General features: G+C 65.4%; 43 protein-coding genes and 1 pseudogene. 15 read left to right on the top strand and 29 right to left on the bottom strand.

Features of this window, described 5'->3' with window-relative positions; genetic code table 11:
* A partial coding sequence (locus AGI3411_RS28590) for a DNA polymerase Y subunit UmuC family protein (protein WP_244240473.1) occupies positions 1 to 1021 on the top strand: 1021 nt, incomplete at its 5' end.
* Between the two features lie 3 nt (positions 1022 to 1024).
* Positions 1025 to 4243: an error-prone DNA polymerase gene (locus tag AGI3411_RS28585; RefSeq protein ID WP_129530679.1), complete on the top strand. Its 3219-nt coding sequence runs from the start codon at positions 1025 to 1027 to the stop codon at positions 4241 to 4243.
* Positions 4244 to 4260: 17 nt separating this feature from the next.
* Here the strand turns inward: AGI3411_RS28585 and AGI3411_RS28580 are convergent, their stop codons facing one another.
* On the bottom strand, positions 4261 to 5526 hold the full coding sequence (locus AGI3411_RS28580) for an SGNH/GDSL hydrolase family protein (RefSeq protein WP_129530678.1): 1266 nt from the start codon (positions 5524 to 5526) through the stop codon (positions 4261 to 4263).
* A gap of 101 nt (positions 5527 to 5627) precedes the next feature.
* On the opposite strand from AGI3411_RS28580, the gene AGI3411_RS28575 reads away from it, so the two are divergent.
* Positions 5628 to 6563: a LysR family transcriptional regulator gene (locus AGI3411_RS28575; RefSeq protein ID WP_129530677.1), complete on the top strand. Its 936-nt coding sequence runs from the start codon at positions 5628 to 5630 to the stop codon at positions 6561 to 6563.
* A gap of 18 nt (positions 6564 to 6581) precedes the next feature.
* Here the strand turns inward: AGI3411_RS28575 and AGI3411_RS28570 are convergent, their stop codons facing one another.
* Both AGI3411_RS28570 and AGI3411_RS28565 read right to left on the bottom strand, forming a co-directional pair.
* A complete protein-coding gene (locus AGI3411_RS28570) occupies positions 6582 to 7844 on the bottom strand; it encodes a diaminopropionate ammonia-lyase (protein WP_129530676.1) in 1263 nt (420 codons plus the stop codon).
* Between the two features lie 19 nt (positions 7845 to 7863).
* On the bottom strand, positions 7864 to 8712 hold the full coding sequence (locus AGI3411_RS28565) for a MurR/RpiR family transcriptional regulator (RefSeq protein WP_129530675.1): 849 nt from the start codon (positions 8710 to 8712) through the stop codon (positions 7864 to 7866).
* 187 nt (positions 8713 to 8899) lie between these two features.
* Between AGI3411_RS28565 and AGI3411_RS28560 the strand changes: the two genes are divergently transcribed.
* Positions 8900 to 9286, top strand: coding sequence for an I78 family peptidase inhibitor (locus AGI3411_RS28560; RefSeq protein ID WP_129530674.1), 387 nt, complete (start codon positions 8900 to 8902; stop codon positions 9284 to 9286).
* A 31-nt stretch (positions 9287 to 9317) separates the two neighbouring features.
* Here the strand turns inward: AGI3411_RS28560 and AGI3411_RS28555 are convergent, their stop codons facing one another.
* The 7 genes from AGI3411_RS28555 to AGI3411_RS28525 all read right to left on the bottom strand — a co-directional run bounded on the left by AGI3411_RS28555 (position 9318) and on the right by AGI3411_RS28525 (position 15349).
* The gene (locus AGI3411_RS28555) at positions 9318 to 10283 is read right to left on the bottom strand and encodes a LysR family transcriptional regulator (RefSeq protein ID WP_129530673.1); all 966 of its coding nucleotides are present in this window, start codon (positions 10281 to 10283) and stop codon (positions 9318 to 9320) included.
* Between the two features lie 44 nt (positions 10284 to 10327).
* The gene (locus tag AGI3411_RS28550; RefSeq protein WP_129530672.1) at positions 10328 to 11062 is read right to left on the bottom strand and encodes an amino acid ABC transporter ATP-binding protein; all 735 of its coding nucleotides are present in this window, start codon (positions 11060 to 11062) and stop codon (positions 10328 to 10330) included.
* 11 nt (positions 11063 to 11073) lie between these two features.
* Positions 11074 to 11763: an amino acid ABC transporter permease gene (locus AGI3411_RS28545; protein WP_129530671.1), complete on the bottom strand. Its 690-nt coding sequence runs from the start codon at positions 11761 to 11763 to the stop codon at positions 11074 to 11076.
* Positions 11756 to 12445 carry an amino acid ABC transporter permease gene (locus tag AGI3411_RS28540; RefSeq protein ID WP_129530670.1) on the bottom strand — a complete coding sequence of 230 codons (690 nt, stop codon included), beginning with the start codon at positions 12443 to 12445 and terminating at the stop codon, positions 11756 to 11758. Before AGI3411_RS28540 ends, AGI3411_RS28545 begins: the two co-directional genes overlap by 8 nt.
* Positions 12446 to 12566: 121 nt before the next feature.
* Entirely contained in the window at positions 12567 to 13388 is an 822-nt protein-coding gene (locus tag AGI3411_RS28535; RefSeq protein ID WP_165359301.1) for an ABC transporter substrate-binding protein, read from the bottom strand.
* 81 nt (positions 13389 to 13469) lie between these two features.
* Positions 13470 to 14672 (bottom strand): aminotransferase class I/II-fold pyridoxal phosphate-dependent enzyme, encoded by a 1203-nt coding sequence (locus AGI3411_RS28530; protein ID WP_129530669.1) that lies wholly within the window; start codon positions 14670 to 14672, stop codon positions 13470 to 13472.
* Positions 14669 to 15349 carry an RraA family protein gene (locus AGI3411_RS28525; RefSeq protein WP_129530668.1) on the bottom strand — a complete coding sequence of 227 codons (681 nt, stop codon included), beginning with the start codon at positions 15347 to 15349 and terminating at the stop codon, positions 14669 to 14671. Before AGI3411_RS28525 ends, AGI3411_RS28530 begins: the two co-directional genes overlap by 4 nt.
* A gap of 358 nt (positions 15350 to 15707) precedes the next feature.
* On the opposite strand from AGI3411_RS28525, the gene AGI3411_RS28520 reads away from it, so the two are divergent.
* From AGI3411_RS28520 to AGI3411_RS28505, 4 genes are all read left to right on the top strand, one after another.
* Positions 15708 to 16220 carry a sigma-70 family RNA polymerase sigma factor gene (locus AGI3411_RS28520; RefSeq protein ID WP_165359300.1) on the top strand — a complete coding sequence of 171 codons (513 nt, stop codon included), beginning with the start codon at positions 15708 to 15710 and terminating at the stop codon, positions 16218 to 16220.
* 4 nt (positions 16221 to 16224) lie between these two features.
* The gene (locus tag AGI3411_RS28515; RefSeq protein WP_129530667.1) at positions 16225 to 17238 is read left to right on the top strand and encodes a FecR domain-containing protein; all 1014 of its coding nucleotides are present in this window, start codon (positions 16225 to 16227) and stop codon (positions 17236 to 17238) included.
* Between the two features lie 102 nt (positions 17239 to 17340).
* On the top strand, positions 17341 to 19872 hold the full coding sequence (locus AGI3411_RS28510; protein WP_129530666.1) for a TonB-dependent siderophore receptor: 2532 nt from the start codon (positions 17341 to 17343) through the stop codon (positions 19870 to 19872).
* 23 nt (positions 19873 to 19895) lie between these two features.
* On the top strand, positions 19896 to 21077 hold the full coding sequence (locus tag AGI3411_RS28505; RefSeq protein WP_244240472.1) for a PepSY-associated TM helix domain-containing protein: 1182 nt from the start codon (positions 19896 to 19898) through the stop codon (positions 21075 to 21077).
* A gap of 158 nt (positions 21078 to 21235) precedes the next feature.
* Here the strand turns inward: AGI3411_RS28505 and AGI3411_RS30640 are convergent.
* The 5 genes and pseudogenes from AGI3411_RS30640 to AGI3411_RS28480 form a co-directional block, all read right to left on the bottom strand.
* A pseudogene (locus AGI3411_RS30640) lies at positions 21236 to 21586 on the bottom strand (phosphotransferase); the annotation flags it as partial.
* Positions 21587 to 21648: 62 nt separating this feature from the next.
* The gene (locus tag AGI3411_RS30595) at positions 21649 to 21972 is read right to left on the bottom strand and encodes a hypothetical protein (protein WP_129530684.1); all 324 of its coding nucleotides are present in this window, start codon (positions 21970 to 21972) and stop codon (positions 21649 to 21651) included.
* Positions 21973 to 21978: 6 nt separating this feature from the next.
* Positions 21979 to 22905 carry an alpha/beta hydrolase gene (locus AGI3411_RS28490; protein ID WP_129530665.1) on the bottom strand — a complete coding sequence of 309 codons (927 nt, stop codon included), beginning with the start codon at positions 22903 to 22905 and terminating at the stop codon, positions 21979 to 21981.
* 205 nt (positions 22906 to 23110) lie between these two features.
* A complete protein-coding gene (locus AGI3411_RS28485) occupies positions 23111 to 23737 on the bottom strand; it encodes a tyrosine-type recombinase/integrase (protein ID WP_129530664.1) in 627 nt (208 codons plus the stop codon).
* A 139-nt stretch (positions 23738 to 23876) separates the two neighbouring features.
* Positions 23877 to 24890, bottom strand: coding sequence for a helix-turn-helix domain-containing protein (locus AGI3411_RS28480; protein ID WP_165359299.1), 1014 nt, complete (start codon positions 24888 to 24890; stop codon positions 23877 to 23879).
* Between the two features lie 35 nt (positions 24891 to 24925).
* On the opposite strand from AGI3411_RS28480, the gene AGI3411_RS28475 reads away from it, so the two are divergent.
* The 4 genes from AGI3411_RS28475 to AGI3411_RS28460 all read left to right on the top strand — a co-directional run bounded on the left by AGI3411_RS28475 (position 24926) and on the right by AGI3411_RS28460 (position 30173).
* A complete protein-coding gene (locus tag AGI3411_RS28475; RefSeq protein ID WP_129530662.1) occupies positions 24926 to 26389 on the top strand; it encodes a DUF1254 domain-containing protein in 1464 nt (487 codons plus the stop codon).
* A gap of 86 nt (positions 26390 to 26475) precedes the next feature.
* Positions 26476 to 27966 (top strand): DUF1254 domain-containing protein, encoded by a 1491-nt coding sequence (locus AGI3411_RS28470; protein WP_129530661.1) that lies wholly within the window; start codon positions 26476 to 26478, stop codon positions 27964 to 27966.
* Positions 27967 to 28037: 71 nt separating this feature from the next.
* Complete coding sequence (locus AGI3411_RS28465; protein WP_244240471.1) at positions 28038 to 28841, top strand: hypothetical protein; 804 nt, start codon at positions 28038 to 28040, stop codon at positions 28839 to 28841.
* A 276-nt stretch (positions 28842 to 29117) separates the two neighbouring features.
* Positions 29118 to 30173, top strand: coding sequence for an RNA methyltransferase (locus AGI3411_RS28460; protein ID WP_129530660.1), 1056 nt, complete (start codon positions 29118 to 29120; stop codon positions 30171 to 30173).
* A gap of 100 nt (positions 30174 to 30273) precedes the next feature.
* Here AGI3411_RS28460 and AGI3411_RS28455 read toward each other — a convergent pair whose 3' ends face one another.
* Positions 30274 to 31029, bottom strand: coding sequence for an SDR family NAD(P)-dependent oxidoreductase (locus AGI3411_RS28455; RefSeq protein WP_129530659.1), 756 nt, complete (start codon positions 31027 to 31029; stop codon positions 30274 to 30276).
* A gap of 151 nt (positions 31030 to 31180) precedes the next feature.
* On the opposite strand from AGI3411_RS28455, the gene AGI3411_RS28450 reads away from it, so the two are divergent.
* Positions 31181 to 32155, top strand: a complete 975-nt coding sequence (locus AGI3411_RS28450; RefSeq protein WP_244240470.1) for an AraC family transcriptional regulator — start codon at positions 31181 to 31183, stop codon at positions 32153 to 32155.
* 132 nt (positions 32156 to 32287) lie between these two features.
* On the opposite strand, the gene AGI3411_RS28445 is transcribed toward AGI3411_RS28450, so the two are convergent.
* The 11 genes from AGI3411_RS28445 to AGI3411_RS28395 all read right to left on the bottom strand — a co-directional run bounded on the left by AGI3411_RS28445 (position 32288) and on the right by AGI3411_RS28395 (position 42234).
* Positions 32288 to 33127, bottom strand: coding sequence for a ParB N-terminal domain-containing protein (locus tag AGI3411_RS28445; RefSeq protein WP_129530658.1), 840 nt, complete (start codon positions 33125 to 33127; stop codon positions 32288 to 32290).
* Positions 33128 to 33184: 57 nt separating this feature from the next.
* Positions 33185 to 33796 (bottom strand): LON peptidase substrate-binding domain-containing protein, encoded by a 612-nt coding sequence (locus tag AGI3411_RS28440; protein WP_129530657.1) that lies wholly within the window; start codon positions 33794 to 33796, stop codon positions 33185 to 33187.
* A 9-nt stretch (positions 33797 to 33805) separates the two neighbouring features.
* Positions 33806 to 34213, bottom strand: coding sequence for a carboxymuconolactone decarboxylase family protein (locus AGI3411_RS28435; protein WP_129530656.1), 408 nt, complete (start codon positions 34211 to 34213; stop codon positions 33806 to 33808).
* 118 nt (positions 34214 to 34331) lie between these two features.
* Positions 34332 to 34967 (bottom strand): ANTAR domain-containing response regulator, encoded by a 636-nt coding sequence (locus AGI3411_RS28430; RefSeq protein ID WP_129530655.1) that lies wholly within the window; start codon positions 34965 to 34967, stop codon positions 34332 to 34334.
* Between the two features lie 2 nt (positions 34968 to 34969).
* Positions 34970 to 36124, bottom strand: coding sequence for a transporter substrate-binding domain-containing protein (locus AGI3411_RS28425; RefSeq protein WP_129530654.1), 1155 nt, complete (start codon positions 36122 to 36124; stop codon positions 34970 to 34972).
* Between the two features lie 44 nt (positions 36125 to 36168).
* Positions 36169 to 36882 carry an ABC transporter ATP-binding protein gene (locus tag AGI3411_RS28420; RefSeq protein WP_129530653.1) on the bottom strand — a complete coding sequence of 238 codons (714 nt, stop codon included), beginning with the start codon at positions 36880 to 36882 and terminating at the stop codon, positions 36169 to 36171.
* Positions 36879 to 38696 (bottom strand): ABC transporter permease subunit, encoded by a 1818-nt coding sequence (locus tag AGI3411_RS28415; protein WP_129530652.1) that lies wholly within the window; start codon positions 38694 to 38696, stop codon positions 36879 to 36881. The genes AGI3411_RS28420 and AGI3411_RS28415 overlap by 4 nt, the downstream gene beginning before the upstream one ends.
* Entirely contained in the window at positions 38689 to 39522 is an 834-nt protein-coding gene (locus tag AGI3411_RS28410) for a branched-chain amino acid ABC transporter permease (protein ID WP_129530651.1), read from the bottom strand. Before AGI3411_RS28410 ends, AGI3411_RS28415 begins: the two co-directional genes overlap by 8 nt.
* Before the next feature lie 43 nt (positions 39523 to 39565).
* Positions 39566 to 40732 carry a substrate-binding protein gene (locus tag AGI3411_RS28405; protein WP_129530650.1) on the bottom strand — a complete coding sequence of 389 codons (1167 nt, stop codon included), beginning with the start codon at positions 40730 to 40732 and terminating at the stop codon, positions 39566 to 39568.
* Between the two features lie 35 nt (positions 40733 to 40767).
* Positions 40768 to 41652, bottom strand: a complete 885-nt coding sequence (locus AGI3411_RS28400) for a nitrilase family protein (RefSeq protein ID WP_208748196.1) — start codon at positions 41650 to 41652, stop codon at positions 40768 to 40770.
* Between the two features lie 237 nt (positions 41653 to 41889).
* On the bottom strand, positions 41890 to 42234 hold the full coding sequence (locus AGI3411_RS28395) for a GFA family protein (RefSeq protein ID WP_129530649.1): 345 nt from the start codon (positions 42232 to 42234) through the stop codon (positions 41890 to 41892).
* 94 nt (positions 42235 to 42328) lie between these two features.
* Here AGI3411_RS28395 and AGI3411_RS28390 point away from each other — a divergent pair, with 94 nt between their 5' ends.
* Both AGI3411_RS28390 and AGI3411_RS28385 read left to right on the top strand, forming a co-directional pair.
* Positions 42329 to 42757 (top strand): VOC family protein, encoded by a 429-nt coding sequence (locus tag AGI3411_RS28390; protein WP_129530648.1) that lies wholly within the window; start codon positions 42329 to 42331, stop codon positions 42755 to 42757.
* Positions 42758 to 42792: 35 nt separating this feature from the next.
* Complete coding sequence (locus tag AGI3411_RS28385; RefSeq protein WP_129530647.1) at positions 42793 to 44232, top strand: MFS transporter; 1440 nt, start codon at positions 42793 to 42795, stop codon at positions 44230 to 44232.
* Between the two features lie 39 nt (positions 44233 to 44271).
* Here AGI3411_RS28385 and AGI3411_RS28380 read toward each other — a convergent pair whose 3' ends face one another.
* Together AGI3411_RS28380 and AGI3411_RS28375 are read right to left on the bottom strand one after the other, a co-directional pair.
* Complete coding sequence (locus tag AGI3411_RS28380) at positions 44272 to 45465, bottom strand: M20 aminoacylase family protein (RefSeq protein ID WP_129530646.1); 1194 nt, start codon at positions 45463 to 45465, stop codon at positions 44272 to 44274.
* Positions 45466 to 45525: 60 nt separating this feature from the next.
* Positions 45526 to 46512 carry a Bug family tripartite tricarboxylate transporter substrate binding protein gene (locus AGI3411_RS28375; protein ID WP_244240469.1) on the bottom strand — a complete coding sequence of 329 codons (987 nt, stop codon included), beginning with the start codon at positions 46510 to 46512 and terminating at the stop codon, positions 45526 to 45528.
* Positions 46513 to 46741 lie beyond the last annotated feature (229 nt).

Here is a 46741-nt window from a genome sequence, read left to right as displayed (position 1 = left end):
GGGCCGGCACGCGCCCCGGCGCACCCTGGCGCTGCCCACGCTGGCCCGGCGGCTGGACGCCCTGCCCCTGGCGCTGCTGCCCCAGGCCCAGGCCCGCCGCGACTGGCTGGACGACATCGGCTGCCACACCCTGGCGGACCTGCGCGCCCTGCCGCGCGCGGGCCTGCAACGGCGCAGCGCGCCCGAACTGCTCCAGGCCCTGGATGCCGCCTACGGCCTGGCGCCCGAGCTCTACCGCTGGATCGAACCGCCGCCCCAGTTCGCGCAGCGCATCGAGCTCATGGACTACGTAGAGCACACCGACGCGGTGCTGGCGGTGGCGCGCCGGCTGGCCGAACAATTGAGCGGCTGGCTCAGCGTCCGGCAACTTGCGGTGCAGCGCGTGGTGCTCCGCATGGACCACGAGCGCGGCCGCCATGCCCGGCCGCCCGCCGAGCTTGAGCTGGCCCTGGCGCAGCCGGTCTGGCAGGCGCCCCAGATCCTGAACCTGTTGCGGGAAAAACTGGTCCGCTACACCCTGGAAGCGCCCGTGATCGCCGTCGCGCTGCTGGCGCCGGATACGGTGGACCAGCCCGCCGCCAGCACCACCCTGTTCCCCGAGCCCGGTGGCACCGCCGACGACCACGCCCGGCTGCTGGACCTGCTGGTGGCGCGGCTGGGCCGCGAGCAGGTGCGCCATGCCTGCCCCGTTCCCGACCACCGCCCCGAGGCCGCCAACGCCTGGGGCGACGCGCTGGCCCCCGCGCAGCGTCCCGCTCCCCTGCCCGCCTTGCTGGACCGGCCCTTCTGGCTGCTGGATCCGCCGCTGCCCCTGAAGCTGTCCGGCCATCGCCCGCAGTACGGCGGCCAGGTGCTGCGGCTGATGCGCGGCCCCGAGCGCATCGAAAGCGGCTGGTGGGACCCGGCCCTCACCGTGCGCGACTACTTCGTCGCCGAAGACGAGGCCGCCGCCCGCTACTGGATCTACCGCGAGCGCGACGCGGAACACGCCCGCTGGTTCCTGCATGGGTTGTACGCCTGAGCCATGGACGACGATCTCCCCGACGCCGCCGCCCTGGCGCTGCCCGGTTACGCCGAGCTGCAATGCCAGTCCAATTTCTCGTTCCTGCAAGGGGCCTCCCACCCCGAGGAACTGGTCTCGCACGCCGCCGCGCTGGGCTACGCGGCGCTGGCCATCACCGACGAGTGCTCGCTGGCGGGGGTGGTCCGCGCCCACGTGGAGGCCAAGGCCCGGAATCTGCCGCTCATCATCGGCGCGACCTTCCAGCTGCGCGCCGCCCCCGACGCCGCGCCGCTGGGCCTGACGCTGCTGGCGCAGACCCGCGAAGGCTACGGCAACCTGTCCGAACTGATCACCCTGGCGCGCACCCGGGCGCCCAAGGGCGAATACCGGCTGGCCCCCGAAGACCTGACCCATCCGCCCGCGGGCTACGCGCACCTGCGCCACCTGCCCGAATGCCTGGCTATCCTGAGCCCCGCCTACGGCACCGACGCCGACCGCCTGGCGGAGCAGGCGCGCTGGCTGGCGCGCGCCTTTCCCCGCCGCGCCTGGGTGGGGCTGACCCTGCTGCACCGGTCCCGCGACGACCTGCACCGCGTCGCGGTCCTCCATGCCGCCCAAGCCGCCAGGCTGCCCGTCGTGGCGCTGGGCCAGGTGCAGATGCACCTGCGCTCGCGCAAGCCGCTGCACGACACGCTGACCGGCATCCGCACCCGCCAGCCCGTGTCCCAATGCGGCTACGAGTTGGCCGGCAACGCCGAACGGCACCTGCGCACGCGCATGCGGCTGGCCAGCCTCTACCCGCCGGAGGCGCTGGCCCAGACGCTGGTGGTGGCCCGCCGCTGCGCGTTCTCGCTAGACGAATTGCGCTACGAATACCCGGACGAGATCGTTCCGCGCGGCCATACGCCCGCCACCTATCTGCGCCAGGAAACGCAGGCCGGAGCCGACCGCCGCTTCCCCGCCGGCGTTCCGCTTGAGGTGGCCGCCCAGATCGAAAAGGAACTGGCCCTGATCGCCGAGCTGCGCTACGAAGCCTATTTCCTGACCGTCTACGACATCGTCCAGCATGCCCGCAGCCTCGGCATCCTGTGCCAGGGCCGCGGGTCCGCCGCCAATTCCGCGGTCTGCTACTGCCTGGGCATCACCGAAGTGGATCCGGCGCGCGGCAACAGCCTGTTCGAGCGCTTCATCAGCAAGGAACGCAACGAACCGCCCGACATCGACGTGGACTTCGAGCACCAGCGCCGCGAAGAGGTCATCCAGTACATCTACGATAAATACGGCCGGGATCGCGCCGCGCTGACCGCCGTGGTCATTTCCTACCGGCCGCGCAGCGTGCTGCGCGATACCGGCCGCGCGCTGGGCGTGGACCCGGGCGTCATCGACGCCGTGGCCCGCGCCCACCACTGGTGGGACGGCAAAAAGGAAATGCTGCGCACGCTGGGCGCCTGCGGGCTGGATCCCGAATCCCAGGTGGCGCGCCAATGGGCGGCCCTGGCCCAGACCTTGATGGGTTTTCCGCGCCACCTGTCGCAGCATCCGGGCGGCTTCGTGATTTCGCGCGGCAAGCTCTCGCGCCTGGTGCCCATCGAGAACGCCGCCATGGAAGACCGCAGCGTCGTGCAATGGGACAAGGACGACCTGGACTCGTTGAAACTGCTGAAAGTGGACGTGCTGGCGCTGGGCATGCTGTCGGCGCTGCGCCGCACCCTGGAGCTGGCCGGCCAGCGCCGCGGCCAGCCCTTGCGCCTGCAGGACATCCCCAAGGAAGACGAGCCCACCTACGACATGATCTGCGACGCCGACACCATAGGCGTGTTCCAGATCGAATCGCGCGCGCAGATGACAATGCTGCCGCGCCTGCGGCCCCGCAAATACTACGACCTGGTGGTGCAGGTGGCCATCGTGCGGCCCGGCCCCATCCAGGGCGGCATGGTCCACCCCTACCTGCGCCGTCGCCAGAAGAAAGAAGACATCACCTATCCCAGCCCTCAGGTGGAAGGCGTGCTCAGCCGCACCATGGGCGTGCCCATCTTCCAGGAACAGGTCATGCAGATCGCTGTGGTGGCCGCCGGCTTTACGCCGGGCGAATCCGACGCACTGCGCCGCTCCATGGCGGCCTGGAAGCGCAAGGGCGGCGTGGACAAATACCGCGAAAAACTGATTGGCGGCCTGCTGGCGAACAACTACACGCTGGAATTCGCCGAAGCGCTGTTCCGGCAGATCGAGGGCTTCGGCGAATACGGTTTCCCCGAAAGCCACGCCGCCAGCTTCGCCCTGCTGGCATATTCCAGTTCATGGCTCAAGCGGCACGAGCCCGAAGCCTTCCTGGCCGCCCTGCTCAACTCCCAGCCCATGGGCTTCTACGCCCCCGCCCAACTGGTGCAGGACGCCCGCCGCCACGGCGTCTGCGTGCTGCCTCCCGACGTCACGGTCAGCGGCTGGGATTCGGCGCTGGAAACGCTGCCAGCCGGGCACCCTGGCGCTCGGCGCGCTGCGCACCCGCACGCGCCTGCGGCGGACGGCGTCCGGCCCGCCGTCAGGCTGGGGCTGAGCCTGATCCAGGGCGCACGCGAAGACGCGGTCCGGCGCATCGAGGCCGCGCGCGCCGCTGCCCCGTTCGCCGACACCGGCGACCTGGCCCGGCGCGCCGCGCTCACGCGCCACGACCTGAACGCCCTGGCCGCCGGCGACGCCCTGCGCACCCTGGCGGGCCACCGCCGCCAAGCCAGCTGGGAGGCCGCCGCCAGCGTGCAGAGCCGCGACCTGCTGCGCGACGCCGCCATCGTCGAAACCGCCGCGCCCCGGCTCTCCGCTCCCTCGGAAAGCCAGGCCGTCGCGGCCGACTACCGCAGCGTGGGGCTGACCTTGCGCAGCCATCCCGTGGCGCTGCTGCGCCCGCAACTGGCGGCCCGCAACTTCCAGCCCGCATCGGTCCTCAACGGCTACCCCGACAAGCGCGTGGCGCGCGCCTGCGGCATCGTCACCGTGCGCCAGCGCCCGCAAACCTCCAAGGGGGTGATCTTCGTGACGCTGGAAGACGAGACCGGCCCCGTCAACGTGGTCGTGCGCCCGGAGCTGATAGAGCGCCAGCGGCGCGAACTGCTGGGAGCCGCGCTGCTCGGCGTCTACGGATCCTGGCAAAGCGTAGACGGCGTGCGCCACCTGATCGCGCAGCGGCTGGTAGACCTGTCCGGCCTGCTGGGAGGCTTGTCCACGCACAGCCGCAACTTCCATTGATGCGCCCGCCCCCCCGCTCAACGGCCGAACAGCGTCGCCAGGTCCAGCGCCTGCGCCATGGCCTCGTAGCCTGCGTCGCTGGGGTGCAGATGGTCGCCCGAATCGTAGGCAGGCAACAGGCGCGCGGGATGGGCGGGATCGCGCAGCACCGCGTCGAAATCCACCACCGCATCGAACGCGCCGCTTTCGCGGATCCAGCGGTTCACCTCAAGCCGCACCGCGTCCTTCGCCGGGCTGTAGTGGCCCGACAGCGGCGTGCCGTGCAGCGAGCCTTCAAAGGGCGCGATGGTGCCTCCCACGATGCGCACGCCGCGGGCGCGCGCGGCATCCGCCAGCTGGCGGTAGCCCTCGACCAGCCGGGCCGCCGTCATCGGAGCGTCGTCCGGCGCGAAGGCGCTGTCCGGCCAGCCGATGTCGTTGATGCCCATCATCATCACCACCGTGCGCACGCCGGGCTGCGACAACACGTCCGCCTCGAAGCGCGCCATCGCGTTCACGCCCATCTTGTCGCCCCAGACGCGCGCGCCCGAAATCCCGGCGTTCACCACGCCCACGCCTTGCGGCGCCAGACGGCGGGCCAGGACGTCCGGCCAGCGGCGGTTCGCCCCGGGCGTGGATCCGTTGCCGTCGGTCAGCGAATCGCCGAAGGCCGCCACCACCGGTGCGGGCGCGGGGCGCTCCACCCACACGCCCGCCAGAAAGGCCCGGCCCTCCAGCGCCTCTGCGCCGGGCAGGTCCGCCGCCGCGGTCGCGTCGCCGGAAATCAGCGCCCCGCTCTGCTGTGCGCCCCAATGGAAGGTCGTGACGGGCGTGGCGCCGGGGAAATACGTGCTGACGGCCAGCTCGCCCAAGGCGGGCACGGCCAGCTCCACCGGGTCGCTGACCGCCTGCGCCCCGGGCGCCACGGTCACGCCGGGACGGCCGCCGAACGCCAGCGCACGATCGGAGCGCTGGTCTATCGCCGCGCCGCCGGCGGACAACGCCACGCGGGCCGCGCCGATCACCAGCGGCTGCGTGCCATAGCGGTTGGAAAGCACCACCCGCAGGCGCCGGCCGCCCAGGCTGAGCATGAGCGTTTCGCGCAGGGTCTGGCCACGCAGTTCGGCGGGCATGCCCGTAGACAGCACGAAGGAGTCTTCCCACAGAGGCTGCGGGCTGGCGAACCAGGAAGCGGCCCAGGCGGGTAGCGGGGAGCCAGCCTGGACGGCGGGCTGGGCCGCGGCGGCGGACAGGGACAATACGGCGGACGAAGCCAGGGCAAGCAAGGTGAAGCGGCGGTTCATGACGACTCCTGAAAGTAAGACAGTGACGTCACGATAGGTTCTTCACGATTTCACAGGTAGCACCGTAAACTGCATAGCACTTCTTCCAAAAAGGAATGACCTTGGATACCCTCCGAGCTATGCGCTCCTTCGTCCGCGCCGTGGAACTGGGGACCCTGTCGGCCGCCGCGCGCGAACAGGGCCTGAGCCAGCCCGCCCTGAGCAAGATCGTCGCCGCGCTGGAAAAGGACCTGAACGTGCGGCTGCTGGAACGCAGCACCACGCGCGTCGTGCCCACGGAGCAAGGCAAGCGCTTCTACGAACGCGCCACCCGCGTGCTGGAGGAATACTCCGAAGCCGTGGCCGATGCCCGCGGCCAGACCGAAAAGCCGGCCGGGTTCCTGCGCATCAACGCGCCGGTGGCGCTGGGCCAGTTCCGGCTGAACGCGCTGATCCGGCAGTTCCTGGACGCGCACCCCGATATCCAGGTCGAACTGATCCTGAACGACCGCTACGTGGATCTGGTGGAAGAAGGCGTGGACGTGGCCTTGCGGCTGGGCGGCAACCTGCCGCTCAACGCCATCGCCCGCAGGGCGGCGCAGTCGCCCCGCTACCTGGTGGCCGCGCCCTCGTATCTGGCCGAGCGCGGCAAGCCGCGCGCGCCGCGGGACCTGGCCGCCCACGACTACGTGCGCTTCGCATGGCTGGCCGCCGGCGACACCCTGGAACTGCACCAGGGCGCCACCCGCGCCACGGTCCAGACGCAGGGGCGCTTCCGTGTGAACAATGCCCTGGCCATCCGGGAAAGCCTGGCCATGGGCGCGGGCATCGGGCTATGCCCCGCCTGGCTGGTGCAGGACCTGGTGGCCGGCGGGCAGTTGCTGCGCGTGCTGCCCAAATGGAGCGCCACGCCGCAGGAAGCCTTCCTGGTCTACCCGTCGCGCCGCTACCAGCCGCTGCGGGCGCGGCTGCTGATCGACTTCCTGGCCGATCGGCTGGCGCGTCTGCCCGGCATGCAGGCGCCTCAGCCGCAGACCGCGCGCATCAGGTTGCGGTAGATGTCGCGGGCGCCCTCCCTATCGTCGAGATGCCGCGGCCTCGGCGGCGGCTTCGACTTCGGCGGCGCTTTTGCCGACGATGCGCTGATAGAGTTCGGGGTCGGTCGCGCCTTCGCTGCCGAACACCAGCACCCGGCTGCCTGCGCCCAGGCCGAGCGCGTCGCGCGCGGCCGGATCGGCCAGCGCCGCCAGGCAGCCGGTCAGTCCCGCCACCGCCGACTCGCCCGCCACGATGGGCGCATCGCCATACTTGCCGCCGGCCAGCAGACGCACGGTTTCCAGCGCGGCCTCGTCATCGACCGTGAGGAAGGCCTGCGCACCCGGGTGCAGCACTTCCCAGGCCAGCAAGGACACCTCGCCGCAGGCCAGCCCAGCCATCACCGTATCCAGGTCACCGTGCACCGCCACCGGCTTGCCGGCGCGGGCGCTCTCGTACAGGCAGGCCGCCTTGTCCGGCTCCACCACGATGAAGCGCGGACGGCGCGCGCCCAGCTGCTCCCAGAAATGCGCGCACACCGCGGCGGCCAGGCCGCCCACGCCGCCTTGCAGGAACACATGCGTCGGCAACTCGCCATCGCCCGACTCGCGCAGCTGCCGCAGCGCTTCGTCGGCCATCACCGCGTACCCCTGCATCACGTCCTTGGGCACTTCCATATAGCCAGGATACGAGGTGTCCGACACCACGTAGCGCCCCAGCCGCGCCGCGTCTTCGGCCGCCTGCCTCACGGAATCGTCGTAGTTCCCGGCAGTGCGCACCACCTGCGCGCCGTACTGCTCGATCGCGCGCTTGCGGCCTTCGCTGACGGCGGCATGGATGTAGATCACGCACTGGCAGCCGAAGCGTTGCGCGCCCCAGGCCACCGAACGGCCATGGTTGCCATCGGTCGCGCAGGTCACCGTCATGGCTTGCGTCAGTTCCCGGTACCGGCCGGACAGCAGGTCGTCGACCGACAGATCGTCGCGCCCCAGCCGCGCCGACAGTTCTCGCAGCAGCTGCCGACTGACCGCATAGGCCCCGCCCAGCGCCTTGAAGCTGCCCAGGCCGAAACGGCCGCCCTCGTCCTTGTAGCGGATGGCGGCCACGCCGGCCGCCCGCGCCAGCCCCGGCAGATCGCGCAGCGGCGTGGGCTGGTAGCCGGGCCAGCGGCGGATCTGGGCCTGCGCGCGCTCGTAGGCCGCGCCGCCTAGCACGTCGAGCTGCCGCTGGCCGTAGGGCGCCGCGGGGTCGAAGGCGGGATTCGGCGCGTACTGCAGCCGGACGTTCGGAATCGTGCGGTTCAAGTCAGTCTCCTCTTGACGTTCAGCGATGCAAGTCGCCGTAGTGTTCGTGCAGCCGTTCGATGTTCTGCAACCGTTCGCGCGCGGCCGGCCCGAGCTTGCGCCCCAAGGCCGAGCACAAATGGTTGATCAGGCTGGTGGCGGCGACGTAGGAATCGAAAACCGCCGCGCCGCGATTGGCACAGCGCAGGACCAGGTCCGAGCGGGCCGGCAGTTCGGTCGCGGTGGGGTCGGTCAACGCCACGACCTTGGCGCCGACGTGGTTCGCGTGTTCGACGATGGGCTTGAGCAAGGTGACGCGGCGGCGGAAATCCATCACCAGCAAAACGTCGTCCGGCCCCAGGCCGGCCAGGTCCTCGGCCAGGTTCAGCCCCGCCCCCGGCACCAGCGCGATGCCGTCGCGCAGCTGCGTCATCAGCGCCCAGGCGTATTGCGCCAGCATGCGGCCGTTGCGGAAACCCGCAATGCAGACGCGGCGCGCGCCGGCAAACAGTTCCACCGCGCGCTCGACGTCGCGGCGGTCGAGCCGTTCGAACGTCTGCGCCAGGTTCTGCAGGTCCGTGGCCAGATGCGCGGCAAGCGCATCGCCGGCGGCATCGGGCGCACGCACGCCGGCCATTTCGTATAGCGGCGATCCGCGGCCGGACTCGTCGCGCGCCTGCGCCCGCGCCTCATTGAAATTCTCGTAGCCCAGCCGCCGGAAAAACCGCCCCGCCGTGGCCTTGGACACGCCCGCCTTCCGCGCCAGTTCGGCGCCCGAATAGGCCGCGATATTGCCCAGGCACTCCAGCGTCACATGGGCGAGCCGCTGCTCGCTCTCGGTAAAGGTGTCCTGCTGCGCAAGAATGCGTTCTTGCAACGTCGATGTCATGGCGGCCACGTTGATGAAACTATAGTTTCAACGGTATATATTCGTGAAACCATGGTGTCAACGCAAATATCGCGCTCGCGCCACCGATGGCAGGCGCCGCCGCCAGCCGTGCCAGGGGCCCCGCTCACAGTGCGGCGAGGCTGGTCTATCATGGCTTTTTTTGACGCGTTGTTGTAAGGAGCTTTACATGATCCGCAAGTTGATCCCTTTCCTGTTGGTCGCCGGCCTGACCGCATGCGCCAATACCGGCGCGCCGCGTTCGTCCAGCGCTGCGACCTCCAGCTCCTCCAGCGCGCCATCCTCGTCCGAGTCCGTTTCCGGCTCCTCGTCCGGCATGTCCAGCGCCTCGGGCTATGGCAGCAGCAGCGGCAAGACTTGCGACGCCGCGGCGCTGCAATCGCAGATCGGCCAGAAAGCCACCGCGACCGTCATGGAAGACCTGCGCACGCGCAGCGGCAGCACCACCGCCCGCATGCTGCGTCCGGGCCAGCTGGTGACCATGGAATACAACGCCACGCGCCTCAACCTGATCGTGGACGACAAGGACGTGATGACCGCGATCCGCTGCGGCTGATTCCGGACCGACCCGCGCGGCCCGCCCCCGGCTACGCCTCGGGCAGCCGGGCCGCCGGCGGCACATGGGGCAGGAACGCCCCCGCCACCTCGAAAGCGCATTCCTCGCGCGCGATGTCGATGACCCGTGACACCACCGGGTTGACGAGATTCTTCTTGTGCACGGCGTAGTAGTTGATCGTGGGCAGGTCGGGCTGCACGTTCAGCTGGCACAACGCGCCGCGCTCCACCAGCGGCGCGAAGTACGCGCCCGGCAGGTAGCTGATGCCCAGGCCCAGCATCGTCAGCTGCGCCATCATCCCCAGGCTGTTGCAGGTCAGCACGCGCTTGACCGGCAGGCCCTGTTCCGCGAACCAGGCGTCATACAGATGCGACAGGGCCGAATTGGTGGGCTGCGAGATCACCGGATACGGCGCCAGGTCCTGGGGGGTCAGGCTGGCGGAAAAATCGATATCCAGCGCCGGGCTGGCCATCCACACATTGGTGACAGCCCCCAGGTGGCAGCAATCGTACTGGTATCCCCAGAACGGCCCCGGCATGATGGCCAGGTCCAGTTCGTCCTGCTCCAGCCTTTCATATAGCGTGATGCCGCCGTCGATCTCGGGCATCAGCTGCACGCGGGGATAGCGCAGGCTGATCTGGCTGATCAGCCGCGCCAGCCAGGTCATGCCGACCAGTTCCGTCACGCCCAGCCGCAGCACGCCTTCGAAACTGGCCGGGTCGGCCATGTTCTGCACGATGCGGCTGTTCAGGTCCAGCATTTCGCGCGCGAGCTCGAACAGCTTGCGGCCCTGCGGCGTCATGATCAGCTTCTTGGCCCGGCGCTCGAACAGCGGCGCGCCGGCGAAGGCTTCCAGCTCGCCCACCCGTTTGGCGACCGCCGACTGGGTCGTGTGCAGCTTGCGCGAAGATGCGCTGAAGCTGCCCAGTTCGGAGCTCCAGTAAAAGGCCTCTAGCTGTTTAAGGGTGTACATCGCGGCGGTCGATGCGAAACGCATGGAAACCCTCACATTAACATCGCCGCCGCGCCATCCGCCGCCGCTCAGCCGCGCGGATGCAGGATGTCGGCCAGGAAGCGCTGCGCGCGCGGATGGGACGGCGCGCTGAAGAAGCGCTCGGGCGTATCCGCCTCCAGGATCTCGCCGCCGTCCATGAAGACGACCCGGTCGCAGACATCGCGCGCGAAGCCCATTTCATGGGTCACGCACACCATCGTCATGCCGTCCTTGGCCAGGGATTTCATCACCTGCAGCACCTCGCCCACCATTTCCGGATCGAGCGCGCTGGTGGGTTCGTCGAACAGCATCACCGGCGGCTGCAGGGCCAGCGCCCGGGCAATCGCCACGCGCTGTTGCTGCCCCCCGGACAGCGATCCCGGATAGGCGTCGATCTTGTGCTCCAGGCCCACGCGCGCGAGCAGGCTGCGCGCCAGTTCCATGGCCTGCTTGCGCGGCTGCTTGCGAATGTTGACGGGCGCAAAGACGACGTTGTCCAGCACGCTCATGTGCGGAAACAGGTTGAACTGCTGGAACACGAAGCCGATCTTCTGGCGCAGCGCGTTCAGGTTGGCACCCTTGGCGTAGATGTCCGCGCCATCGATCAGGATGCGCCCCTTCTCGATGGGTTCCAGGCGGTTGATCGTCCGGATCATGGTGGACTTGCCCGAGCCCGATGGGCCGCACACCACCAGCACCTCGCCGCGCCCCACCGAAAGATCCACGTCTTTCAGCACATGATGCGCGCCGTACCACTTGTTCACTTTTTCTAGATTGATCATGTTTTGTTCCTTCAAGCCATGGCGCGCGAGCGGCGGATGCGCAAGTCCAGCCAGCTCAGGCCGCGGCTCAGGCTGAAGCACACCAGGAAATAAATGATGGCCAGGATGCCGAACACCTGCAGCGGCTTGGTCAGCACCAGGTTGTTGACCTGGTTGGCCGCGAAGGTCAGTTCATTGACGCTGATGACATAGCCCAGCGAGGTCTCCTTGATGGTGGAGACGAACTGGCTGGTCATGCTGGGCAGCACGTTGAACAGCGCCTGCGGCAGCACCACCCGGCGCATCGTGGTCCAGTAGCCCACGCCCAGCGAACGCGACGCTTCGATCTGGCCGCGCGGCACCGCCTCGATGCCCGAACGGATCACTTCCGACAGATAGGCGCTTTCATAGACCACCAGCGCCGCGATCAGCGTCCAGAAGCCGCTGATCACCTGCCCGGTCAGCTTGGGCACCACGAAGTAGGCCCAGAAGATCAGCATCAGCAGTGGCATGCCGCGCACCACGTTGACCAGCACCTTGCTGGCCGTGCGCAGCCAGCCATAGGGGCTGACCCGCGCCAGCGCGATCAGGAGCGCCAGCGGCAGCGACAAAGCCAGGCCGCAGGCGGCCAGGATCAGCGTCAGCGCCAGTCCGCCCAGCGGTCCGTTGGGGTATTGGCCTACCAGCAGCGTCGGCCAGTATTGCGACAGGAGATCAAGCACCGTGGCCTCCCCGGTTCAAACGATAGCGGTCATAGATGCGCGATCCGATGAGCATGATGAGGAACGATCCCAGCAGATACATGATCGTGGCGGCGCCAAAAGTGGCAAAGGTGCGGTAGGTCTCGTTTTCGATCTCGCGGGCCTGATAGGTCAGCTCCATCACGCCGATGGCCATGGCCACGCTGGTGTTCTTGAACAACAGCAGCGCGCGCCCCACCAGCGGCGGAATCGAAATCCGCACCGCCTGCGGCACGATCACGAAACGCATGCATTGCAGATAGCTGGCGCCCAGCGCCCGGGCGGCCTCGAACTGCGTGAACGGAATGGCGCGCAAACCGCTGCGGATGTCTTCGGCGATGTACGCCGCCGACCCCAGCGCCAGCGCAATCGCCGCCAGCGACATCTCGGCGTTGTGCTGGTACAGCCACATGCGGAAACCCTCCGGCAGCAGCTCGGGCATGCCGAAATACCAGAACAGCACCTGTACCAGCAAAGGCACGTTGCGGTGGTATTCCACATAGGCGTCGACCAGCCAGCGGCACGCCGCCAGGTTGGTGGCGCGCACCACCACCAGCGTGACCGCAATGGTGAACGCCATGACCCACGCGACCAGGAACAGCTGCACCGTGACCACCATGCCGCTGAACAGCTGCTGGTATTGGGTAGCGTCAAGTAAGTCCATAGAACGATAAATCTCCTGCGTGCGCGCGGCCCAAGACCAACGTCACGGCTTCCGGCGGATCGCTACGCGCGGCGCCGGAAACCGTGACGGAAGCTTACGGGCCGCGCCGTGGCCCTCGGAATCAGCCGGCGATGGGGCCGATCTTGAAACTGCGCTCCAGCTTGTAAGGCGTTGCGGGGCCGAACCACTTCTCGAACAGCTTGGCGGCCGCGCCGGAGCTTTCCGCCTCGTCCAGCGCCTGGTTCACCACTTCCAGGAAGCGCGGTTCCGACTTGCGCACGCCCAGGCCCCAGGGCTCGTCGAACACGGACTTGGCGATCACGCTGACCGGCGCGGAGGGCGGGCTTTGCAGCACCAGGCGCACCAGCACCAGCTCAGACGCGAACTGCGCGTCCACCTTCTTCTGCTGCAAGGCCAGGTAGGTAGCCGAGCTGTCGCCATAGCCAATGACCTGCGACTTATCCAGGATGCGCTTGATCTCGCGCTCCGAGCTGGACCCCTTGGTCGCGCCAATGCGGCGGCCGTTCAGCGACTCGATCGTGTCCAGCCCCGAATCCTTGCGCACCAACAGCTTTTGCGGACTGACGTAATAGGAGTGGCTGAAGGCGATCTGCTGCGCGCGATCGGGCGAATAGCCCAGATTGGCGGCCAGAATGTCCACGCGCCCTTCGTTCAGTTCCGGCACGCGCGCCGCCACCGACAGGAGCTTGTAGTTGACCTTGACCCCGAGCTTGTCCGCCACCAGCTTGCAGACGTCCACGTCGTAGCCCACCAGCTGGCGCGTGGCGCCGTCCTGGAAGCTGAACGGCTGCGAGGTGCCCAGCGTGCCGCAGACCAGCTCGCCGCGCGCCTTGATGTCATCCACCTGATCGGCCTGGGCGGCGGTGCCCATGACCAGCGTGGCCAGGCCCAGGCAGGCCGCGTAGAGAGTGTGGCGTTTCATGGTTGATTCCCCTTGTTGTGTGATGAACTGACTGGAAATGGTGCCCCCGCAGGGGCGGCTTCATGGAATACGCGGCTGGCCTCAGGCCAGCCTGGCGCAGGCTTCCCGTATGGCGGAGCATCCCTGCCGGATATCGTCCAGCGACGCCGCGAACGACAGCCGGAACGTGCCCGGCGCGCCATAGGCATGGCCGTCGATCACGGCAACCCCCGCTTCGCGCAGCAGATAGTGCGTCAGGTCGGTATCGGTCGCGATCACGTCGCCGGCCGGCGTCTTCTTGCCCAGCAGGCCGGAGCAGTCCGGAAACACGTAGAACGCGCCTTGCGGCACGACGATGTCCAGGCCCGGCGTGCCCGACAGCTCGGCGATCGCCAGATCGCGGCGCTGGCGGAACACCTTGGCAAACTCCGCCACGCAATCCTGCGGGCCCGACAGCGCCTCCAGCGCAGCCGCCTGGCTGACCGACGACGCGCCCGACGTACTCTGCGACTGCAGGATGGCCATCGCCTTGATCAGCTCGTCCGGCCCTGCGCCATAACCGATGCGCCAGCCCGTCATCGCATAGGCCTTCGACACGCCATTGACCACCAGCGTGCGCGCCGCCAGTGCGGGCGCCACCTGCAGCGGATGCACCGTCGGTTCGTCCGTGAAATTCAGGCGCGCGTAGATATCGTCCGTCATCAGCCAGACCTGCGGATGGCGTTCCAGCACCTTGGCCAGCCCGCGCAGCTCGTCGGCAGTGTAGACCGAGCCGGTCGGATTGCTGGGCGCATTCATCATCAGCCACTTCGTGCGCGGCGTAATCGCCCGCTCCAGCGCCTCCGGCGTCACCTTGTAGCCGGTCGCCGGCGTCGTCTCCACCGCCACCGGCACGCCGCCGTTGACCAGCACCATGTCCGGGTACGACACCCAGAACGGCGCCGGGATCAGCACCTCGTCGCCGTCGTTCAACGTGGCGGCCAGGCCATTGAAGATCACCTGCTTGGCGCCCGTGCTGACAATGATGCGCCCCACCGGGTAGTCGACGCCGGTCGCTTCCAGCAAGTGCTGGGCGGCGGCACGGCGCAGCGCCACCGTGCCCTGGGCCGGCGGGTACTTGGTCTCGCCCCGGTTCATCGCGGCAGTGGCCGCCTGCCGGATATGCACCGGCGTGGAAAAATCCGGCTCCCCGATCGTCAGATCGATAATACGGCGGCCCTGCTCGCGCAGTTCCGCAATGATCGCGCGCGCCGCCACGCTGGGCGACAGCTTGATGCGCTTGATGCGGTCGGCGACGATGCTCATTTCGCGGCCCCCGTCTTCTCGGCGATGGTCTTCTCCAGCCAGGGCTTGGTATAGGTGCCGGCGCGCAGTTTTTCCTTGGCCACCGCTTCGTCGGCTTCCTTCTTGGTCGCCAGGGCCAGCACCGCCGCGGCATGCTCCGCAGGAATCACCACCACGCCATCGGCGTCGCCAACCACCACGTCGCCGGGATTGACCACTTGGCCCCCCACCGACACCGGCACATTGATCTCGCCCGGGCCATCCTTGTACGGCCCCTTGTGCGACACGGCCCGCGCGAAGCAGCCGAACTGCCCCTGCGCAAACACATCCAGATCGCGCACCGCGCCATCGATCACAAAGCCTTCGATGCCGCGCGCCTGCGCATCCATCATCATCAGCTCGCCCACCAGCGCATTGCTGGTATCGCCAGCGCCGTCCACCACGATCACATCGCCCGCGCCACCCAGCGATATCGCTTTGTGAATCATCAGGTTATCGCCCGGGCGGGTCTTGACGGTGAGCGCCAGGCCGACCGTGCGCTGGTTGCCGGCGTGCAGCGGCCGCAAGCCCGAAACGCCGTACAGGCGGTTCATGCAGTCGCTGATCTGGGCCGAGCCGATGGCGGCAAAACCGGCCAGCACGTCGGGGGAAACGGCCGGGGCGGAACGGGAAAGAATGCGGTATCCGATGGGATTCATGAGGAAGTCTGCTGGGGTAAATGCGTGAACGGCGTTAAGCGAACACGCATTACAAGGCCCTGCGGGGCATTCCTCAAAACGATATAAATTCCCACTCATGTAGGAATTTTATTCGTGGATTGTGCGCTTAAGGGTTATCCCTTATTCGTGCATCGACGCTCCGTTGCCTCCATTGGCGTTGCGCGTCTCCACCAGCGCCACCGTCAGGTGGGAAAGAACTGGATCAACGCTGGCGCCTTGTACGTCGCACCGCCCGCAGCTGCATCGTCCTCGCCATGCCGCGCCTGTTCCCAATTAGTTTCACTATGTATAATGCGATCAATTCTCATTTGATTCGTTGTTTCCATATTCTGTCCTCATGCCAGCCCAGGATCTACCTATTACCGATGATTTGGCAGGACTGTATGTCGAGCACGGCAAGTGGCTTCAGGGTTGGCTGCGCAGGCGCGTCGGCGACACTTTCGCGGCAGCCGACCTGGCGCAGGACACTTTTCTAAGCCTGCTGGACCGCAAGACCGCGGCTCTCGAGATCCGGGAGCCGCGTCCGTTCCTGGCGACGGTTGCCCGGCGGCTCCTCGCACACCGCCACCGCCGGCAGTTGCTCGAAACCGCTTATCTCGAGGCTCTCGCCTGCCTGCCGGAAGAAGAGGCTCCCTCGCCGGAAGCACAGCTAATGGCCGTCGAAAGCCTGCAGCAGATCGATCGCGTGCTCGATGGTCTGCCTCCCAAGGTTCGAGAAGCTTTTCTGTTGGCGCACTTGGTCGAACTGAGCTACGCCGAAATTGCCGAGCGCTTGGGGACTTCGACCAGTTCAGTAAAGCAATATCTGACCAGGGCCAACCGCGAATGCATGTTCGCGCTGGCGACCTGAACCCATGGCTTCTCATAAAGACACGCTAACCCTGCCTAGCGGCCGGGTCATCAGCCGGGCTACTGCGGATGCTGCGGCGGATTGGCTCACGCTGCTGATGTCCGGCGAGGCTGGCGATGAACAGCAAGGCCAATGGCGCCAATGGCGCCAGGCACATGTCGATCATGAGGCCGCTTGGCAACACGTCGAATCCGTCACGGGCCGGATGAAATCGCTGGAGCGTGCTCCGGCTTACGCGGCCTTGTCGTCCTATGTCACGACCGATCAGCCGCCCTCCACCGCCCGCCGACGGGTCACCCGAATGCTCCTGTGGGGGGGAATGGTCACCAGCGCCGGGCTGTTCGCTTCGCGCACTGACACCTGGCAGGCCCGCACGGCCGACTACCGCAGCAACACGGGTGAGCAACGCGACTTCACACTAGAGGACGGTACCCGGCTGACGCTGAACACCGATAGCGCAATCAATGTGCGCTTTGACGCGAACCAGCGCCGAATCCTGCTGGTGGCGGGCGAGATCATGATTGCGACTCGCCACGGGCCGGGGCTGGCCGATCCGCGGCCACTGTCGGTGGTAACCGCCGAAGGCAGCATCCGTTCGCTGGGTACACGGTTCACAGTACGACAGCACGCTGGACGGACCAATGTGGCGGTTCTGGAAAGCGCTGTGGAAGTCTCTCCCCGCGCCGGATCCGGCGCTGCGAGTGTGCTGCACGCCGGCCAGCAGACCCAGTTCAGCCGCGATGCCGTCGAGGCGCCGCGCTCGATCAGTGAGCAGGCGGATGCATGGGCGCGGGGTCAGCTGGTGGCTGACGAGCAGCGGCTGGCCGAGTTCGCTGCCGAACTGGATCGCTATCGGCGGGGCGTATTGCGCGTCGATCCGCAAATCGCAAATCTGCGCCTTTCGGGTGTCTTTCCATTGGCGGACACGGACCGGATCCTGGCTACGCTGCCCAGCGTGCTGCCGGTACGCGTGCAATGGCGCACCCGTTACTGGGCGACGATCGTACCGGCGGATTGAGGCCCGGGAAAAAATTTTTCGAATTGACTGCCCGATTGGCATGTTCGCGGCACCTACCTAGGAAGGACCGGGATTTTCGGAGGTCCAATCCAGAGGAAGAACATGCCGAACCTGCACCGCGCCCACGATTCGGAGCGCCCTTACCCATCGTCTACTGCGTTTGCCGCCCTGACGCTGACCGCCGCCCTCGCGGCAGGCGTTCCGGCCGCCGTGCTAGCGCAAGGCGCCGCGCCTGCAGCGGCAGGAACCGCCGCGGTCGAATTCAGGATTGCCGCCGGGCCGCTGGCGCCCGCTTTGCGTCAGTTGGCCAGCACGGCCAACATCATGTTGACCTTTACCGCCGAGCAAACCCAGGGCAAGCGCACGGCCGGCGTGAGCGGTCGCCATCCCGCCGCGGGCGCGCTGACCCTTTTGCTTGCCGGTAGCGGCCTGCGGGCCGTGCAACTGGACAATGGCGCGTACGTGCTGCAAGTCGACGAGACGCTCTCCCCCGCCGCGTCCGACGCCGCCACGCTGCCTATGGTTACGGTAACCGGCACAACGGTAGCCGACGGCACTACCGAGGGCACGGATTCGTACACCACCAGCAGCATGGCCACGGCCACCCGGCTCAACCTCTCCATGCGCGAGACGCCGCAGTCGGTCACCGTCATTACCAGCGAACTCATCAAGGATCAGAACCTGCAGACGATCAACGATGTGGTGCAGGCTGCCCCGGGTCTGACGTACCGGCGCTTCGGGCCAGAGCGCGCTTCTTTTTATGCGCGCGGCATGTATGTGGACAACATCATGTTCGACGGTCTGCCCGTGAGCCTGGACAGTTCCAACCTGTCGCAGGACCTGCTGTCGACCGACATGGCTATTTATGACCGCGTGGAGATCGTGCGTGGCGCCACCGGACTGGTCCAGGGTGCAGGGAATCCGTCGGCCGCGATCAACCTGGTGCGCAAGCGGCCGACCGATGTGCCGCAGGTATCCGCCGACGTGAGCGCCGGCAGTTGGGACCACTATAGAGCCCAGCTGGACGCCTCTGGTCCGCTATCGGAGGACGGCAGCCTACGCGGCCGCGCCGTGATCGCCACTCAGGACTATGGAAGCTACAAGCGTGGCGAAAACAGCAGCGGCCAGACGTTTTACGGGATCCTGGAAAAGGATTTGACTGCCTCCACCACGCTCACGCTCAGCGCGTTGCACCAAGAGAACAGGTTGCATGGCAATGGCTTTACCGGCTTGCCCGTGGCCCACGACGGTAGTGATCTGGATCTGCCTCGATCCACGTCGTATGCCAATGACTGGGAACATTGGAACAAGAACACCACCTCGGCATTCGTGGGGCTCGACCACCGCTTCGAAAATGGCTGGCGTACGCATCTGTCGGCCTATTACGCGCAGGCCGAGGTCGACATGCTGGGCCATTACCTCAATTACAACGTCACCACCGAAAAATACCGCCAATTAGGCGCGCGCAACGCCCATAAGGAAAAGCAGAGCAGCGTGGACCTGTATGCCAACGGTCCCTTTGAATTGCTGGGCCGCACGCATGGGCTGGTGCTGGGCGCCAGCTACCGCAACATCGATTTCGACGGCAACAGCCGTCAAGGCGTGGTTCTCTACGATAACCTCGATCTCTACGACTTCGACCCGAGTGCCGTCGCCAATCCCAACATCCCGCTGCGGGACTGGATGGACGCCGACATCACCCAGCAAAGCTTGTACGCCACGACCCGCCTGAACCTGGCCGATCGGCTGAAACTGATATTGGGCGGACGGTTGGACTGGTTCGACTACAACGACACCGTCAACACGTATCCGAGCTTTACCGCCAATACGCCATCCGTCAGTGCGCATAACCGCTACCGCATCAATAACCAACTGACAAAGTACGCCGGCATCGTCTACGACTTGAACGACCAGCATTCGGTTTACGCCAGCTACACGGACATCTTCAAGCCTCAGAATTACATGGATGCCAGCAACAATCTGCTGGATCCGGTGATCGGTCAAAACTATGAAATCGGCATCAAAGGCGAATACTTCAATGGCGCGCTGAATGCCTCGGCGGCATTGTTCCGCATGGACCAGAAAAACCGCGCCTTCCGCAGCACCGATCAGACCCAATGCGCCGGCTACCCGACTGTTGCCTGCTATTCGGCCGCTGGCGAAGTACGCAGCCAGGGCGTGGAATTCGAGTTGCAGGGCGCCATCACCCCCAACTGGCAAGTGAGTCTGGGCTACACAGTGGCGATCGCGCGCTATCGCAAGGATGCGAATCCCGACAATGTGGGCGAGCTGTTCGACACCGACACGCCGCGACACCTGTTCAAGCTGTCAACGATGTACCGGCTGTCTGGCGCTTTGCAGGGCTGGCGCATCGGCGGCTCGGTCTACCGCCAGGGCTCCATTTACAACCAGGGGACCACGAGCGGCGTGCCGTTCCGCATCAGCCAAGACGCCTACACCCTGGCCGACCTGGTAGTGGGCTGGCAGGCAACGCCGAAACTGGATGTACAGCTCAACATCAACAATATCTTTGACAAGAAGTACTACAACGCGCTGTCCGGCAATGTGGGCTTTCCGAGCAATGTCTATGGCGAGCCGCGCAGTGTGACACTGTCGGCACGCTACCAGTTCTGATGCGCGGCGGCATGCGTGGCGCGATGGTGCTGCTGCACCGCTGGTGCGGCCTGTTCATCGCGGGTTTCCTATTCGTCGCCGGCTTGACCGGCGCGCTGATCGCGTGGAATCACGAACTCGACGAGTGGGCTAACCCCAAACTGTACGTGGCCGCCTCCGGTGCGGCAGCCAGTGCGCTTGCTCCCTTGGAGTTGGCGCGCCGAGTCGAGGCCGCCGATCCGCGCCTGCGGGTCAGCTTTGTCCCGCTAACGTTGGAGCCTGGCCATACTGCGATGCTGGGTGTCGCCGCGCGCATCGATCCCGCCACCGGAGCGCCCTACGTCCTCGGCTTTAATCAATTGGCCGTGGATCCTGCCACCGGCCAGATCCAGGGGCAGCGGCAGTGGGGCCAAATATCGCTGTCGCGCGAGAACTTGCTGCCCTTTCTCTACAAACTGCACTACACCATGCACATTCCCAAAGGCTGGGGGATCGAATTCGGGGTGTGGCTGATGGGCGTGGTGTCGGCGGTCTGGATTATCGACTGTTTCCTGGCGCTATGTATCTCATTTCCCAATTTGCGCAGTTGGCGTAAGTCGCTGAGATTCCGGCTGCGCCAAGGCGGCGCCAAACTCAATTTCGACGTACATCGCTCGGGTGGCGTATGGGTATGGGGTTTGCTGCTGATGCTGGCCGTGACCTCGGTGTCGCTGAACCTGGGAACGCAAGTAATGCAGCCGCTCGTGTCGGTTTTCTCGACGCTCACGCCCTCGCCATTTCAGTCGCGCCAGGGCAGTCGCGAGCGGGAACTGACTGACCCGCTGCTGCGTCGAGAGCAGGCTATCGCGGCAGCGGAGGCCGAGGGCAGCCGCCGAGGCTGGACTGCTCCCGCCGGGTCTCTTTTCTATGCGCAGCGCTTCGGCATTTACGGCGTGACGTTCCACACGCCGGACGATGACCGCGATGAGAACGGCATGGGGAACAATGTGCTTTACCTGGACGGGGACACGGGTACGATCGTCGGCGAAAGGGTGCCGGGTCAAGGCACCTGGGGCGACGTGTTCATGCAGGCGCAATTGCCGCTGCACTCCGGCCGGCTGCTGGGCACGCCGGGGCGCGTGCTGATATCGCTCATGGGAATTTTTGTTGCGGCGCTGAGCGTGACGGGTTTGGCGATCTGGGTGCGCAAACGTCGGGCGCGGACGGCGCACAGGTTGCGGTCATAGGCGGCACTGCTGGTCATCGTCCAGCACCCTGCTGAGCGTTTGGCGCGACGCATCCCCTCGCGGGCGCCGTCATCCCACTTGGTCAGCGTGATAAGCGCCTTCCAAAGCGCCCAACGCCGCCTCCCAGACGGCCAGCGCAGCTCGGTATCGAGGGAGCCAGCAAGCGCTTCAATGGCCGAACGCGTTTCACCGTCATAGATTGCCAGCGAGCCACCCCAGAAGAAATTGTGCGGGCCAGGCCCAGGGGCATCCGCCGTGTCGGCACGCTGCAACTCGGCAAGAAACGCCGCCAAGGAACGCGCAAACGCCACCATGTCCGCAATCCCCTCAGCGCATGCCGACTCGCCGTCCAGCCAACCATAGACCGACCAGGGCCACGGATAGCCACCCGCCGGAGCCCCCAGCGCAATCGGTGCAGGGATAGGCAAGGACAACTGGGCGGCCAATTTCGGGAGCCAGGCCTGCTCCTTTATGACTTGATCGACGTAAGCGGCACTAGGGAGTCTCACCAGCTTGTCGCCGCCCAGCCGAAAAGTTCAGTTATCCCAGCCGCCGGGCACCCTCTTCGTCGCTACTGGATCGACGCCGGCGCATCGTGCGTTGCGCCGTCTAGCCCCGCGTTGTCCTCATCTTGCAGCGCTTGTTCCAACATGGCGTCGGTCAACGTGCCCATGTGCTCGCAGAGGCCCTCCACGCCCCCCATCAATGCAGCCACCGTCCAGGCGTCCAAGGGCAACGAGCCCGTTGCGTCAGGTTCGGACGCGCTATTGCCGACCATGCGGGCGATGGTCTGGATGGCGTAGCGGGCGCGGTCTATCTGGTAGAGATGGGAAAGGGAAACTGGGCCGGATTCGCGGTCGGTGTCGATCGACCAGGGGTTTTGAGTCAGCCATATGAGGGTTCAGCGCACTGGCAGCAGGTACTTCAACCCCTGCGTGAAGCCTCGGGGTGCGACGGTAAGATGATCTTCGTCGTTCAAGATCGCTGACTTTAGTTTCAAGCTGGAGTATTTTCTGCTCAGCAGCGCCGCTTCCAATGCGCGGTTGTCGGCAACCATGTCCACCGTCTGGTTGTAGCGTCGATCACCTTTGCGCAAAGCCTCATAGGCACCGACATAAAGGTAGACATTCGCCCTCAGGTCGTGATTCTGCTTGGCGTAGCTTGCCTCGAGCTTCAAGGCATATCGCTTGTCGTACCAGATAGAAGGGCTGCCGAGGATATAGCTGCTGAACAAGCCAGGATCGGTGAAAAGCACCTGCATCCCAAGGAGCGCGCCGTAGGAGTGGCCCAGAAAGATCGCTCTGGCAGGGTCTGCGCGATACCGAGCGTTGATGAAGGGCTTTACCTGATCGCGCAGATACTGTTGATAGGCGCGCGCATGACCATGTATCGAATTGGGTGATGCCGTACTTGGGCCGTTTGGTGTCGGCGTGTAATCACGCTGGCGGCTGACTCTGCCGTCCTCGCCCTTTCCATAAGATAAGCCGACGAGAATGAATTCCTCGATCTGTGGGCCTTCAACATTCAGGCGGCGCCCTAGCTGCCGAATGATCGGGAAGGCGTAGTCGGCGTCCGTCACATACAGCACGGGGTAGCGTCGCTGTGGCTGCGTGGCGTAGGACGGTGGCAACGCAACGAAGACTTGGTAGCCGCGGTTGGAAACGGGATCGGGCACGTCCCATACCTCGCTGTCGGTAATCTCGTAGGGGTGCCCGTCGCCAGACTGCACCTTTGGCGTCGATGGGGCCTGGGCGTACGTGGGAGCGATAGAGGAGCCGAGGCTGGTCCAGAGAGCGATCAATACGGCATGTGGAAGGCGTCGGTGCATGTTGCTTTCGTTGATGAGCGCCGTCCTTGGCGCACCGGAATGATTCGGGTCGATGATGGGTGACGTGCATACGCAGCAGTGAGTTGGCAAATACTACTGAATTCGAGATGCCAGCGTGCTCGTATTGGCCTTGGCCGCGGTAGTGCAGGCAATTGGGGAGCGCCTGCTTTTGGCCGGCAAGCGACCGCTCGCCGGCCAGGATGCATCAAACCTCTGTTTGTTCAGCCATCTCAAGAGCATCGTCAACCTCTATGCCAAGGTAGCGAACTGTGCTTTCCAGCTTCGTATGCCCGAGCAGGAGCTGTACAGCCCGAAGATTCTTCGTCCTGCGGTAGATCAGAGAGGCTTTTGTACGGCGCATAGTGTGGGTTCCATATGCGGTATCGTCTAGGCCAATCGATGCGACCCAGCGATGCACAATCCGGGCGTACTGCCGCGTCGATAGATGTGGCGACGTATGCAACCGGTTCGGAAACAGAAAATCCGCCGCCTTTAGCCCTCGCGCCTCGATCCATGCTTCAAGGCTCTCACGGGTTTGCTCCGTAATCTCGAATTGGAACGGACGCTGGGTCTTCTGTTGCATGACGGTAACTCGCGCGGCAACATGGCTTCCGTGACGGATGTCCTGTACCTGCAATCTCGTAAGATCGCACGCTCGAAGCTTGCTATCAATTGCGAGATTGAACATCGCGAGTTCCCGGGTGTTCGAAGCCATCTGAAGCCTCATTCGAATTGCCCAAATTTCTCGGAGCTTTAGGGGCGGCTTCTGCCCGGTCAGCTTTCCCTTGTTCCATGGCACACGACGGCCAACGGCCACATTCGCGGATTCCATGACAATCTCCATTTCAGTAAAGGGAGATTCAGTGTGCTCCTACGCAGGGGCGCTCTCCGCCCCATAGGCGGCGTTTGACGAAACCACGTCATACGCGAAAGCTGGGCCACAATGTTTAGTAGAATGCAGTCCCCCTGCCTCATCGCCTTCTTTCACGCGTGGCCGACGGTGCCTCTCCAAAAATGCGGCGATATTGCCCCAGGGCATAGGAAGAGTACGCATAGCCATGCAGCTCGAACGTCTCGGCAATTGAAGCGTTGCCTCGGGCCGCATTCAGCAAGGCCCAATGTATTGCGTGCAGACGCCTCAAGTGGAGGTACTGCACGGGGCCTAAACCAAAGCAGTTGTGGAAGAAGCTTCTCAATGATCTTCGTCCGAGCGGCAAGCCATCAAGCCTTTCGGCATCCGAGGCGGTCCCGTCCATCAGATCGAATAGGTCTAGCGTGGCATCGCACAACGCGTGAGGCGAGACGCCTGGGCGTCCGATCGCTGCCGATCGCTGGCGGCGCGAGTGCACAAGGGCCACGATGGCGTTCTCGATTAGCAAGCGGCCGGTTGCGGTGGGCGTGCATGGGGCCGACGCGATCAAAGCCGCGTGTTTCAGCGTCTCAATCGCACTCGGCGTCGCGTCCAACATCTGCGTTGATCGGGTCCAGCCGCGCAATATCCTGCCCGCTTCGTTATCCGCATTCAACAGCCATGAAGCCAGGGGCAGGGCGATAGTTGTCCATTCGTTAGGCCCTGCCGCTCGGAAGACAAACCCTCGTCTGGGCGCAAGAACGCCCACCTTGCCGTCAGCAAACGGAACGCCGTTCAACCAGGTGGCGCTAGGCCGTCCCGGAGACAACAAGAACATCAAATGTGTGGGCCAGCCAGAGGCCTCGCACAGATTTGGAACCGTCTCCATGCCCTGCTGAACGGTGATGCCGCCAACATCGGTATGTCCGAGCCGCCATCTTCCGTCCTTAGTGCCCAGTAGACGCACCTTCAGGTCGACATTGACGACCGCATTCTCGAACTGTCCGAACGATTCGAAACGGTGCAACTCCATGGTTTCTCTCGGAAGGCGTGAAGAGTTATTGCCAAAATTACCATGGACTTCACCTTCCGTCGCCGGTAAGAATAATGGCGTTCGACTTAGAAATCCGTCCATTAGGTCCCCGATTCGCATCCCAACCGAGGAACGGCATGATCAAGCAACGAGTCGCAATACTCTCTACTGCGTTTTTTTTCGCGAGCGCGTTTCCATTTCTCTCTGGTGCGGCGCAGAAGCAAGAGGCCACACCGCAGACGCAGCCCTCTCCCAACGTGATCATGCATCCCGAATACGCTCAAGCGATCGGTCGCATGGCGTACGTGTGGGGCTGGCCGATGGTGAATATGCTCAATCGGAACGATCGCATAACCAAGGCCCCGCGTCCCGGCCTGCTTGGCGGAATTTTGCCCGTTGCCCCGCGTGGGCAGGTCGGCATGCTGCACGACTACATTGAACCCAGCGAAACATTCGTCACGTGCCCTAACCAGGACGTGGTCTACGGGCTTGGGTTCTTCTCACTGGACGAAGAGCCGGTCATTGCCCAAGTGCCTGATTTCGGGGAGCGGTTCTGGGTCTATGCGCTCTATGATCACCGCACCAATCAATTCGGGGAACTGGGCAAACCCTACAAGAGCAAGCCCGGCTTCTACTTGTTGGTGGGGCCAAATTGGAAAGGCAAGAAGCCCGAGGGCGTGCAGGCCGTTATTCGCAGCCCGACAGCGCTGGCCAACGTCATTCCGCGCATCTTCATGGATGACACGGACCAAGACCGGCAGGCCATCCAGAAGAAGATCAACCAGGTGGTCTTTTATCCGCTGAAAGACTTCAACGGCAAGATGAAGTCCATCGACTGGAAGGCGACTGCCGACATCCCCAACCCCACCCCGGACAGCGCCAGCGTGGGAGAAACCCGCTGGGTGGTTCCGGAGCGGTTCTTCGATCAGTTCGGCCAAGTGCTCGACATGGTGCCGCCGCTTCCGGGCGAAGAGGCCATGTACGCGCAGTTCCGCGCGGTGATGGCCGCCGCAGCAAAGGACCCGGCCATCAAGGAAGCGTTGATGCAGGTCGCGAAGGAAACGGAGGAACAGGTGATCGCGCCGTTTTTCCAGTGGAAGCACAATGGCGCGCCGGCTGGCAACAACTGGAACCGTTCGGTAAACAATGCCCAGACCGGGGTAGATTACTTCAATCGGACGGGTACGGCGAAGTCGAACATGTTCGACAACCGGCCCATCGAAACGCAGTACTTCTATACCGACATGGACGCCAAGGGAATTCAGCTGGACGGCGGTCAACGGTACGAGATTACCTTCGCTTCGGGGCAACTGCCGCCGGTCAAGGGCTTTTGGTCGCTCACGCTGTATAACAAGCATCATCTTTTCAGTCCAAACGACTTGAATCGGTACTCGTTGGGCACCAAGAACAAGGATCTGGTACGCGGACCGGACGGCTCGCTTACGATCTATGTCGGGCCGACGTCGCCGGGCAAGAACAAGGAGGCCAACTGGCTGCCTTCGCCCACCGAAACCTTTTCGCTCTACATCCGGGCCTATTGGGGCGAGAAGGGCATATTGGACGGCAGTTGGAAGCCGCCGGTCGTCAAAAAGGTTGAATGAACGCGTCTGGCGGCGACGCAGGATTGCAAACCCAGTCCGATTGACAGCATTGGCGCCATGGTCGCGCCATTCTCAGGAGCCTCTACATGCCCGTATTGCCCAAGCTCACGTTGACGGCCGGCATTTTGCTGGCCTCCTTTCCGCCGGCCATGGCGGCTCCTCCGCAGGGCCAGCTACCCATGTCGCCGCTCGTCCAGCAAGTCAACAATGGCAACTGGCTGGATCCCAGCGAAGCCGAAAGCCTGCGCGACGAGCTCTACTACCAGCGCGCCGTGCATGCCTACATGACCATGCTGCCGGCGCTGAACGTGATTGGCATGCGCGACGGGTCGGAGAAGGAATTTGGCGCCGGCTACAACGTGCTCCCCATCTGGAAGCAGCGTATGGATTCACGGACGATGGTGCCCACGCCAAATGCTGACGTCATCTATTCCATGAGCTACCTAGATCTGAAGAAGACCGGCCCGCTCGTGGTGAATGCGCCTCCGAATGTCATTGGCATGTTCACCGACTTCTTTCAGCGCACCATTACGGACGTTGGCGCTATCGGGCCGGACCGGGCCCGAGGCGGCCTTTATTTGCTTTTGCCCCCAGATTACGAGGGGCATGTGCCCGCTAGCTACTTCGCTTTCAAATCACCGACATACAACGTCTTCTTGTTTTTCCGCACGGTGATGGCCAAGGGTGATGGCAAGCCCGATCCAACGCCTGCGGTGAAGAATGCTGAGACGACGAGGGTCTATCCGTTGTGGGCGACGGAAAAGGACATCAAGCCGATGAGTTTTCCGGACGCGAGCGCCAAGCAGATCAACATGATGTATCCCATCGACAGTACTTATTGGACCAAACTGAAGGAGTTCGTTGACTACGAGCCGGTGGAGGCCATCGATCCGGAATTGCGCGGTGTGCTGGCGTCCATCGGCATTATCAAGGGTCAGCCCTTCAAGCCCACCGCGCGGCAGGATGAACTGCTGAAAAAGGCGGTAGAAACCGCGCCTAAGATGATTTTGGCGAATCGACAGTTGGGGCGCGAGGATAAGCGCAATCTGTATTACAAGGATCGATATTACGAAAACACGTGGGCTGGCGGAACGGCTGAATGGATGCAGGATAGCTATCTGGACGTCAATCAGCGCGCGAATTTCTTTCAGTTTGCCTATTCCTCCGCGCCCGCTATGGTCATGCATACCACCGGGGCTGGCTCAAAGTACCCCTTCACGGCGCGAGATCAAGAGGGCAACTTCCTGGAGGGCAGCCACACCTACAAATTGCGGTTGCCGCCAAATCCACCCGCGGCTCTATTCTGGGCGGTCACCGCGTACAACATCACCGACGGCACGATGCCGCAAACCAAGCAATTGCTGCCGTCGACCAATGGCTATTACGACATTCCCAAGCAGTCTGATGGCTCTGTAGAGATCTGGTTTGGACCAGAAAAGCCTGAGGGCGTCGCCGAAACCGCGTTCATCCAAACGATTCCCTCTCGTCATTTCCTTGTTGCCCTGCGCTTGTATGGTGCCCAAGACGCCTTCTACGACCAGACGTGGAAGCCGGACGACGTGGTCAAGGTCAAATGATTCCACGCTGCGGCCTTCGACCATCGGTCGATGAGCCGAAGCAATGGCCCGCTATCGATTCGGGGTATGTAATGAACACAGCTTTGATTAGGTTCGCCGTCATGGTTGCGGTCGCTAGCGTATCGGTAGCGATCTCTCTGGAAGTGTCAGCTCAAACAGGCGCCGCCGACTCTGCGGCGCAGGCCAACAATCCGCTGGCCAATATGACGGCCTTCAACATCCAGAACTATTACATCGGCAGGCAGACGGAATCCGGCGATACCGCCAACCAGTTCTGGCTGCGTTATGCCCAACCATTCTCCATATCCAAAAGCAATTGGCTGATGCGGGCCTCGCTCCCTGTGAATACGTTCCCAGTGGACAACAGCCACAAGACGGGCATTGGTGACTTGAATATCTTCACTGCCTATCTCATAGATACCGGGAACCCCGCCGTCAGCTTTGGCATTGGGCCGCAGATCACTGCGCCTACGGCGACCAAGAAAGAGGTGGGCAGCGAAAAGTGGTCGGCCGGCCTGGTCAACGTATTGTTCGATGCCAGTTCACCGAAGTTCCAGTACGGCTATCTGCTGTCTTGGCAGAGCAGCTTTGCCGGTTCCAGCCGACGCGAAGACGCGAACTTGGTCGCCTTGCAGCCTTTCGCGATGTATCAGCTCGGTGGTGGCACCTATCTGCGCGCGGCGCCGGTCTGGACTTACAACTTGAAGAACGATGGGTATAGCGTGCCGCTGGGGATAGGGATCGGCCAGGTCTTTAAACGTCAGAAGACCGTCTACAACCTATTTTTTGAGCCTCAGTTTGCCGTAGCAAGTCGGGGCCCGGGACAGCCCGATTGGCAGATCTACATGGGTTTGAATATGCAGTTTCCGAATTAACGTGACGCTTCCGTGTGCCCGACGCGGCTGAATTCGCAGGCGAGTTGCCAATATGCGGCGCGGTGGTGGCCGATATAGGCCGGGGCCGTGCGTTTCGCATTTGTGCGCTGATCACTTTAGGTTTAGCAAACTCTCGGCCGTAGGGGCCAGCGACCGTTCCTGGCCGATAAGAGACCACGCAGCAGTTATCGACCTTCAAAATCTCCGCAATAGTCGCCAGCGAGACCACCTACCCTCCGGCAGTCCGTTCCAGGCACAGGATAAAATGCGCCCCCCATGCGCTACTCCGACTTCGACCAACGCCTCGCCGCTTTCGGCGCCCTGCCCGTCCATCGTGGCCGGGTCCTGCGCGTCTGGCTGAAAGGGCAAGCGCTCGACACCGGCACGCGGCGGCGTAGCGCCGAGCACTTTCTGCCTTTGGCGCTGCGCGACGCCGTGCCCACCTTGACGGCGGAACTGGACGGCCTCGCCCGCATCCGCTCCGAACACGCCGGCAACGACGGCTCACGCTTGCTCGTGGAACTTGCCGACGGGCAGATGGTGGAAAGCGTGCTGTTGCCGCGCGACGGGCTCTGCGTCTCCACCCAGGTCGGCTGCGCGGTCGGCTGCCGCTTCTGCATGACCGGCAAGAGCGGCCTGATCCGCCAGGTCACCAGCATGGAAATCCTGGCCCAGGTCGTGCTGGCGCGGCGTCTGCGCGCGGTGAAGAAAGTCGTTTTCATGGGCATGGGTGAACCGGCGCACAACCTCGACAACGTGCTCGAAGCCATCGACCTGCTCGGCACCGAAGGCAATATCGGCCACAAGAATCTCGTGTTCTCCACCGTGGGCGACGTGCGCGTGTTCGAGGCCCTGCCGCGACAACGCGTCAAGCCCGCGCTGGCACTGTCGCTGCACACGACCAAGGCCGAACTGCGCGCAGACCTGCTGCCGCGCGCGCCGAAAATTGCGCCGGAAGAACTGATCGAACTGGGCGAGAGATACGCGCGCGACACCGACTATCCGATCCAGTACCAATGGACGCTGCTCAAGGGCATCAACGACGGCGACGATGAACTCGATGGCGTCGTGCGTCTGCTCAAGGGCAAGTACGGCGTGCTCAACGTCATCCCCTTCAATAGCCTTGAAGGGGATGACTACCAGCGCCCCGATACCGAGCGCATCCGCGAGATCGTCCGCTCCCTGCAAAGCCGGGGCGTGCTGACCAAGGTGAGAAATAGCGCCGGGCAGGATGTGGATGGAGGCTGTGGGCAGTTGCGCGCTCGGGCCGTTGGCGCGGAGCAGGTGGTCGAACTGCGCAGAAAGCGCACTGCAAGGCCGGAAATCGCCTAAGCCAGGACCATCCGCCCCTGGCTGGGAGCAAGCTTTCCGAGACTTCTGATCTCGACCCGTTGCAGTTCTTCGCTTCGCCGAACTCTGACACGGTGCGCACCTAAATCGATTGACCGCCGGAGACTTCGATGCGTTGGCCATTGACCCAACGGTTGTCCGGGCCTAGCAGGCTGGCGATCATCGGGCCGATGTCATCGGGCACACCCACTCGGCCAAGCGCGGTCATATTGGCAAAGGCGTCGTTGTAGTCCTGGATGTCACGCACCGCGCCACCCAGGAAATCGGTCTCGATCGCGCCCGGGGCAACGACATTTGCAGTAATGCCGCGACTGCCCAGCTCCTTGGCCAGATACACGGTGAGCGTCTCCACCGCGCCTTTCGCGGCAGCGTAGGCCGAGAAACCAGGAAAGGACACGCGGGTCAAGCCCGACGAGAAGTTGACGATGCGTCCGCCATCGGCCAAAACCGGCAGCAAGGACTGCGTCAGGAAAAACACCCCTTTGACGTGAACGTCGAACAGCGCGTCGAATTGCGCTTGCGTAGTGGCGGAGAAGTCCGCCATCTCGCCATGTCCGGCGTTGTTGATGAGATGGTCAAGCACATCGCGGCCCCAGGTGTCTTTGAGTGCCGCGCGCACCGCAATCACGAAGCCTGGGAAAGACGACGTTTTGCCGGTATCCAGTTGCAGCGCGACAGCCTTGCGGCCGAGCGCCTGGATGTCAGCCACGACGGCATCCGCGGCGTCCTTGCCATCGCGATAGGTGACGATCACGTCGCCGCCACGGCGGGCAATGCTCAACGCGGTGTTGCGGCCAAGACCCCGGCTGGCGCCGGTCACAAGAGAAACGGTTGTCATGAAAAAGCTCCCGAGTGGGTGAGCTTTGATCTTAGGAAGCATGGGCACTTGCAGGTTGCCCGATTGTTTTGATTTCTTGCCCGATTATTTTGCCCAAGCCGATTCAGGCTCGAATGGTGCTATGTTTATCCGCGGTAAAGCCTATATTTAGTTGCGTGAAGATATGAAAGAAATTGCCCGATCCTATGAAGACCCCCACACGGAGGCCGATATTCCCGGGCATGGCGAACTGACCGAGGCCCTGCTGCGGGTGGCGCGGCAATATGCCGACGCGCGTTTCAATGGCGAAGGCGTCGCATCCACCCCCATTAACGGAATGTTCATCCTGCGCGAAACCGCGCCCTCTCCGTTGCAGTACGCCATCACCAAACCACTGGTGGCCCTGGTGCTGCAAGGCGGCAAGCGCGTAAGCATGGGCAGCCGCAGTTTCACTTTTGGCGCGGGCGAGTCCTTGCTGATCACGATGGACGTGCCGACGGTGAGCCAGGTCACCGCAGCCAGCGCGGCCGCGCCCTACTATTCGCTGGTCATGGAACTGGATGCCGCGGTGATCACCGAATTGGTCGGCGAAATGGGAGAGTCGCCGATACTGCCGGATATCCCTGTGCGGGTGAGCCGGACGGAAGAGGAAGTCGCGGAAGCGGCATTGCGCCTGCTCAAGCTGCTAGACAGGCCGCAATCGCTGGCAGTGTTGGGCCGCCAGTTGGTGCGCGAGCTGCATTACTGGTTGCTGTCGGGGCGGCATGGCGGCGCCATTCGCGTACTCGGCGTGTCCGATAGCCATAGCCGGCGGATTGCGCGGGCCGTCGAGATGATCAGGGCCGGATATGCCCAGTCCTTGCGCATCGAAACGCTTGCCAAGGTCGCAGGCATGAGCTTGTCAGTGTTTCATACGCATTTCCGCAATATCACCACGCTGACCCCGCTGCAGTTCCAGAAGCAGCTTCGATTGCTGGAAGCACGACGGCGCATGCTTGCCGAAGGCGCCGCAATCGGCGTCGCCGCCCACGGCGTCGGCTATGAAAGCGTGACGCAGTTCACCCGGGAATATGCGCGGATGTTCGGGCAGCCTCCGGCTCGCAACATCCGTGAAATGCGCACGCTGGCGCAATCGGCCACTCCCTGAGCCGCGACGGGCCACAGTAAACAGGTGTCATTCGATCACGCGAGAAAGAGGTGTCGGGCTACGAATTCGCGGCCCCGGGGTAGCGCCTTTGTAGCCCGGCACCTCTTTTGAAACGCGTCTGTCTTTGTCCCTTCAATCATCCCCTCCCCCCGCCCCACTCCGCGCCTCCGCCAGCGCCACCGTCAAATGCATCACCTTTTTCTTCAACTGATCCCGCTCGTCCGTCAGCCGGGTCAGCAGTTCGCGCAACCGCGCCACCTCCGCCGGCAAATCAGCAATGTTCTCAATAGGAATATCCGGCACGGCTTCGCGCGGCGGCGGCGCCTTGGCCTGGCGGACTTCCCGCGCAGCCTGCTGTAGTTCCTTCCTGCCGCCAGCCACGGCCGCAGCCTGGCGTTCAGGCGGCAACGTCGCCACTGCCGCCGCCGCATTGATGGAAATGGCGCCATCCTTGACCGCCCGCACCAGTTCCGGCGCGGCAGCCTTCTGGATCTTCTCGATCTGCCCCAACGTATTGCTGCTGATGCGCGCCGCCCGGGCCAGGGCCTGGCGGCTCAGCGCCTGGGACACGGGTGTGGCAGGCAGCGGCGGCGGGTCGCCGGAGTCTTCGTCCCAGGGGGGATCATCGGGAGCCGGGGCGGAGGCGGTGCGGGCTTGCAGGATTTCTTTCTTGCGCAGGGCGAGCACGCCGCGCTGGAAGTCCGACACGCTGCGGCGGCCCAGGTGGTTCTCGATCATCCAGAGGTGCACGTCCTCCATGGATTTGAAGGAGGTGTTCTGGCGGGTCTCGAAGGGGATTCCGTGCTTCATGCAGAGCGCATGGCGGTTGTGGCCGTCGACCAGCAGGTCGCCCCACAGCACCAACGCGTCGCGGCAGCCTTCGGCCAGCAGGCTGCGCTCCAGCGCTTCGCGCTCGTCGTCGGTCAAGGGGTCTATATAGGCGCGCAGGCCCTCGTCTATCCTGATTTCCATGGTGTCCAAATACGGTTACGCCCGGGCCCTGCACTCACTAGGCCCCTTGCACAAGCACTACGCCAGCCCCTGCCCCCGCAGCACGTCCTGGACTGCCGCCAGCCGCGCCACCGGATCGGTCATGGCGAGTAAGGTGGCCTTGTCGTCGGGCGGCAAGGGTAGCAGCTCGCACCAGCGGTCGGCGACCCAACCGCTGTCGTCGAGCCGGAACGGCGGGCCCAAGGGCATTCTTTCAGGGGGCACGCCGTCTTGCTGCCATTGGGCCACCAGCCGGCCCAGGGCGTCGGCGCTGGCCTGCATGGTTTCCGGCACGGGCATGGGCGGGTCGTCGGGGATGGGTTCGGCCTGGCCCATCCACAGGCCGTATTTTGCCACCTCGCTGGACAGCAGCCGGAAACGGCTGGTTCCCACGCAGCGCAGTTCCAGCAGCGCCGGCATGGGCGCGTCCCAGGCGTCGATGCGGGCCATGGTACCTACGGGCGCCAGGGTCTCGACGCCTTCCGGGGTGCGGACCTCGTTGCCCGAGAGCAGGCCGACCACGCCGAATTCGCTGCCGTCGGCGATGCATCGCCGGATCATGTCCAGGTAGCGCACTTCGAAGATGCGCAGGTGCAGCACCCCGGCGGGGAACAACGCGTTGGAGAGGGGAAATAGCGGAATCAGCGACATGGCCGCCTCCTATTTCACAATGAAGGCCTCGTCGACGGGCACCTGCATGGCGGTGACCAGCGCGTTGGTCTGCGCGGCCATGCCGATCACCCCCAGCAGCTCGGCATGCTGGCCGTCCGTCATACCCTTGGCGCGGGCGGCGGCGGTGTGGGAGTGGATGCAGTAGGTGCAGCCGTTGGCGGTGGACACGGCAATGTAGATCATTTCGCGCATCAGGGGCGAGAGTTCGCCCTCGGCCATCATGACCTGCTTGAGCTGCCCCCAGACGCGCTCCAGCTGCGGCGGGTCATTGGCCAGGGCGCGCCAGAAATTGTTGACGAAATCCGACTTGCGCGTGGCCCGGATGTCCTCGAATACCGCCCAGGCGCGCGGCACCTCGCGCACTTCCTCGTCCGACAGCAATCGCACCGTTGTCATGACCGCTCGCTCCATCCATGAACCCGTAGACGCGGAAGAACCGCAACGGTTCGTCCGCACAGACTGTCATTGGACTGGAAACCGGCCGCCCGTTCAAGCGCCAGGATCGCGGCGCGCCCTAGCCGGTGTTGGCCGGTCCCGGGCGGGAACCGCCCAGGCCCAGTTTTTCCATGGCTTCGCTGGCGTCGACGATCATGGCGGCCACTTCCGCCACGCTGACGCGCAGGCGCGTCGCGCGGCCGCGCATGTGCTCGTAGGCTTCGCGCTCGTCCAGGCGCTGGTGGTCCATCAGCACGCGGATGGCTTTTTCGATGACGCGCCGAGACTTGATGGTGCTTTCCAGTTTGTCGATCTTGTTCTGCTGACGCTGCTGGAACATCCGGGCGGAACGCGCCAGCACCAGGGTGCTGAGGATGCCGGCGGAGCGGAACGGCCGGGTCAGCACGCCGTGGGCGTTGGTCTTGAGGAGCTGCTTGAGCGTGGTGGGGGTTTCGTATTCGGATAAGGCGATCAGGGTGGCCTCGACTTCGCTGGCGGTCCAGGCGGCGCTGTTGCGGCCGCATTGCGATACCTGGAAGAACACCACGTCCGCGCCCGCCGGGGGGTATTCGGGGAACGGCCAGCGCAGATGGATGCGGCAGCCGATGCGCTTGAGCTGTTCGACCAGCAGGTCGCGGTCTTCGCCGGGCGGGTACACCACGGCGACCGCCACGCTGCGCAGGTCCTCGTAGAGGCGGCGTAGGCTATGGTCCATGCTCATTTCAACCAGAACTCGTCCAGGCCGAACGCCGTCAGGTAGGGGTCCGGCTTTACCGGCACGCCGCTTTCCCAAACGATATCGAAGCTGCCGTCCGGCCGGCACACCCCGATGCGGGGCGTCAGCACGCAGTGGTTGTTCTCGGCCAGGATGGCCAGGCGCCCGTCCGGCGCGTCGAACTCCACCGTATGCACCGCCTGCACCAGCTTGCGGGTGTCCAGCGCGCCCACGCGCTGCAGGGCGCGCGCGAACAGGTGCATCTGGCTGTAGGAAGTTTCCGCGTACACGTTGGCGGGGCGGTCGCCGAAGCGCTCGCGCCAGCGCGCCAGGAAATGCGCGTTGCCTGGCGTGGCCACCGTATTGAAATAGGTGGCTGCGGTGATGTGCCCGGCGCACAGCGCCGGCCCGACCTCGGCCACCTCGGCTTCGGTCATCGTGAGGCTGGCGATGGGGATGCTGGCCGCGGCCAGGCCGGCCTCGTGGTAGCGCTGGTAGAAGCGCTGGGCGTCCGAGCCGATCAGCGTGGAGAACACCACGTCGGGCCGAATGCGGGCGATGTCTTTGACCACTTCGAGGATGTCGCTGTCGTCGCAGTCCAGCGGCAGGTAGGTTTCGTCGAGGATTTCGCCACCGTGTTCCTCCACGGTTTCGCGCATGATGCGGTTGGTTTCGCGCGGATAGATGTAGTCCGCGCCCACCAGGAAGATGCGCGAGCCGCAGTGCTGGATCAGGTAGGCCGCCAACTGCATGCTGCCCTGGTTGGGTGCGGCGCCGGTGTAGATGACGTTGGGCGAATACTCGAAGCCTTCGTAGACCGAGGCGTACCAGAGCAGCGAATTGCTGCGCTCCACCACGGGCAGGATGGCCTTGCGGCAATGCGAGGTGCAGCCGCCGAAGATCACGTTGACCTCGTCGTCCAGCAGCAGCCTGGCCGCCAGGCGACGGTATTCCTCGCAGTCGCTGCGGGGGTCGTAGGCCACCGGCTCCAGCGGACGGCCGAGCACCCCGCCCAGGGCGTTGATTTCCTCCACGGCCAGCACCGTGCCGAAGAAATGCTGCGATTCCGTCGTGCCGCTGACGCCGCTGCGCGAATACAGCACGCCGATGCGCCAGCCGGGGCCGGCGGCGCCGGCCGGGGTCACGGGCGGGGCCATGGGAAGGATCCTGGACGGCGGTTCGGCATCATGCGGGTTCTGGCTCATACCTTCAGATGGTCAATGATATGGCCTGCGGCGTCCGGCGCGCCAGCCTCGCCTTCGTCGACGATGGCGCCCTGCTTGAGCACCAGGTACCTGTCCGCCACCCGCAGCGCAAATGCTACGTTCTGCTCCACGATGAACATGCTGGTGCCGCGCCGCTCGCGCTCCCAGTTGAGCGCGCCGGCCAGCCGTTCAATCACCGAGGGCTGCAGCCCTTCCGTGATTTCGTCCAGCAGCAGCAACGCCGGCCGCTGCATCAGGCCGCGCGCCACCAGCAGCATTTTCTGCTCGCCGCCCGACAGGGTGCCGGCATGCTGGCGCAGGCGGGAGGCGAACACCGGGAACAGTTCGGCGATCTCTTCGAAGCGCTCGTCGAACAGGCTGTCGCGCGCCAAGCCCAGGCGCAGGTTGTCGCGGATGCTCAAATCGGGAAACAGCGGCTGTTCCTGCGCCGCGTAGGCCACACCGCAGCGCGCCACTTCATGCGGCCGCAAGCGGGTGGCGTCCACCTCCCCCAACCGGACCCGGCCGCGCAGCTTGGGCAGATAGCCCATGACGGTCTTGAGCAGCGTGCTCTTGCCCATCCCGTTCTTGCCCAGCAGCGCCGCGCAGGCGCCCCGGGGCACCGACAGCGACACGTCGTTGAGCACCATCGATGCCTTGTAGCCGCTGGATACGCCTTCCAGGCGCAATGCCGGCGCAACGCTCGTCATTGTTCCGCTCCTTGCGCGGACGGCGCGCCGCCCGCATAGATGGTCCGCACCAGCTCCGATTCCGTCACGTCGCGGAAGCTGCCGTCCATGACGATGCGCCCCTGATGCAGCACCACGATGCGCGTCGCCACCTCGGCCACGAAATCCAGGTCGTGTTCTACCAGCAGGCAGCACAGGCCGTAGCGGCGGGCCAGCGACGAGAGCACTGCGCCGATCTGCGTGCGCTCGGCCTTGCTCAGGCCCGCCGTGGGTTCGTCCAGCAGGACGACGCGCGGCTCCAGCGCCAGCACCATGGCCAGCTCCAGGGCCTGCTGCTGGCCGTGGGACAGGTCGCGAGCCACGCTGTCCAGGCGCTGGTCCAGGCCGGTCATGCGCAGCACCTCCAGCGCGTAGGACGGCAGCGCCAGCGCGGGCGCCCAGCGCCGCCAGGACGGCGCTTCCCGCAAGGTGGTGGCGATGCGCAGGCTTTCCGCCACCGTCATGGTGTCGAACACGTTGGCGTTCTGGAACTTGCGCCCCAGCCCGTAGCGCACGCAGCGCGCGGGATCGTCCCCGCGCACGGCGTGGCCGCACAGCTCGACCCGCCCCTCGGAACGTTCGGCGCCGTCGGCGATGCAGCGCATCAATGTGGTCTTGCCCGCGCCGTTCGGCCCGATCAGGCCCACCAGTTCACCGCCGCGGGCCTGCAGGTCGATGCCTTCCAGCACCTTCAGGCTGCCGAAGCGCTTGGCCACGCCCGCCAGTTGCAGCGCCGCCTGCCCGGCGCCGGGCGCGGCGGCCTGCCCTGCCCGTTCCGTCAGCGCCGGCACGGGCGCCGCGGCCCGGTGCCGCCGCCATGGCGCCAGCAGCAGCGGCAGCAGGCCGCGCGGCAGCAGCAGGATCACCACGATGAAGGTGACGCCCAGCAGCAACTGCCACACGAACGGCATATTGCCGCTCAGGTACGACCCCGCCACATTGATGAGGATGGCGCCCAGCACCGGGCCCCAGATGGTGCCGCGCCCGCCCAGCGCCACCCAGATGATGAGTTCCGTGCCGAAGACGAAACCCGTCAGCTCCGGAGCCACGACGCCGCTGAAGGCTCCGTAGCCGAAGCCCGCCAGGCTGGCGATGACGCCGCAGACCGCCAGCAGCAGGATGCGCCAGCGGGCCGTGTTCAGGCCCAGGTAGCTGCAGCGCGCCTCGTTGTCGCGCAGCGCCACCAGGATGCGGCCGCCGTCGCTGCGCGCGGCCACCCAGGCCAGCAGCGCCACGGCCGACAGGCCGCCCGCCGCAATCACGTACCAGGCCTCCAGCGACAGGTCGAAGGTCTCGTAACCCGTCAGCCCCGAGGACGACCCCGTCCAGGTGCCGCCCGACAGCACGAGCTGGGTCAGCACGATGGGCAGCACCAGCGAGATCACCGTGGCGAAGAACGGCGAGGCGCCCCGGTAGAACGACAGCCAACCGGTGACCAGGGCCAGCGCGGCGGCCACCCCGACCGCCGCCAGCGCGGCGAGTCCCGCGGTGGCTGGCGAGAAGCCGTAATGCGTGAACGCCAGGCCCGCCGCGTACGCGCCCACGCCGAAGAACGTCGACTGCCCGAAGGTCAGGTAGCCGGTATAGCCCCACAAGATGTCCACCGTGACGGCGGCCACCGCGAAGAACAGCGCCTTGATCAGCACGTTGAGCAGGTAGGTGTCGAACAGCCAGGGGCCGGCGGCCGTCAGGGCCAGGCACAGGCCGGCCAGCCACAGCAGGTCGCGGGAGCGCGAGGCCCGGCGCGCCGCCGCGGCGGCTTGCGGCGCGGGTTGGACAAGCAACGTATCAGTCATGAGCGAATCCTTGCGGACGCAGGCGCAGCGTCAGCGCCGCCAGCACCGCGATCGTGACGCCTCCCAGGATCGGGCTGACCAGCACGCTGACCAGCACCTGGCAAGCGCCGTAGACCAGGCAGGTCAGCAGCAGCGCGGTGATCGAATGCCCTGAAACCATCACCAGCATGAAGGCGCTGATCAGCCAAGCCAGCCCCATGTTCGGGTCCACGCTGGATAGCGGCGTGATCAGCGCGCCGGCCAGCGCGCCGAGGCCGGCGCCCAGGCCGAAGGTGATGAAGCGGATACGCTCGGCGTTGATGCCCAGGCCGCGCGCCAGGTTCTCGTTCATGATCACCGCCCGCGTCCGCACGCCGAAGCGCGTGCCGTTGAGCAGCAGCAGCGTGGCCCCGTACACCAGCAGCGCCGCGGGGATCAACAGCAGCCGGTAGGCCGAGTAGTCGGTGCCCAGGAACGCCACCGCGCCCTTGACCGGCGCATCGGCGAACTGCACCTCGCGGCCGAAGGCCATGGTGATCAGTTGCCCGATCACGATGCCCAGGCCCCAGGTGGCCAGGATGGCGTCCAGCGGCCGCTTGTACAGCGGCCGCACGATCAGCCGTTCCACGCCCACCCCCACCGCCGCGCCCACGGCCAGCGCGAGGGGCAGCGCCAGCCATGGGTTCAGGCCCAGTTGCGTCACGACCAGGCTGGCGTAGCTGCCCAGCGTGATGATGGCGCCGTGCGCGAAATTGACGATCTTCATGACGCCGAAGATGATCATCAGCCCGGCCGTCACGATGAACAGCATGGCCGCGGTGCTCAGGATGTCCAGCAGCAATCCCATCGGGGTCTCCTTTGCCGCCCGCCAAGCGGGCGGCGCGCATACGCTACTTCAGGTCGGGGCACTGCGCGCCCGGGTCCACCTTGTCGAAAGACTGCAGGATGCGGATGGACCCGTCCTGCTGCACCTGGCCCAGGCGCATGGTCAGGGCCGCGTGCCGCTGGCGGTCCATCCGCACCGGGCCGCGCGGGCCGTCCACCTGCACCTCGCTCAGCGCCTGCACCACCTTCGCGGGGTCGGTGCCGCCGGCCTTCTCGACCGCGGCCTTGTACAGGAAGAACCCTTCGTACTGGGCGGCCGAGAATTCGTTGGCCGTCTTGGCCTGGCCGCCGAACTTCGTCTTCAAGCCATCCAGGAACTTGCGGTTCTGCGGCGTATCGATGCTGGTGAGATAGGACGACGACATGTACATGCCCGCCGCGGTGTCGCCCATGGTCTTGGCCGTGCCCTCGTCGATGGCCAGGTTGCCGTAGGGCATGGTCAGGCCGGCGGCCTGGATCTGCTTGGCCAGGCTGACGTTGGGGCTGCCGCCCGCCGTCGAGCTGATCAGCGCGTCGGGCTGGGCCGACCGGACCTTGGACACAATGGCCGTCCAGTCCGAACCGTCGATGGGCAGGTATTCCTCGCCCACCACTTTGCCGCCCTGCTTCTCGATGTATTCCCGCGTGAACTTCAGCATGCCCCGGCCGAACGCGTAGTCGCTGCCGATCAGGAAGAAGGTCTGGGCCTGGCGCGTCTTCATGAAGTGGTCCACCACCGGCGCGACCTGCTGCTCGGGCACCCAGCCGCTCACGTGCATCCAGCGGTTGCACGAGCGGCCTTCATAGAAAGAGGTGTAGATGTACGGGATCTTGCCGCGCGCGATGATGGGCAGCGCCGCGTTGCGCGCCGCGCTGGTCTCCATGGCGATGACGGCGTCCACCTTCTTCTGGAACACCAGGGTGTCGTAGGCCTTTTGCGCGCCGACCGCGCCGGAGGCGTCGTCGGCGATCTCCAGTTCGATCCGGCGGCCCAGGATGCCGCCGGCAGCATTGATCTCGTCGGCGGCCAGCTGCGACGCCTGCACCACGCCGGGCGCCACTACGCTGTTGGCGCCCGACAGGCCCACGGGCACGCCGATCCGCAAAGGCTCCGCGGCATGCGCGGCGGCGCCGCCGGACAACAGCGCCGCGAAGGACAATCGGGCAAGAAAACTGCGGGACGGGAATTTCATGGTTTTCTCCTTGGGGCTCGGCTATCCGCCGTTGTTCAGCGCTGCGCGGGCGCATCCGCCGCGCCCAGCCGCTCGTCGTAGACATCGCAGCGCCGGTCGCGCAGCACGTGGTTGAACGCGTTCAATTGCCGCCCGCGGCGCGCGGTCTTCAGGTCGACGGCTGCAAGCAGAATCTCCTCACGGTCGGCGCTGGCCGGACCCGCCGCGGTCCAGCCCTGGGAACCCACGATCAGGCTGCGTCCCACGAAAGGCTGTCCACGCTCCACGCCGACCCGGTCGGCGCACACCACCGTCAGGCCGTTGCTGTGCGCGCCCGCGATCGCCAGCGCATGCGCCATGGCGGGGCCGTCGGCCGTCTGGCCCGGCATGGGGACCCAGTTGGTCGGCACCGCGACCAGATCCGCGCCTCGCAGCGCGAGCAAACGGTAGACCTCGGGAAACCAGCCGTCGTAGCAGATCGCCACGCCCAGCCGGCCCAATTCGGTATGGAACACCGGCAGGCCCAGGTCGCCCGCTTCGAAATACAGATTCTCGTCGCCCCACAAATGCAGCTTGCGATAGGTGCCGATATAGCCCTGCGGGCCCGCGATCAGCGCCGCGTTGTACAGACGGTCCCCCCAGCGCTCCGCGATCCCCGCCACCAGATAGATACCCAGGCGTTCGGCCAGCGCGATCCAGGCGCGCGAGGACGGGCCCTCCGGCACGGGCTCGGCCAGGGCGTAGGCTTCCTCGCGGCTGTCGAACATGTAGCCGGTGTTGGCCAGCTCGGGCAGCACCACCAGGCGCGCGCCGCGCGCCGCGGCCTCCTCCGCCAGCTCGATGGAGCGCGCCACGTTGGCGGCGACCTCACCGATTGCCGGGGCCATCTGGATGCTGGCCACGCTGATCGCGGGCGCGGGTTGCGGATCTAACGGTTGCATGCGGTCTCCTTCGCGGAAAACAAACGAAAAAGCCCCCGACCACGCAGTGCGTGCAAGTCGGGGGCTGTTATAGCCAGACGAAGTGTTCAGGCAGCAATTATTGCTGCGGGGTGCGGCAAGGGCGCGGAACGCGCCGCGCCGGGATCAATGCTGATCGTGGAAGAATAATAGGGATGCCGCGGCGCCCCGAACAATAAGAGGTTTCCCGGACGGCGCGCCGGGATGCGAGAATAGCGGCTAAACGCTGCGCCCGTCGTACGGAATGCGGGTCAGCGCGTTCAGGTCCACCGTTTCCAGGCAGCGCACGTTCACCGCCGCCGTTTCCTCGCCCGTGGGGCTCGCGCCGAAACCGAAAGGCGCACAGCCGCAATGGGCGCAGAAGTGATGCGAAATCACGTGCTTGTTGAATTTGTAGGTCGACAGGCTGTCCGTGGACGAGGTAATGCGCAGATTCGCCCGCGGCACAAACCACAGCAGATAGCCTTTGCGGCTGCAGTGCGAACAATTGCATTCCAGGGCCTGGGACACATCGCCGTCGACTTCGAATGCGATCCGTCCGCAGTGGCAACTTCCTTTTTGCATGGCCGGGCTCCTTCGGTATCGTGGGTCGGGCTTCCATCATAGAGCGGCGGCCGCGGTTTTGGCACCGCTTCCGTCCACCCTCTACGGAGACATCATGCCCCAACTATCCGCCTACCTCAGCTTTGACGGCAACTGCGCCGAAGCCATGCGCTTCTACGAACATGTGCTGGGCGGGCGGCTGGAGGCCCTGGTCCGCTACGCGGACGCCCCGCCCGATGCCGCTATGCCGCCCCTGTCCGCCGAAGACGCCGGGCGCATCATGCATGCGCGCCTAGGCCTGGACGAACAGACGCTGATGGGCAGCGATGCCACCGCCGGCCATCCCTATTCCGGCAAGCAGGGCGTCGCGCTGTCGCTGGCCTACCCCACGGTATCGGACGCGCAGCGCGTCTTCGACTTGCTGGCCGACGGCGGCAGCATCACCATGCCGCTGCAGAAAACCTTCTGGGCCGAAGCCTACGGCGCGCTGATCGACCGCTACGGCACCCGCTGGATGGTCAGCGGCGGACGCCTGACCCACTGACCCCAACCCAACCCGAACCAGGGAACCTATCTCCGATGACGCATGGAATCCACGGCAAGCAACGCTGGTGGGCACTGCTGGTGCTCTGCCTGGGCGTATTGATGATCGTGCTGGACACCACGATCGTGAACGTCGCCCTCCCCTCGATCCGCCAGGACCTGCGTTTCTCCGAAACCTCTCTCGTCTGGGTGGTCAATGCCTACATGCTGACCTTCGGCGGCTTCCTGCTGCTGGGCGGACGGCTGGGCGACCTGCTGGGGCACCGCCGGATGTTCCTGGCGGGCCTCACGCTCTTCACGCTCGCCTCGCTGGCTTGCGGGCTGGCGCAGAGCCAGGCCCTCCTGATCGGCGCACGCGCGGCCCAGGGCCTGGGCGGAGCGGTGGTATCGGCGGTGTCGCTCTCGCTGATCATGAACCTCTTCACCGAGACCGGCGAACGGGCGCGCGCCATGGGCGTGTACGGCTTCGTCTGCGCGGGCGGCGGCAGCATCGGCGTGCTGCTGGGCGGCCTGCTGACCAGCGCGCTGTCCTGGCACTGGATCTTCCTGGTGAACCTGCCCATCGGCGTGCTGGTCTACGCGCTATGCCTGCGGCTGATCCCGGCCGCGGCCCCCGCCGCCGGCGGCACCCGGCTGGACGTGGCCGGCGCCCTCGCCGTCACGGCGTCCCTCATGCTGGCGGTGTATGCCGTGGTCAACGGCAACGAGGCAGGCTGGACCTCCGCGCAATCGCTGACGCTGCTGAGCGCGGCCGCCTTGCTGATGGTGCTGTTCCTCACCATTGAAGCGCGGGTGCAATCCCCGCTGATGCCGCTGGGGCTGTTCCGCTTGCGCAACGTGGCCACCGCCAACATCGTCGGCGTGCTGTGGGCCGCCGCCATGTTCGCCTGGTTCTTCGTGTCGGCGCTGTACATGCAGCTGGTGCTGGGTTACAGCCCCATGGAAGTCGGCCTGGCGTTCCTGCCGGCCAACCTCATCATGGCGGCGTTCTCGCTGGGCCTGTCGGCCAAGCTGGTGATGCGCTTCGGCATCCGGGCTCCGCTCGCCACGGGCCTGTTCATGGCCGCGCTGGGGCTGGCGCTGTTCTCGCGCGCGCCGGTGGACGGAAGCTTCGCCGCGGACGTGCTGCCGGGCATGCTGCTGCTGGGCCTGGGCGCGGGCGTGGCCTTCAACCCCATGTTGCTGGCGGCGATGAGCGATGTGGAACCCAGCCAATCGGGCCTGGCCTCGGGCGTGGTGAACACCGCTTTCATGATGGGCGGCTCGCTGGGCCTGGCCGTGCTGGCCAGCCTGGCCGCGGCCCGCAGCGCCGCCCTCGCGCAGGCGGGCGCCGCGCCCACAGCGGCCCTTAACGGCGGATATCAGATAACGTTTCTGGCGGGCGCGCTGATCGCGGCGCTGGCGGCGGCCTTGAGCGCGATGCTGCTGCGCTCGCGCAACCGCGATTTGCCGGTGCAGGCGGATACGCCGCATTGAACGGCGCAGGCCGGGCAGACCCGGCCGGGCGGCTCGATGCTATGCGCCGCGCGCCAGCCACTGCTCGGCGAGCCTCACGAAAGCGCTAGACCCGATCGGCAGCAACTCGTCGTTGAAGTCGTAGCTGGTGTTGTGCACCAGGCAGGGGCCCGCGCCGTGGCCGGATTCGCGGTGATCGCCGTCGCCGTTGCCGATGAAGCAATAGCTGCCGGGCACCGCTTCCAGCATGAACGAGAAATCCTCGGCCGCCATGATGGGCGCCTGCGCCAGCACGCGCTCCTGCCCCACCACCGTGGCCAGCGCGCCGCGCATGAAGGCCGTCTCCGCCTCGTGGTTGATGGTCGACGGATAGTGGCGGGTGAAGACGAAGTCGCATTCGGCACCGAACATCTCGGCCACGTGCCGAGCGATTTCGCCCATGCGCCGCTCGATCAGGTCCAGCGTTTCGCGCGTGTACGCCCGCACCGTGCCGCGCATTTCGCAGGTGTCGGCGATCACGTTGACGGCCTCGCCCGCATGCAGCATGGTCACCGAGATCACGGCCGTCTCCACCGGCTTCTTGTTGCGGCTGATGATGGTCTGGAACGCCTCGATCATCTGGCCTGCCACCGGAATCGGGTCGATGGCCAGGTGCGGCATGGCGGCGTGACCGCCCTTGCCGCGTATCGTCACGTGGAATTCGCTGTTGGACGCCAGCACCGGCCCCGGCGACGAGGCGAAGCAACCGACGGGAATGCCCGGCATGTTGTGCATGCCGAACACCGCTTCCATCGGAAACTTCTCGAAGAGGCCATCGCGCATCATCTCGCGGGCGCCGCCGCCGCGCTCTTCCGCGGGCTGGAAGATCAGGTACACGGTGCCGTCGAAGTTGCGGTGGCGGGCCAAATGCTGCGCCGCGCCCAGCAGCATGGCGGTATGGCCGTCGTGGCCGCAGGCGTGCATCACGCCGGCATGCTTGCTGGCATGGCTGAACTGATTCACCTCCTGCATGGGCAGCGCGTCCATGTCGGCGCGCAGCCCGACGGTGCGCGGCGAACTGCCATTGCGGATGACGCCTACCAGGCCGGTCTTGCCGAATCCGCGATGCACGGCGATGCCCCAGCTTTCGAGCAGCTCGCCCACCAGTTGCGACGTGCGGTTCTCCTCGAACGCCAGCTCCGGATGGGCATGGATGTCGCGGCGGATGGCGCGGATGGACGGCGAGTGTTCAACGATGTCTTCGATCAGATTCATAAGGCGATGCCGGCCTCGCTGGCGAGGCCGCGATGAGAGGGTTGCAGGGAAGATGGGAATTCAATCCGGCTTGATGCCCAGCTTGCGCAAAACAGGGCCCGAGGCGTCGCGCTCCGCGGAAACCCGCTGGGCGAAGGCGGCCGCCGCCAGGTGATACGGCAGCGAGCCGTGGCTGGCGTACATCTGCTTGAGCGCGCCATCCTGCTGGGCGCGGCCGATCTCGGCATTGAGCCGCTGCACGATCGCATCAGGCGTGCCTGCCCTGGCCGCGATGCCCAGCCATACGGCGCCCTCGAAACCGTGGAAATTGCGTTCGGCCAGCGTGGGCGCCTTGCCGAAGGCCGCGTCCGGCACCGCCTCGCTGATCGCCAGCGCGCGCAACCGGCCGTCCTTGACCATGGGTTCCACCAGGGCGGTGCCCGCGAAGTACATCTCCGTGTCTCCGGCCAGCACGGAATTCAGCGCGCCGGTGCCCGTCTTGAACGGCACGTGCATGATATCCACCCCGGCCTGTTCGCGCAGCATTTCGAACAGCACGTGCGGCGGGCTGCCGTTGCCGGAGGACGCGTAGTTCAGCTTGCCCGGCTTTTCGCGCGCCAGCGCCAGCAACTGGTCCAGCGACCGGGCCGGCATCTTGTCGTTGACCGTCAGCGCCATCGGAATGATCGCCAGCGGGCTGACCGGTTGCAGGTCGCGCACGGGATCGTAGGTCAGGGCCGGGAAAATATAGGGGTTCCAGACCAGGTGCGCGTTCGTGACCAGCGCCAGCGTGTGGCCGTCCGCGGGCGCGGACTTGAGCTGTTGCATGGCCAGCATGCCGCCGGCGCCTGGCTTGTTCTCCACCACGACGGGCTGCCCCAACGCGCGGTGCAGCCGCTCGGCCAGGGGCCGCGCGAACAGGTCGGGCAGGCTGCCAGGCCCGCCGTTGACCAGGATGGTCACTGGCCGGGCCGGCCAGTCGTCGGCGCGGGCCGAGGGGCTGGCCGCCAGCGCGGCCAGCGCCGCCAGGCAGCCCGCGGCACGCCGGATGTCTTGTAGCCGTATCACTGCTTGTCTCCTGTGCGCCCGCCGCCGGCTTTGTGCCGGTCATCCTGGGCGGCGCCTTTTTCTACGATAAGCAGCAAAAATCTCGGCGTCAATAATTTTTATCGAGATTTTTAACGCGCATGATAAAGTAGCGCATGCTCGACGGTCTCCAACTCCCTCCGCTCGCCCACGCCGCCTCGGCCAACACCCTGGTGGGCGCGGCCTACGTCAGCCTGCGCCGCGACATCAT

Source organism: Achromobacter agilis (assembly GCF_900496965.1).
GTDB lineage: Bacteria > Pseudomonadota > Gammaproteobacteria > Burkholderiales > Burkholderiaceae_B > Achromobacter > Achromobacter agilis.
The sequence above is the reverse complement of the archived record's forward strand: the minus strand, read 5'-3'. Positions and strand labels throughout refer to the sequence as shown.

Coding starts and splice junctions, on each gene's coding strand:
- AGI3411_RS28585 (WP_129530679.1), top strand. CDS start 1,025: ATGGACGACGATCTCCCCGACGCCGCCGCCCTGGCGCTGCCCGGTTAC.
- AGI3411_RS28580 (WP_129530678.1), bottom strand. CDS start 5,526: ATGAACCGCCGCTTCACCTTGCTTGCCCTGGCTTCGTCCGCCGTATTG.
- AGI3411_RS28565 (WP_129530675.1), bottom strand. CDS start 8,712: ATGACATCGACGTTGCAAGAACGCATTCTTGCGCAGCAGGACACCTTT.
- AGI3411_RS28560 (WP_129530674.1), top strand. CDS start 8,900: ATGATCCGCAAGTTGATCCCTTTCCTGTTGGTCGCCGGCCTGACCGCA.
- AGI3411_RS28555 (WP_129530673.1), bottom strand. CDS start 10,283: ATGCGTTTCGCATCGACCGCCGCGATGTACACCCTTAAACAGCTAGAG.
- AGI3411_RS28550 (WP_129530672.1), bottom strand. CDS start 11,062: ATGATCAATCTAGAAAAAGTGAACAAGTGGTACGGCGCGCATCATGTG.
- AGI3411_RS28540 (WP_129530670.1), bottom strand. CDS start 12,445: ATGGACTTACTTGACGCTACCCAATACCAGCAGCTGTTCAGCGGCATG.
- AGI3411_RS28535 (WP_165359301.1), bottom strand. CDS start 13,388: ATGAAACGCCACACTCTCTACGCGGCCTGCCTGGGCCTGGCCACGCTG.
- AGI3411_RS28530 (WP_129530669.1), bottom strand. CDS start 14,672: ATGAGCATCGTCGCCGACCGCATCAAGCGCATCAAGCTGTCGCCCAGC.
- AGI3411_RS28525 (WP_129530668.1), bottom strand. CDS start 15,349: ATGAATCCCATCGGATACCGCATTCTTTCCCGTTCCGCCCCGGCCGTT.
- AGI3411_RS28520 (WP_165359300.1), top strand. CDS start 15,708: ATGCCAGCCCAGGATCTACCTATTACCGATGATTTGGCAGGACTGTAT.
- AGI3411_RS28515 (WP_129530667.1), top strand. CDS start 16,225: ATGGCTTCTCATAAAGACACGCTAACCCTGCCTAGCGGCCGGGTCATC.
- AGI3411_RS28510 (WP_129530666.1), top strand. CDS start 17,341: ATGCCGAACCTGCACCGCGCCCACGATTCGGAGCGCCCTTACCCATCG.
- AGI3411_RS28505 (WP_244240472.1), top strand. CDS start 19,896: ATGGTGCTGCTGCACCGCTGGTGCGGCCTGTTCATCGCGGGTTTCCTA.
- AGI3411_RS28490 (WP_129530665.1), bottom strand. CDS start 22,905: ATGCACCGACGCCTTCCACATGCCGTATTGATCGCTCTCTGGACCAGC.
- AGI3411_RS28485 (WP_129530664.1), bottom strand. CDS start 23,737: ATGGAATCCGCGAATGTGGCCGTTGGCCGTCGTGTGCCATGGAACAAG.
- AGI3411_RS28480 (WP_165359299.1), bottom strand. CDS start 24,890: ATGGACGGATTTCTAAGTCGAACGCCATTATTCTTACCGGCGACGGAA.
- AGI3411_RS28475 (WP_129530662.1), top strand. CDS start 24,926: ATGATCAAGCAACGAGTCGCAATACTCTCTACTGCGTTTTTTTTCGCG.
- AGI3411_RS28470 (WP_129530661.1), top strand. CDS start 26,476: ATGCCCGTATTGCCCAAGCTCACGTTGACGGCCGGCATTTTGCTGGCC.
- AGI3411_RS28465 (WP_244240471.1), top strand. CDS start 28,038: ATGAACACAGCTTTGATTAGGTTCGCCGTCATGGTTGCGGTCGCTAGC.
- AGI3411_RS28460 (WP_129530660.1), top strand. CDS start 29,118: ATGCGCTACTCCGACTTCGACCAACGCCTCGCCGCTTTCGGCGCCCTG.
- AGI3411_RS28455 (WP_129530659.1), bottom strand. CDS start 31,029: ATGACAACCGTTTCTCTTGTGACCGGCGCCAGCCGGGGTCTTGGCCGC.
- AGI3411_RS28445 (WP_129530658.1), bottom strand. CDS start 33,127: ATGGAAATCAGGATAGACGAGGGCCTGCGCGCCTATATAGACCCCTTG.
- AGI3411_RS28440 (WP_129530657.1), bottom strand. CDS start 33,796: ATGTCGCTGATTCCGCTATTTCCCCTCTCCAACGCGTTGTTCCCCGCC.
- AGI3411_RS28435 (WP_129530656.1), bottom strand. CDS start 34,213: ATGACAACGGTGCGATTGCTGTCGGACGAGGAAGTGCGCGAGGTGCCG.
- AGI3411_RS28430 (WP_129530655.1), bottom strand. CDS start 34,967: ATGGACCATAGCCTACGCCGCCTCTACGAGGACCTGCGCAGCGTGGCG.
- AGI3411_RS28425 (WP_129530654.1), bottom strand. CDS start 36,124: ATGGCCCCGCCCGTGACCCCGGCCGGCGCCGCCGGCCCCGGCTGGCGC.
- AGI3411_RS28420 (WP_129530653.1), bottom strand. CDS start 36,882: ATGACGAGCGTTGCGCCGGCATTGCGCCTGGAAGGCGTATCCAGCGGC.
- AGI3411_RS28415 (WP_129530652.1), bottom strand. CDS start 38,696: ATGACTGATACGTTGCTTGTCCAACCCGCGCCGCAAGCCGCCGCGGCG.
- AGI3411_RS28410 (WP_129530651.1), bottom strand. CDS start 39,522: ATGGGATTGCTGCTGGACATCCTGAGCACCGCGGCCATGCTGTTCATC.
- AGI3411_RS28405 (WP_129530650.1), bottom strand. CDS start 40,732: ATGAAATTCCCGTCCCGCAGTTTTCTTGCCCGATTGTCCTTCGCGGCG.
- AGI3411_RS28400 (WP_208748196.1), bottom strand. CDS start 41,652: ATGCAACCGTTAGATCCGCAACCCGCGCCCGCGATCAGCGTGGCCAGC.
- AGI3411_RS28395 (WP_129530649.1), bottom strand. CDS start 42,234: ATGCAAAAAGGAAGTTGCCACTGCGGACGGATCGCATTCGAAGTCGAC.
- AGI3411_RS28390 (WP_129530648.1), top strand. CDS start 42,329: ATGCCCCAACTATCCGCCTACCTCAGCTTTGACGGCAACTGCGCCGAA.
- AGI3411_RS28385 (WP_129530647.1), top strand. CDS start 42,793: ATGACGCATGGAATCCACGGCAAGCAACGCTGGTGGGCACTGCTGGTG.
- AGI3411_RS28380 (WP_129530646.1), bottom strand. CDS start 45,465: ATGAATCTGATCGAAGACATCGTTGAACACTCGCCGTCCATCCGCGCC.